Here is a 56,234-nt window from a genome sequence, read left to right on the forward strand (position 1 = left end):
CAGCGGGCCGGGGTCGCGGCAGTCGGGCGTGTTTCTTGGGTACTTCTTTGCACGAGCAAAGAAGTACCTCGCGGTGCGCTCGCGAGAGAGCGCCTGGCAGGCGGCCGGACAGAAGCCACCGTAAACACCAGACGATTAACCAGGCCCGGCCATTCGGCTCGAGAAACCGCGACAGTCACCACTCGATCAGTCCTTTCCGGGCGCCCCGCCAAATGCATCGCGCAGCCAGCCACGCAGGGCATCGAAGCCATGTTCCGCCTGCTCCAACGGCGGCAGCATCCCCGACACGAAGCCGCGCGCCCGGAACGGCTCCAGTAATTCCGGATCGCCCGAGATCACGTGGACCGGTACCGCCCAGCTGGCGTCCTGACCGGTAATCAGCGCGGCCGCCGGGTGATCGCCCAGCATGAAAAACAGCGTTTCCTCATCGGCAAACCGGGCGGCGTAGGCCCCGGTCACCTCCAGCGAGTAGCGCACCGACTCCGCGTAGTACTCGCGCACGCGACCAAAGTCCCGCCACAGCGTCTCCGGCGCGGGCCCCTGGTCGGCCCACTGGTCAAAGATCGCGCCATCCCCGATCGCATCCCAGTCCTCCAGCACCGGCAGGATCGGCGTCCAGGGCGCATGCGAACTGACCAGCGCCAGCATCGCGAACACCGGGTCTTCCGACGTCGCGCGCACCTCGCGGTCGAAGAACGACCAGGTGTACTGGTCCGGCATCGTTACCCAGAAGAATGGCGGCCCGGCGTAGTCGAAGTCGTGCTTGCCCACCATCCGGTCCCAGCCGAACCACCGGCCCTCCGGCCAGTCAAGCTGGATCGCCGGCGCGAGCATGGCCGTGCGGTGGCCGGTCGTCTGGAAATCCTGCACCAGGGTATCGCGGGGCTCGGCCTGCAACGCGTCGTAGTGCCCGGCGTAGCGCACCTGCAGACCCGACAGCAGCGAGGCCTGCGCCAGCCAGGATTGCCCGCCGGCGATCGGCGCCTCCAGCACGCCGGTCACCACGTGCAGGCCCGCGGCGTCGAGATCGTCGCCGATCGACTCGAGTCCCGGCACGATCACGGGCGCATAGCGCTCGTCGAAAACGGCGGAGACGCCATAGGACTCCACCAGGCCCAGAATCACGTCGACCCCGGCAAGTCCCGGCAGCGGTTGTGCCCCGGCCTGCTCACGGCTTTGCTGCAGCCGCGCACGAAAGGCCCGGTTCTCCGCGATGGCGGCCTGCCCCGCCGCGATCTGCTGCTGCACCATCCCAGCCGCCGGCGCGACCGTTCCGGCGGGCGCCACGTCGCGCATGCCGGCGGCCGTACCCACCAGGCCAAGCGCCAGCAGCCCAACGGCAAGGGGCAGCGGCACCCGCCGCGCGCCTGCGGCACGGCTGCCCAGCGCATACAGCCCCCGAGCCGCTCCCCAGATCACCACGACCAGCCCGGCGATCAGGACGATGCCCAACAACACGGTGGCCACCCAGCCGAGATTCCCGGTCACCAACTGGTACACCGCATCCAGCAGTATCCAGTCCTGGATCAGGTTGAGCGGCCGGTTCAGACTGGCCCGGGTCAGGGCATCGAACAACGCCAACACCACCAGCGCCAGCAGGAGCCCGCCCGCCAGCCACGCCAACCCCCGCGCCAGCCGGCCCGACGGCAGAAGCGCGAACAGGCCCACCAGCAGCACGGCCTCCCAGGCCAACCAGTACGGTGCAAGCCCCGCGTAGCGCGGGAGTTCCAGACCCAGCAGCACCGCATTCAGCGCAACAAGGGTCAGCAGCAATCGCAGCATCGGCGCCCCGGAATCAGCGCCGAGCCGAACCGAAGGTCATTCGCTGCATCACGCCATCCCGACGCACGCGCCAGTGGAACAGCGCCACCGCAATATGGCCGAGCGCCAGGATCAGGATGGCCATCCCCAGCGCCTGGTGCCAGCCGAACAGGATCTCCGAAAGGGCTTCGTTTTCCGGGAACAAGCCCGGCAGGATCAACGGCCCCAGCTGGACCGGATAGCCCCCGGCCGCGGTCGCCCACCACCCGATCACCGGCATCACGATCAGCAGGACATAGAGCAGCCCGTGCACCACCTCCGAGCCAATCCGCTGCCAACGGGCAAGTGCCACCGCGTAGGGCGGCTTGCCATGACGCAGCCGCAGCCCGATGCGCACCAGCATCAGTGCCAGAATCAGCACCCCGAAGCTCTTGTGCCAGGTGTAAATGGTGTTGGTCGCATCCTCGCCGAAGCGCGCCTGCAACCCCTCGAAACCGAACCAGCCAATCGTCCCGCCGAGACTCAGCGCGCCCAGCACCAATACCGCCACCAGCCAGTGCACCACCCGCTGGCCCCGACTGTAGCGCGGCCAGACACCGGAATCGTTGGTTGTTTGCATGTCGAAGACCTCCTCGTCGCTTCCTTCCCAGCCTAGGGAAACACTGATCAATGTACACGCTCGCGCTCGAGTCGCTTTTGCGTGCGAACAAGGCGCGGTGACTGCCGTGCAGTCATTCTGCACAAGGGAACCGCAACGCCGTTCCCACGCAAAAGCGGCCGAGCCCCTGCATTCAATCGCTTGTGGGGTTGGTACCCCAGGCTCCCCGATCCTGCGTTGCGCCGCTTGTGGGTAGAACCACTACCCGCTGCGCGACGCGCCTGGTCCCGGGAAACCTGGGGTACCAACGCGAGTGTGTACATTGATCAGTGTTTCCCTAGCAGCCCGCTGCGACTGCGGAATGCCGCAAGTATCCCCAAGGCTGTTATCCGAATGGTCGTGTCGTGACGGTTCCACGCTAACCTTGCAAGGATGAACCACACACCCCGTCCCGCGCCTTTTCGACCTCAAGCGTTCGAACCCGGCGGTATCCGCTGCCTGACCTTCGACCTCGACGACACGCTGTGGCCGGTGATGCCGGTCATCCATCACGCCGAGGCACGCTTCTATGCCTGGCTTCGCGAGCAGGCGCCCGAGGTGTGCGAGCGCTTCGGTCCCGATGCCCTGATCCAGGCGCGCACGGCCTTCATGCGCGCGGCCCCCGACCACGAGCGCCACGACCTGACGCGGCTGCGCAAGCGCTGGCTGCGCGAACTGGCGGAGACCTGTGGCTGCTGCCCGGAGCGTCTGTCGGGTGAAGGCTTCCAGGTGTTCTGGGAGGCGCGCAACGAGGTCACGCCCTATCCCGAGGCCCAGAATGTGCTGGCAACCCTGGCACGCCACTTCCGCCTGGGCGCGATCAGTAACGGCAACGCCGATGTGTTCCGCACACCGCTCGGGCAACACTTCGACTTCGCCATCGCCGCCGGCGAGGCGGGCGCGGCCAAGCCCGATCCCGTGATCTTCCGCCAGGCCCGCGAACGGGCCGGGGTGGAGGCCGATGCCATCTTGCACGTCGGCGATGACAGCACGGCGGACGTCCTGGGGGCACTACAGGCCGGATTCCGCGCCGCCTGGTTCAACCCCGACTCGCTCCCCTGGGAACACGGTCACCCCCGCCCCTGCCTGACCCTCGGCCGCCTCGGCCAGCTGCCCCGGCAACTCGGCATGGAAGCCTGAGCCAACCCGGCCACGGTCCGGGATTGGCTTTGGTCCGCGATTCTTCCAAACTGCGCCCATGATCCCGACCGCCTCCCCGCGTCCATGAAGCTCCTGTGCGTGGGCGACATCCATCTGGGCCGACAGCCGTCGCGCATCCCGCCCGCGGTGGACGAGGCGCTCGGCATCGCAAACCTCGGCCCGGCCGCTGCGTGGCGCCGCAGCGTCGACTATGCCGTGGAACAAGGCATCGACGCAGTGCTGCTGGCCGGCGACGTGGTCGAACAGGAGGACGACTTCTACGAGGCTTACCGCGACCTGAGGGCGGGTGTCGAGCGCCTGACCCAGGCGGGCATCCGGGTACTCGGCGTCGCCGGCAACCATGACGTCCAGGTCCTGCCGCGGCTGGCCGAATCCCTGCCGGCCTTCGAGCTGCTGGGGGCCGGCGGGCAGTGGGACACCCGCGAGCTGCGCGGCCATGATGATCAGCGTGTACGGATTGCGGGCTGGTCGTTCCCCGAAGCGCGCGTAACCACCAGTCCGCTGGAAGGCGATTTTCCCGCCCCCACAGACTGCCCCACCGTCGGGCTGCTGCACTGCGATCGTGACCAGTCCCGCAGCCCGCACGCCCCCGTGCGCAGCAGCGACCTGGAGGCCGCCCCGGTTGAGGCCTGGCTACTGGGCCACATCCACCGCCCCGATCCGCTCGCCGCGCCCCGACCGATGGGCTATCTGGGCTCCCTGACCGGCATGGATCCGGGCGAGCCCGGCCGCCATGGCCCCTGGTGTCTCGAAATCACCCCGGGCGGCGACCTCGCGATCGAACAGATTCCATTGGCACCGCTGTCCTGGCATACCCTCGAGATCGCCGTGGATGGCCTGCAGCAAGCGGGCGATATCCACCGTCGGGTGACCGAGGCACTGGGAGCCCTCCATGCCGAGCTGGAGACCTGGAGCCACAGGCCTGCGGCCGTCGGCTGCCGCCTGCGCTTGACCGGACGCAGCGATCAACGCCATGCGCTGGAGCGCAGCCTGTACGCCGACGACCCGCGCGCCACCCCGCAGGACCTCGGCGGCCGTTTGTATTTCGTCCATGACTGGCGCCTGGAGGCCCTGCCCGCCCTGGACCTGGCGGAACTCGCCGCGGGCAGCGATCCCGCCGCATTGCTGGCCCGCAAGCTCCAGTTGCTGCAAGGCCCGGACAACGCGGCCCGCCGCGAACTCCTGGAGAAGGCCCGGGGTCCGCTCGCCCAGGTGATTCATGACCCGCGTTATCGCGCCCTCGCCCCGGAGGGCCCGGATGACGAGGCGATCGCCCGCCACCTGGAAGCGGCCGCCCTGCACGCCCTTGACCGGCTGCTGCTCCAGCGCGAGAGCGAAGCGTGAGGGCCGCATGAGACTGGACTCACTGGATATCGTCCGTCTGCCGGGTATCCATCCGGGGTTCCGCCTGGATGCCCTGGGGCCCGGCGTGAACGTGGCCATCGGGCCCAACGCGTCCGGAAAATCGAGCCTGGTGCGCGCCTTGCGAGCCGCCCTGTATGCCCAGGAACTGCGCCAGACCGGAGTCCACATCGAGGCGACCTTCGTCGATGGCCAGGGCCCGTTACAGGCCCATCGGCTGGGGACCGACTTGTCCTGGTCCCGCAATGGCGAGCGCGTCGAGGCGCCCCCACTGCCGGATCATCGCTTCATCGATTGCTACACCCTGCGCATCGAGGATCTGCTGAACGCCGACCACGGCACCGAGCAGGAGATCGGCCTGCGCCTGGCCCGTGAACTGGCCGGTGGCTACGACCTGCCCGCCCTGCGCGACGATCCCGCACTAAGCCTGAAGACGACCCATGCCCGTAGCGAGTCCCAGGCGCTGACGGCTGCGGAACAGGAACTGCGCGAGCGGCGTCAGCAGCAACGCGGCCTGCAACACGACGAACAGCGCCTGACCGACCTGAAAGCGCAACGCCAGCAGACCCAGCGCGCTGCCCACGAGGCCGATCAGTACGCACGCGCCCTGGACCTGCTGGGGGCCCGACGCGAACACCGGGACCTGGAGAGCCGGATGGCGGCCTTGCCTCCCGGTCTGGACAGGCTGCGCGGCGACGAACTGCAACGCCTCGCCCCACTCCAGGACGAGTTGCGCCGCCTGGAACACGAACAACAACAGGCCCGCGAACGCCTGGAGGACGCCCGCCAGCGCCGCGAGGCAGCCGGACTGGCGGATCCCGAGCTGGATGCCGATCGCGTGGACGATCAACGCCCCGTGGTTCGCAGGCTGCTGGAGCTGGAGAGGGGGCTGGAGCAGACGACAAGGGAGCTGCACGCGGCCCAGGCAACACTGCGCCAGGCAACCGCAGAACTGGGGGGCACGCCAAAGGCGGTTCCGGACCTCGACCCCGCCACGCTCCACTCGGTGGAACAGTCCCTGGAGACCCTGCGTGGGCTGCAGGCCGGCATCGCGCAACGAGAAGACGAACTCGCCTCCCTGCCCCCGACTGAAGACACCCTGCCGACCCCCGACACACTGCGACGCGGCCGCGACGAGCTGCTGCACTGGCTGGGGTCCCCGCGCCCCACCCCCTGGACCGGCCTGCGCCGGGTCGCCGCCGGGATCGCCCTGCTCGCGGCGGGCGGCGCCATTGGCACTGCGGCGGTGCTGATACACCCCGCCTTCGCCCTACTCGCGCTCCCGGTCGCCTGGGGCACCTACATCGCCGCTCGCCCGGCGACCGACAGCATACCCCGCGAGGCTGCGAAGGCACGCTTCCGCGATACCGGTCTGGCGCTGCCCACGGAATGGGAGGCCGACGCGGTCCGCGAGCGCCTGACCCACCTGGAGCGCGAACTGGAAACTGCGGAGGGCGCCCGGCGAACGGCGGAGCGCCGCGCTCGACTCGAACGGGAACTGCAAGAGCGGCGCGCCGCCCGCGACCGGGAAGAGGGGCGCCTGAAAGACATTGCCCGGCAGGTCGGCTTCGACCCCGGCTGTATGGATGCCTCGCTGCAGCGCTGGATCCACCTGACCGCGAACCATGACCGGGCGCGCCAGGCCGTGAACACGGCCCGGGCAGAGCAGGAACGCCTGACAGCCGAGCTGGAGGCGACCCGGGCACCCGTCATGGCCTTTCTCGCCCAGTATGCCGTGGCCCCTCCGGACTCCGAGCCTTCGGCGGATACCCTGGCCCAGCACCTGGACCGTCTCGCCGCCCGGCTGCAGACGCGGGACACCGCGCAGCGGGAGGAGAAGGCCGCCCAGCGCGAACTCGAACGTCTGAAAGCCGACGCGGATCGCACGCGGGAGCAGATCGCCGCCCTGTACGCAGCGGCCGGCCTGGAGAATGGCGATGAATCGACCCTGCGCGAGAGGCTGCGCCTATGGCCCGACTGGCAGGAGCTAAGCGAGCAACTGGGTAATGTGCGCGAACGCGAACGCGAACGCCGCCGCCACCTCGAGGACCGCCCGGACTTGCTGGAGGCGGTCGAGGCCGATGCCGCGGAACCCCTGGAATCGCAACTTCAGACCCTGCGTGACCAGGCGGCGGAACGCGACCGGCTGAGCGAGGAGATCGCCCGCATCGAAGCGGCCATCGACCGCGCCGGCCATGAACGCCAGCTGGAAACCGCCCGCGCCCGCCGCGAACTCGCCCGCGACGCCCTGACCCAGCGACTCGACCAGGCCCTGTTCGCCACGGCCGGAAACTTCCTGCTGGACCAGGTCGAGATGGAACACGAACAGGCGGTGCAGCCCGCGGCCCTGCGCCAGGCCCGCGAGTGGTTCCGGCGCTTCACTCGCCATCACTACGAACTACAGTTCTCGCCCCATGCCTCGGCCCGGTTCAGCGCCCGCGAGACCGCCAGCGGGGCCACCCGCTCGCTCACCGAACTCTCCAGCGGGACGCGGATGCAGCTTCTGCTCGCCGTACGCATCGCCTTTGCGCTGGAGGCCGAACGCGGGCGCAGCGCGCTCCCGCTCATCCTCGACGAGGCGCTGGGCACGGCGGACCCGGACCGCTTCCGGGCGGTGGCCGAAAGCCTGCAGGCACTGGCCCACGAGGCCGGCCGCCAGGTCTTCTACCTGACCGCCCAGCCCGAAGACGCGCGTTACTGGCAGGCACAGGAGTCCAGCGTCGAGATCATCGACCTGGCCGCACGCCGCTGGGGACAGCAAGCGCTGGGTAGCCACGAGCAGCTGAGCCTTCCGGAAACCGAAGCGGTACCCGCCCCCGGCAGCGACGCGCCCGAGGACTACGCGCAGCGGATTGGGGGCATTCCCCTGATCGACCCCTGGCAGGATCCGGCCGGTATCCATCTGTTTCACCTGCTGCGAGACCGTCTGGAGCTGTTGCAGCGCCTGCTGGAGCTGGGGGTGGATCGCCTGGGCGCGCTGGAATCCCTGCTACAAGGCCCCGCCGGCTCCCTGCTGGCCCCCCCGGAATGCCAGACGCTGCAGGCCCGTAGTGAGGCCGCCCGCGCCTGGACTCGCGCCTGGCGCCAGGGTCGCGGCCGCCCGGTCGACCGCGAAGCCCTGGAGGCCTCCGAGGCCGTCAGTGCGACCTTCATCGACGCCGTCTCCGACCTGGCGAAGCAGCTGAACGGCAACGGCGAACAGCTCCTGCGCGAACTGGAGAACGGTACAGTCAAGCGCTTCCAGAGCAGTGCCCGCGAACGGCTGTCCGAATGGCTCACCGACAACGGCTATATCGACCCGAACACAATCCTGACCGAGACCGAGCTCGAACACCGCGTGATCGCGACCCTCAAACCGCACCATTCCACACCGGAGCGGGCCATCCGCGAAGGCCAGGCCCTGGCCCGCGCCCTGCAAGCCGGCTTGCACCCGCCCGCCTGAACCGCACGGGGACGAAAACGCCAGGCACCTCCTTGCCCTTCTTCGGGCGCTCGCCCCCACGGCGATGTTTCGGTGCTATTGTGGAGAGACAACGCTTCGTGACCCCGCCTCGCTGGCGACACCCCAATGGAGACCCTGCTGCCCTATGGCCAAACCGAACTACCAATACGAAAAGCGCCAGCGCGAGCTGAAGAAAGCCGCCAAGCAGGAAGAAAAACGCCAGCAGAAACGGGCACGCAATCAGCCGGATGACCCGTCCGGCGCCCCAGAGGACCCACCCCATGAAGACCATGGATCGTAAGCGCGACAGCAAGAAGAAGGCCGAAAAGACACTGATGGAGAAACGCACCGCCAAGGCGGAGAAGCGCAAACCCAAGATCTTTCTGCCCTGACCCACCCGTTTTGGAACGCACGACGCCGGCCTCCGGGGTTCCCCCAGGTCGGCGTCTTTCGTTTCGCCAACCCCGTACGCGCTTATGAAAATCCCCAAGATCCTCCAGCCGCTGATCGAAGACGGCGTCATTGATGCTGTCCTCGGGCAGCTGCAAAGCGGCAAGGAGGCGAACATCTACCTCGTCCGCAGCGGGGGTGCGACACGCTGTGCCAAGGCGTACAAGGAAGCCAAGCATCGCGGCTTCCACAAACTGGCCGAGTATCAGGAAGGCCGCAAGGTCCGCGGCAGCCGCGATGCGCGGGCCATGGCCCGACGTGGGCGTCACGGCCGCGAGGTCGAGGAGACGCAGTGGAAGAACGCGGAAGTCGAGGCGCTCTACCGCCTTGCCGACGCGGGCGTTCGAGTGCCCGTCCCCTACGGCGTATTCGACCGCGTCCTGTTGATGGAACTGGTGCTGGACGCCGACGGCAACACCGCGCCCCAGCTGCACGAAGTCGAGCTGGACCCCGAGACAGCACGCGAGTGGTTCGCATTCATGATCCGCCAGATCCAGCGCATGCTGTGCGCCGGCCTGATCCATGGCGACCTGTCCGAGTACAACGTGCTGGTGGACGCGCACGGACCCGTCATCATCGACCTCCCCCAGGCCGTCAACGCCGCCGGCAACAACAGCGCATTCCGCATGCTGCAGCGGGACGTGAACAACATGCGCACAACCTTCGGCCGCGCGGACCCCACGCTGCTGGAGACGCAATACGCCCACGAGATGTGGGACCTGTTCGCCAACGGTGACCTGACGCCGGAAACACCCCTGACGGGGCACTTTGTGCACAGCGAAGAGACCCCCGACGTGGATGGGGTGCTCGACGAGATCGAGGATGCGCGACTGGAGCACGAGGCCTTGCTGGCCGCCCTCGACCCGACCCACCCCGACAACCAATAGGCGACTGGGTGCGCGATCCCCGAACCGGGTCCTGACGGAAACGGAAGCTCCGCAACGATCCCTTCACCTGCGAGCTGGCTTCCGCGCAGGCAGGCGGTAGAAGCCCGCTTGCGCGTTACACGCGGGCCGTGCCCGAAAAAAAGGCGTCCACGCGGTCCAGGTCCTCGGGGGTATCCACGCCAGGCGGGTGCGCCTCGGCCCGGCGACCGACCTGGATCCAGGCCCCCATGTCCAGCGCGCGTAGCTGTTCCAGCTGCTCCAATTGCTCCAGCGGCGCGGGCCGCTCGGCACTCATGCGCCGCAGGAAGCCGGCGCGGTAGGCGTAGAGCCCCAGGTGCCGGATGGCATGGTCGACCGAGGGCGGCTGCCCCGCCCGGCGCGCCTCGCGGTCCCAGGGGATCGGGGCACGCGAGAAATACAGGGCCCGGCCGTTGCGGTCGGTCACCAGCTTCACCTGGTTGGGGTCGGCCAGATCCTCCGCGCAGCGGATCGGCACGCCCAGGGTGGCCATATCCGCTTGCGGGGTCTGTTCGAGCAGGGCCGCCAGGTCATTCAGCAGCGCCCCCGGGGTGAGCGGTTCGTCGCCCTGCAGGTTGACCACGATGGACTCGTCGCCCCAGCCCTCGGCGGCGGCCACAGCCGCGATGCGGTCGGTGCCGGAAGGGAGCGCGGGATCGGTCAGGAAGGCCTCGGCCCCGCACTGTCGGGCCACGTCCAGGATGCGTTCGTCATCCGCGGCGACGATCACACGGGTGGCGGCGCTCTCCTGCGCACGGCTGATCACATGCGCAATCAGCGGGCGCCCGGCCACCGCAGCCAGCGGCTTGTCCGGCAGACGGCTGGAGGCCATGCGTGCCGGGATCACCACAACGAAGCCCGTCATGCGGATGCTCAGGCCTCGCGCCAGCGTTCCTTCTCGTCCTCGGAGAGACTGCGCGCCTCGTCCTCCAGCATCACCGGGATGTCGTCCCGGATCGGATAGGCGAGACCGGCGGAGACGGAGATCAGCTCCTGATTCTCGCGATCGTACTTGAGCGGACCCTTGGTAACCGGGCAGACCAGAATATCGAGCAGACGCTTGTCCATGCATTACCCCAGGTGTTTGAGCCGACTGACCGTCTCCAGACGCGCGAGTAGCGCCGGCTCGAAAGTGGTTGGCAACCGGGCCGCGATCGGCCAGTACCAGTGATTATCCTGCGCAAACGACCGGCATTTTACGGCATCCTTCTCCGTCATCAGAACCGGCAACTCGTCATCGAAGCGGATCTGATGCGGCAGGAAACGATGGTGATCCGGAAACGGATGCCGAATGATACCGATCTTCGCCGCTTCCAGGGTGCGGAAGAAGCGCTCCGGATCCGCGATCCCGGCGATGGCGTGGGCATCGCGCCGCGCAAAGCGGTGGGGCTTGCGCGCCTCCTCCGCCCCGTCCACCCGCTGCAACCGACTGGACGGGACCAGTTCCATCGGGATCTCGCCGGGACCCGGCTCGCCACCGGTCACGATCACGAAATCGGCCCGTTCTCGGGCCCGCTTCGGCTCCCGCAACGGCCCCGCCGGCAGACAAAGCCCATTGCCGAAGCGGCGTCTCCCGTCGACCATCAGGATAGTGATATCGCGCGGCAGGCGGTGGTGCTGCATGCCGTCGTCGGCGATCACCACGTCCACACCCTGATCGGTCAGCGCCCGCGCCCCGCGCACCCGGTCGCGATCCACCTGCACCGGGACGCCCGTGCGCCGGGCGATCAGCAACGGCTCGTCACCCACCACCACCGGATCGGAATCGGCCGTCACCGCGATCCCGGCCACATCCCCACGCCCGCCATAGCCGCGACTGACAATGCCGGGGTGATAGCCAGCGGCGCGCAGGCGCTTGGCCAGCCACACCGTCATCGGTGTCTTCCCGCTGCCACCCAGGGTCAGATTGCCCACCACGATCACCGCGCGCGCCGGGATGGAGATATCGCGCCGCGCCTGCTCCTGCCGCTGACGGTTCCACTCGGCAAGCCCGGCGTAGGCCAACGACAACGGGAACATCGCCGCGGCGAACGGCCCGCGCTGGCTCCACTGATCCCACAACCGGGCGCTCAGCCACGCCTGAAACGACCCCATGACTACCAGTCCCAGACCTGCTGCAGAACAGCATCGAAATTGGCATCCACCTGGCGCCGCTCGTCCCAGAAGCGCCGCCGCGCCGCATCCCCCTGCTGACGCCGCGCGGCCGGGTCGGCGCTCAACCGCTGCCAGGCCTCCAGTACCGCGGTGGGTTCGCCCAGCACCGGGCAGGGCAACGCCGCCGCCGGGGCCTCGCCCAGGCTCACCGCCGCCCCGCCGGCCAGGCCCTGCCACAGGGCCTGGCGATCCGAGGCCGCGAGATGCACCGCATGGGCGGCACTGGCCGCAGCGGCAAACCAGCGTCGGTCATCCAGATGCAGGATAGTCCCTGGCGCCAACGTCGAACGATCCCAGGCCGAGACCGCCAGATCCGCGCCGGGCAGCCCGGCCTCGGTCGCATCCCCGCGCAGGCTCGCCAGCAGGATATCGCTCTGCCCCCGGCCAGAGGCCTGCCAGGCCGTGCGCCAGGCGGGCCACTGCTCCGACGTGCCGTGCCACCACCACAGGCGCTCCACGTTACCCCCGACCAATGCGCGCAGGACCACATCGGCCTGGGCCTCGACAAATCGCGCCTGCGGGTCGGCGGGCGCCAGTGCGGCTTCGAACGCGGCCTCCGGCCAAGCCTGCGCCCCGGCCGGATCGACCGGCCAGTGGCGCACGACCGGAGGCACCGCCCGGGTGGGCGGACCCGTATTGACCGCGATCACCGGGACCTCGGCCGCCTGCAGGAGATTCGTCGGGGCCTGGCCGCCGGCCAGCAGGATGCCATGGGGCTGAAAACGCTCGAGCACCCGGCGCACCACCCGCGGGCGATCACAGGGGCCATAGCCCACCCCCACCTTGCGAAACGGCTGCATGTGTCGTTCAAAGAGCTCCGGGTAGTCCTGCTCGAAGGTCAGGACGATGCGTACATCCTGGCGCTTGTCGCGCACCGCGCCGAGCAGTTCGATCCCCAGGCGCACCTCCTCGGGCGTGCCGCCGGCCTTGATCCAGACCAGCCGCCCCCGCTCGTCGGGTGGCGTCAGGAAGCCCCGACGGGCCCGCGCACGGTTCCCCTCACCGCGACGATAATCGCGCCAGGTCGCGCCCCAGACCGCAAACCGCCGAGCGCCGTAACCTCCTGCATCACCCCGCATCCCCCACCTCCTCGCGGAACTGGAGGCGGTGCAGGAGCGTGTAAACCCCGCCGAGGGCAATCAACTCGTCGTGCCGTCCGGTCTCGACCACACGGCCGTTATCCATCACCAGAATCCGGTCGGCGCCCTCGACAGTGGACAGACGGTGGGCAATCACCAGCGTGGTACGGGTGCTCACCAGTGCGTCCAGAGCGGCTTGCACCTGACGTTCGGATTCGTTGTCCAACGCCGAGGTCGCCTCGTCCAGGATCAGTATCGGTGCATCCCGAAGCAGCGCCCGGGCGATGGCCAGACGCTGGCGCTGGCCGCCGGACAGCCGTGTGCCATTCTCGCCGACCAGGGTCTGCATCCCCTCCGGCAGGCGATCGATGAACTCCAGCGCATGCGCCGCCCGGGCAGCCTCGCGGATCTCCGCCTCGCTCGCCTCGGGCCGCCCGTACGCGATATTGGCCGCGACTGTATCCGCAAAGAGGGTCACGTTCTGACCGACATAGGCGATCTGACGGCGCAGGTCGCGCAGACGGATCGTCTCGAGGTCGTGACCATCCAGCACAATGCGGCCCTCGGTCGGGTGATAGAAACGTGGCAGCAGGTTGACCAGGGTGGTCTTGCCACTGCCCGAGCGACCGACCAGCGCGACGTTCTCGCCCGGCTTCACCTCGAAGGAGACCGCCTTCAACACGTCCGGGCCTTCCGGACCGTAGCGAAAAGCGACGTCGTCGAACACCAGGTGCCCCTCGGCACGATCCAGCGGTACGTGCCCCGTGTCACGTTCCGGCGTCTCGTCCAGCACGGCGAAGATGTTCTGCCCGGCCGCGATCCCGCGCTGCAGGGTCGCGTTGATCATCGAAAGCCGGCGAATCGGGCTCAGCAACAACAGCATGGCGGTCAGAAATGACACGAAGGTGCCGGCAGTGACGGTGTCATCGCCGAAATCGGAGGTCGCCACCCAGATCACGAAAGCCAGTACTGCCGCCACCAGGAACTGGATGGTCGGGGTATAAGCGGCCTTGATACCCTCCATACGCATGTGCAGGCGGCGATTGCGCTCATTGATGTCCTCGAAGCGCTCGCGCTCGTAGGTCTCGCCACCGAAGATGCGCACCACCCGGTGGCCCTCGATCACCTCCTGCGTCACGTGCGTCACATCGCCCATGTTGTACTGCAGGCGATGCGAAATACGCCGGAAGTGCTTGGTCACCACCCGCACCAGAATGGCCATCACCGGCGCAATAACCAGGATCGTGAGGGTCAGGCTCGGGGTCAGCCAAAACATCCATGCCAGCAGCGCGATAATCGTCAGGGTGTCACGCACCAGGGTGCTGAAGCCGTCCGTGGCGGCCGTCGCAACCTGCTCCACGTTGTAGGTCACGCGTGAAATCAGCTCGCCGCTGCTCTGCTCCTGAAAGCGCTGCACCGGCATGTGCAACAGACGCTCGAACAGCTCCTCGCGCAGGCGCTTGACGACTTGCCGCCCGACGTAGCGCATCGCGTAGACCGAACCGAACTCGGCCACGCCCCGGATCAGAAACAAGCCGATCAGCACCACCGGAATCCACGGAATCAGCGGGTGTGAATCACCCTCGGCGAACGACTCGTCCATCAGCGGCTTCATCAGCGCGGCAAAGCCCGCTTCGGTCGCCGCCATGCCGAGCATCGCCACCGTCGCAATCGCCAGCAGCGGCCAGTAGACAAAGGCGTAGCCAAGCAGGCGGCGATAAACCGCCCAGCCGGAGTCGAGGTGCTGTGGGTGCGGGTCGTCAGTCGTCATCGGCGGCATCACCCAGGGTGGCGATGGAGACCGAGGTGATACCCAGGCGGCCGACGACATCCAGCGCGCGCACCACTGACTGGTGGGTGGCATTGGCGTCCGCGCGGATCAGCACCGGGTCGTCCTCGCGGCCCTCGCGGGCCTCGGACAACACGCGCTCCAGGGTCTCCGCGCGGCGGTTGATCAGTTCCTGGCCGTTGATGAAGTAGTTGCCGTTCGCGTCCACGATGATGTCGATCCACGCGCGCTCCACGGCCTCGGCCTCGCGGTCGGCCGAGGGCAGGGTCAGCTCGATGTCCGCGTGCTGATCGAACGTGGTGGAGACCATGAAGAAGATCAGCAGCAGGAACACCACATCGATCAACGGCGTCAGATTGACGCCGGGCTCTTCCTGCCGGCTTGGCGTACGGAAGTTCACGCCTTGGCCCCGCCCTCGACCGCACCGGCCTCGCGCTCGCCATGGATCACCTCGACCAGCTTGGTGGCCTCCTGCTCCATCTCCAGCACCAGTTCGTCAATGTGGCCACGGAAGTAGCGATGGAAGGCCAGCGCCGGGATGGCCACGCCGATCCCGGTCGCGGTGGTAATCAGGGCCTGCGAGATACCACCGGCCAGATCGCGCGGGCTGCCGACGCCGATCTCGGTGATCACGGTGAACACCTCGATCATCCCGACCACGGTGCCCAGCAGGCCCAGCAACGGGGTAATCATCGAGATCGTGCCCAGCGTGTTCATGTAGCGCTCGAGATCGTGGGCCACGCGACGTCCGGCCTCTTCGATGCTCTCCTGGGTGATCTGGCGGGCGCGGTCATGGGTCGCGAGACCCGCGGCCAGGATCGCCCCCAGCGGGGAACCCGCACGCAGACGCTGGATATCGTCCAGCTTGAGTCCCTGCGTACGCATCTGCTCCCACACCGAGGTCAGCAGGCGCGGCGGCACGACCCGCGAGCGGCGCAGCGTCCACAGCCGCTCCAGCACGATGGCCACGGCCAGTACGGAACACAGCAGGATCGGCAGCATCAGCCACCCACCCGCTTGTACGATCTCCAGCATGCAATTCCCCTAAAGTATCGAAGCGCGTCAGGCGCGCCGGAACACGGCCATGGATTCCACGTGCGCAGTGTGCGGGAACATGTCCATGATCCCCGCCCGCTCCAGGCGATAGCCATGATGATGCACCAGGCGCTCGGCGTCACGGGCGAGCGTGGCCGGGTTGCAGGACACATAGACCAGGCGTTCGATCCGCTGCGGCGCGAGCGCCTCGATCACCGCGGCCGCGCCGGTACGCGGCGGGTCCAGCAGCACCCGGTCGAAGTCCTCGCGCAACCAGGCGGCGCTCTTCAACGCCTCGACATCGTCCAGGTCTGCGCGCTCGTAGCGGGTATTGGCGATGCCCTGGTCACGGGCATTCGCACGCGCCCGCGCCAGCATCGCGTCGTCCACCTCGACGCCGACCACTTCGCCCTCGGTCACGGTCCGTGCCAGCGGCAGGGTAAAGTTGCCCAGCCCGCAGAACAGGTCCAGCACGCGCTGTCCCGGTTGCAGGTCCAGCGCCTCCAGGGCCTGCGGTACCATCTTGCGGTTGATCTGCGCGTGCACCTGGATGAAATCGGTCGGCATGAAGGGCACCGACACGCCGGAGTCCGGATGGCGGTAGATCAGCGGCTCGATCGGCCCGGCCAGCGGCTCCACCGTGTCCGCCCCGCCCGGCTGCAGATACACCTGGATGCCCTCGGCCTCGGCCCAGTCGGACAGGCGCTCGGTATCCGCCTGCGACAACGGATCGAGGTTGCGGAAGATCAACGCCACGCGCTCGTCGTCATCCACCGCGACCTCGATCTGCGGCAGGCGGTCGCGCGCCTCCAGCCCGTCCATCAATTCGCGCAGCGCCTGGATACGCCCACCCACTGCCGGGTGCAGCACCTCGCAGTGGGTCATCTGGGCGAGATACGGGCTGCCGCGCTCGCGAAAGCCGACCAGCACCCCGCCCTTCTTCGGCACGTGCTTGGCGCCCAGCCGCGCAGTGCGGCGATAACCCAGGGTGTCGGCGGTCAGCGGCTCGAAGCGCGCCTCCGGCGTCACGTGGCCGATGCGTTCCAGCGCGTCGAACAGGGCCTGTTCCTTGATTTCACGCTGGGTCTCGACCGAGGCGTGCTGCAGCTTGCAGCCACCGCAAAGGCCGAAGAACTCGCAGGGCGGCTCGACCCGGCCCGCGGCCGGCTCCAGCACCTCGACCACCTCGGCCGTGTCGAATCGGCGCTTGCGCCCGGTCTGCACCGCCATCACGCGCTCGCCCTTCAGCACGCCGTGGATGAAGCAGGCCTTGCCCTCGCGACGGATCACGCCCTGGCCGTCCAGGGTGACCTCCTCGATCCGGGCCTCGAACGGGGTCTTGTCGATGCGTGCCATCAGGTGTCGGTCCCGGCAGGCTGCCAGGCGTCGAGGAATTCACGGTGGTGCGCCGCACCACTGCCCTCCAGGTACTCGGCCAGTTGCTGTTGCCGGCTGGCCAGGGCGGCGTCGGTCAGGTTGCCGCGCATGTATTCGAAGCGCAGCCAGACCAGGTAGGTGTTCAGCACATCGTGCTCGACATAGTCGTGGATCTCGGCCTGACGCCCGTCGCGCCAGGCCGGCCAGACCTTCGAGCCATCCATGCCCAGCTTGCCGGGGAAGCCGAGCAGGCTGGCCATCATGTCGAGGCTGGTGACCGCGCGGCCCTGGAAGCCCGCCAGCACGTCCATCAGATCCACATGGCGCCAGTGGAAGCGCGACAGGTAGTTGTTGTAGCGAAACTCGCGGTCGTCGTTGCCCTGCTCCCAGTAGCGCGGGGCCTGCACGCCGTTGACCAGCGCGCGGTAATGCAGCACCGGGAGGTCGAAGCCGCCGCCGTTCCAGCTAACGAGCTGTGGCGTGCGCTTGTCGATCACGTCAAAGAACTGCCGCAGCAGTTCGGCCTCGGAGGGCGTCTGGCCGTCCTCGCCCTCGCGGCCGAAGGCGGAGAGCTTCAGCGCATCGCCGCCCTGATAGAGCACGCCGATCGACACGATGCGATGCAGCGGATGCTTGAGGAACTCGGAGCCGGTCTGGGCACGGCGCAGCGCGAACATCGCCTCGGCGACCTCGTGATCGCTCAGCCCCTCGAAGTCGTGCAGACGGCGCGCGCCCTCGATGTCCGGGACCGTCTCGAGATCAAAGATCAGGACCGGGGCACTCATGCGGGGAACACGCCGGTGGAGATGTAGCGGTCGCCGCGGTCACAGATGATCGCGACGAAGGTCCCACCCTCGGTCTGCGCCGCCAGCTTCAACGCCGCGGCCACCGAACCACCGGAGGAGACCCCGGCGAAGATGCCTTCTTCACTCGCCAGCCGGTGCATGGTCTCCTCTGCCTCCTCCTGGGTCACGTCCACGGTCTGGTCCACCCGCGAGGCCTCGAAGATGGTCGGCAGATAGGCCTCCGGCCAGCGCCGGATGCCGGGGATGGACGCCCCCTCGGCCGGCTGCACGCCGACGATCTGCACCTCCGGATCGCGCTCCTTGAGATAGCGCGACACGCCCATGATGGTGCCGGTGGTCCCCATCGCGGAGACGAAGTGGGTCACCGTGCCCTCGGTGTCGCGCCAGATCTCCGGCCCGGTGCCGATGTAATGCGCATCCGGGTTGTCGGGGTTGCCGAACTGGTTCAGCACCCGGCCCTTGCCCTCGGCCTCTAAGCGATCCGCCAGGTCACGCGCGCCCTCCATGCTCTCCTCGCGCGAGACCAGTACCAGCTCGGCCCCAAATGCCTTCATCGAGGCGCGGCGCTCGGCCGACATGTTGTCCGGCATCACCAGGATCATGCGGTAGCCCTTCATCGCCGCGACCATCGCCAGCGCAATGCCGGTATTGCCGCTGGTCGCCTCGATCAGGGTGTCGCCAGGCTCAATGTCGCCACGGCGCTCGGCCGCCTGGATCATGTTCAGCGCGGGCCGGTCCTTGACCGAACCGGCGGGGTTGTTGCCCTCGAGCTTCACCAGCACGGTGGACGGCAGGTCTGCCGCCATGCGCTGCAGGCGCACCAGCGGCGTATTGCCGACAAAGTGCTCGAGGGTCGGGAAGGATTCCGGATGCAGGCGTTTCTTCATGCGCGCAGAGTATAACGATCGGACCCGATCCATGCCCATGCATGCTCGCCCCGTCATCGCGAGCCTCCGCAGGGACCAGTGTTTTTCAGTGCACCGTCATCGCGAGGAACGAAGCGACGCGGCGGTCCCCCTCTGAAACCACCGGATTCCGACGGCGTGCGGCATTCCAGAGATTGCCACGGCCCCTCCGGGGCCTCGCAATGACGGGTAGTCGTATGGGTCATTGCGAGGAGCGCACCGACGCGGCCATCCGTCCGAAAGACCCATGGGACTCGGGGACTTGGCGAACGATCGCCACGGGCACTGGCAATGATGGTGTGCGGAACGATCTCGGTGGCACCCCCACGGAGGCCCTCGCAACGACACCCCATTCTGCCTAAGCTAGAGCCATGCTCGTATTGCTCGAATACCTGATCGTCACTTTCCTCGCGGTGTTCGTCATCGTGAATCCACTGACGACCGCGTTCATCTTCACCGCAATGCTGCCGCGCGCCTCCGAGGAGAAGCGCCGCTCCACCGCCCTGCGCTCGGTCAAGGTCGCCACGGCCCTGCTGTTCGCCTTTGCACTGCTGGGCGGGGTGATCTTCCAGCTGTTCGGGATCACGCTGGCGGCGTTCCGCATCGCCGGCGGCATCATCCTGTTCGGCATCGCGATCGGCATGATCCGGCAGAAGGCGGCCAGCGAGCGTGAGACCGCCGAGGAGGTGAAGGCCGACAAGGGGCAGGTGACCGAGGACATCTCGGTCATCCCGCTGGCCATCCCGTTCATGAGCGGGCCCGGGGCGATTGCGACGGTCATGATCCTGACCAGCGAGGCCCCCACCATCTATCACCTGGTCCTCGTGTTCCTGGCGGTGCTGGCCTGCATGGTCGCGTGCTACTACGCGATGGTCCATTCGCGCTATCTGGTGAAATTCCTCGGGGATACCGGCAAGGACATCCTGACCAAGGTGTTCGGTCTGATTCTCGCGGTCCTGGCCGTGCAGTTCGTGATCAACGGGGTCAGCGACGCCGCCGTCGGCTTCCTGCTGGATACCCAGATGCTCGACGGGACCGAGATCGAGGACCCGCGCCTGCCGCCGCGCGAAAACGATTGAGCCGGCGCGCCGGCTATCCCTTCGCCCCGGAGACCCAGGCGCGCAGGGTCGCGATATCCACCACCGAGCCTTCCAGTGCCGGACCGGCCAGGACCGTCGCGGGCTGATCCGCCTCACCGAACCCGTCCAGCACGGCCAAGGCGCCATCAAACGCCTGCTCGCGGGTGTAGTCGTTCGTCGTGACCACGACCTCCAGCCCCGCCCCGCGGGCGGAACGCACGCCGTTGTCGGAGTCCTCCAGGGCCAGGCAGGCCTCCGCCGGCAGGTTCATCGCCTCCAGTGCATGGGTAAAGATATCCGGAGCCGGCTTCTTGGCCGGCACGATGTCGCCGGCGGAGATCACCTCGAAGCGGTACGGGCCCTCGCTTCCGAGCGTGGCCTCCAGCAGGGCCGTGACGTTCTCGGGTGTGGTGGTCGTGGCGATCGCCAGGCGCAGACCCTCGGCCTCCGCTTCGTCCAGCAGCCGCCGCACCCCCGGCCGCAGCGGGATCGCGCCGGTCTCCAGCAGGGCCACGTAGTGCCGCGTCTTGGCCGCATGCAGCTCGCGAATACGCGCATCGATCCCCGGCTCGTTCAGGACCTCGGGATGGTCCTCGGACAGGTACTGGCGGATGCGTTCCTTGCCGCCGGTCACGCGCAGCAACTCGCCGTAGCGCGCGATGCTCCAGTCCCAGTCCAGGCCCGCATCCGCGAACGCCTTGTTGAAGGCGACGCGATGACCGTCGCGTTCAGTGTCCGCCAATGTGCCGTCCACATCGAAAATCAGCGCCTGCAATTCCGTCATCCCGTTATTTCCGCCTTTTCCCGTATCTCGCTGAAAAACCGGCCGCGAGCCGGCACATTCCCGGCATCCAGCCGAGACCAGGCACCAACAGTCATGGCACGGGACTTGCCCGGCCCGCCCGACTCTGGTACTAAGTGCGCCTCATTTTTCCAGCCGGAGAAAGCCCGCATGGCTGCTGACGAAAAGACCGACAAGCCCTCCACCCAGCACATGGTCGCCGGGGGCATTGCGCCCTACGAGCCGAAGCCGGACGAAGATTACATGAATCCGGATCAGCTCGAGCATTTCCGCAGCCTGCTGCGGGCATGGCGCCAGGAGCTGGCCGAGGAAGTCGATCGCACCGTGGGGCACATGCGCCAGGACGCGTCCAACTTTGCCGATCCGGCCGACCGCGCCACCCAGGAAGAGGAGTTCGGCCTGGAACTGCGCTCCCGCGACCGCGAACGCAAGCTGTCGAAGAAGATCAACGAGGCGTTGCGCAAGATCGACACCCACGATTACGGCTACTGCGAGACCTGCGGCGTGGAGATCGGCATTCGCCGCCTGGAGGCCCGCCCGACGGCCACCATGTGCATCGACTGCAAGCAGCTCGACGAGATCAAGGAAAAGCAGCGCGCCTGATCCCGGCCGGGCCGTGACGGTCACGCCCGAACGGATTACCCGGGCCGACCGCTATGTCGGCCGGTTTGCCCCTACCCCTTCCGGCCCGCTGCACGCGGGCTCCCTGCTGGCCGCCGTCATCTCCTGGCTCGATGCCCGGAGTACCGACGGCCGCTGGCATCTGCGAATCGACGATATCGACGCCCCCCGGGTTCGCCCGGGGGCGGCCGATGCCATTTTCCATGCCCTCGAGGCCTTCGCCCTGGTCTGGGATGGCCCCGTTACCTGGCAAAGCCAACGCGGTCCCGCCTATCAGCGCGCCCTGGACACCCTGTTGACGTCGCACCTGGCTTTCCCCTGCGGCTGTACCCGCAAGGACCTGGCCGCGCGCGGGCGGCCGGGCTGGGAAGGGCCGATCTATCCAGGGACCTGTCGCCACGGCCTGCCGCCCGAACGCGAGCCACGGGCCGTGCGTGCCCGGGCGACCACTCGCTACTGGACGATCGCGGATCGCTTTCTGGGTACGGTCGCCTTCGATCTGGAGGCACTCGGAAGCGACTTCGTGATCCGCCGTGCGGATGGCATCGTCGCCTACCAGCTCGCCACCGTGGTGGACGACCTGGACCTGGGCGTAACCCGCGTGGTGCGCGGGATCGACCTGCTCGGCTCCACCCCGCGCCAGATGCAACTCTACGAGGCGCTGGGCGCCACTCCACCGGCCTATGCCCACCACCCGGTCCTTGTCGCGCCCGGCGGCGACAAGCTGGCCAAGGCCACCGGAGCCGAGGGCATCCACGCGGATACCGCCCGGCGGCAGCTGGCCGACACCCTGACGGTGATCGGCCTGGCCCCGGGCGACGCCCAGGCACCCGACGCACCGGAGGCCCAGCTGGCCGAAGCCCTGGAGCGCCTGCAGGGACACACCCTCGGCGACCACCTGCCATTGCCGGCGGCACTGCCCGGGGCCGCGCGCGCGGTGTAGACTCGCCGCATGCTCTCCACCCGCGCGCCAACCCGGACGGCCCCGCAGGATCGCTCGCCCGCGCACCGCAAGGTGCTTGCGAGCGGCTGACGATGGACGCCCCTCGCGCCATCCTGATCGCCCTGCTGGGCGCATTGCTGTTTCTGAGCCCGCTGGTCCTCTGGGTTGCCTACCTGAGTCCTGCCTGGTGGTGGCCCTTCACGGCCTGGGCGCTGTTCGTCGTAGCCATCGCGGCACTGAGCCGGAGCGGGCGCCGTGACCCTTAGCCTGGGTCTGATCTACGCGGTCGGGGTGGCCTACCTCGCCCTGCTATTCGGCATAGCGTTCCTGGCCGACCGCGTCCCCCGAGTAGGCCGACTGGCGGCCAATGGCTGGGTGTTCAGTCTGTCGCTGGGGGTATACGCAACGTCCTGGACCTTCTACGGCAACCTTGGTTTCCTCGCCGACCAGGGCTACCTGTACCTGACCATCTACCTCGGCGTGACCCTGGCCTTCGCCGCCACCCCCTGGCTGCTGCGCCCCCTCCTGCGCCTGACCCGCGAGCAGCAGCTGACCTCGCTGGCCGACCTGTTCGCCTTTCGCTACCGCAGCCGCTTCACCGGGCCCGTGGTCGCCCTGTTCATGCTCGCCGGGGTACTCCCGTACATCGCGCTACAGATCAAGGCCGTGGCCGAGTCCGCCGCCGTGCTGACCGCGGAGACCCCGCCGCATCTGCTCGCCCTGACCTTCAGCGGCACCATCGCGCTGTTCGCGATCCTGTTCGGCGCCCGCCACATCGCCCCGCGCGAAAAGCACGCCGGTCTGGTGCTGGCCATCGCCTTCGAGTCCATCGTCAAGCTGCTCGCCATCCTCGTGATTGCCGCCGTGGCGCTGTACGCCGTGTTCGGCGGCCTCGGCGGGCTGAACGACTGGCTGGCCGCCCATCCCGAGGCGGTCGATGCGCTGTACGAGCCGGTGCGCCAGGGCGGCTGGTTCGCGATGATGATCCTGGCCTTCGCGGCCGCCTTCCTGCTGCCACGCCAGTTCCACATGCTGTTCACCGAGAACATCAACCCGCAGGCACTGAACACCGCGGCCTGGGCGTTCCCCGCATTCCTGCTGCTGCTGAACCTGCCGATGCCGGTGCTCTACTGGGCCGGGGAGGCAGCCGGGCTTGGCATCTCGCCCAACTATTACGCCATCGGCATCGCCGGGCTGCTGGAGTCGCCCAGCCTCGCCCTGCTGGTCTTCATCGGTGGGTTGTCCGCCGCCAGCGCGATGATGATCGTGACCACCCTGGCGCTCGCCCATATGGGCACCAACTACCTCTCGCCACTGACCCGACTGCACGAAGAGGAGCGCAGCGCCAACCTCTACACCCGCCTGCTTTGGGGGCGGCGCATCTGGATCGTGTTCATCATCGGGCTCGGCTATGCCTTCTACGGCCTGCTGCAGGTCGTCGAGGGCCTGGCGCAGCTGGGGCTGATCTCGTTTGCTGCGGTGGCGCAACTTCTGCCGGGCCTGATCGGCCTGATGCTGTGGAAACAGGCGACCCGGGTCGGATTTCTCTTGGGCCTAGGAGCCGGGATTGCCGGCTGGGCGTTCACCCTCGTCATGCCTTTGCTGTCGGATGCCGGGATCGCGACCGCCCTGCCCGACCCGCAACGCCTCTTGCACGCGGAGATGCTGGACCCGTGGACCTTTGCGCTGATGCTGAGCCTGGGCGTCAACGCGGTCCTGTTCGTCGTCGGCTCGCTGCTGACCCGGCCCAACCCCGAGGAGGCCGAGGCCGGCCGGGCCTGCTGCCCCAACGAATCCACCGCCCCCGGCGCGGGCCTGCCGCTGGCGGGCGACGTCACCGAGATGGAGACCGCGCTGGCGGCCACCCTGGGCCCGGGCACCGCGCGCCACGAGGTCCAGCGCGCCCTGGATGATCTCGGCCTGCCACGCCATACGCGGTCGCGCGGCGATCTGCGCCACCTCCGCGAGCGCATCGAGCGCAATCTCTCCGGCCTGCTGGGGCCGGTACTGGCTCGCATGATCGTCGACCAGCACCTGCGCCTGGATGCCGCCGGGCGCCACACCCTGAGCGAAAGCCTGCGGCGGATCGAGGAACAGCTGGAGACCCGCCCCTTGCCGCTGTCCGGCCTGGCGGCCGAGCTGGACGCCCTGCGCCGCTTTCATCGCCAGATCCTGCACGAGCTCCCGCTGGGGGTAGCCAGCCTTACCAATACCGGCGAGATCACCGGCTGGAACCAGGCCCTGGCGCAGCTCACGCAGGTCGCCACGGAAGACGCCGTGGGCCAGAACATCCGCCAGCTCGACAGCCCCTGGAGCGGCCTGCTGACCGCCTTCCTGGAGAGCCCGGACCGCCAGTGGTACAAGCTGAACGTGGATCTGCCCACCGGCAACCGCCGCCTGAACCTGCACCGCTCCGAACTGCAGGATGCCCAGGGTCAAGTGGAAGGCCGCGTGGTCCTGATCGAGGACGTGACCGAACGCGCCCAGCTCGAGTCCGAGATCGCCCACGGCGATCGCCTGGCCTCCATCGGCCGCTTTGCCGCCGGGGTCGCGCACGAGATCGGCAACCCACTGACCGGTATCGCCTCGCTGGCGCAGACCCTGCCCCTCGAGGACGACCCGCAGGAGATCCACGGCATCGCCGACGACATCCTCGCCCAGACACGGCGCATCAACGCCATCGTGCAGTCGCTGATCACCTTTGCCCACGCCGACGAAGGCCCATCGGCCGGACACTTCGAGACCATCGCACTGGACGAGCTCGTGGCCGAGGCCATCCGCCTGATGCGCCTGGCCGGGCGCAACGACCTGCAATTCACGACCTCGGGTCTCGCGGGGCTGCACGTCCGCGGCTCGCATGCCACGCTGTTGCAGGTGTTCATCAACCTGCTGACCAACGCCGAGCAGGCCTCGCCCGAAAACGCCACCGTCGCCATCGCGGCCCGACTCCACGGACGGCATGTTCAGGTCACCATCGACGACGCCGGCCCCGGAATCGACGCATCCAGCCTGGAACGGCTGTTCGAGCCGTTCTTCACCACCAAGCCGGCCGGCCAGGGCACCGGCCTGGGGCTGCCAGTGGCCTACAGCATCGTGCGCGACCACGGTGGTACCCTGATGGCCGCCAACCGCCCCGAGGGCGGTGCTCGATTCCTGCTGACTCTGCCACGCGACGACTCATGACCCGCATCCTGCTCGTTGACGACGAAGCCCCGATCCGCCGCGCCGTGCGGCGGTTCCTGGAGCATCACGGCTTCGAGGTCGGCGTGGCCGAAAACCTGGCCGAGGCGCGGGCGCTGGCAGCCGCCGATCCCTACGATCTGCAACTGGTGGATCTGCGCCTGCCGGATGGCGAAGGGATCGAGCTGCTGCCGGAATTCGCCCACACGCCCACGGTCATCATGACCAGCTACGCATCGGTCCCCTCGGCGGTCAACGCGATGAAGGAAGGGGCCGCCGACTACATCGCCAAGCCCTTCGATCACGACGCCCTGCTGCTGACCCTGCGTGCCGCGCTGCGCGCACGCGCCGAGCGCGACCGCCCCGCCCCGGAAACGGCCGAGGCGGGTAGCAATGCGTCTCCCCGCCCCGGGCTGGGCCTGGTCGGCGACAGCGCGGCCATGCAGCAGCTGCGTGATCAGATCCGGCGCGTGGCCATGACCCATTCCACCGTACTGTTGCGCGGCGAGTCCGGTACCGGCAAGGAGCTCGCCGCGCGCGCCCTGCACGAGCTGAGCCCGCGCGCCAGCGGCCCGTTCGTCGCGGTCAACTGCGCCACCATCCCCGAGGGTCTGGTCGAGGCCGAGCTGTTCGGTCACGCCCAGGGTGCCTACACCGGTGCGGTCAAGGCGCGCACCGGCCTGATCCAGAGCGCGCACGGCGGCACGCTGTTCCTGGACGAGATCGGCGAACTGGCACCCGCGGCCCAGGCCCGCCTGCTACGGGTCCTGCAGGATGGCGAGCTCCGCCCGGTCGGGTCCAACGAGAACCTGAAGGTGGATGTACGCCTGCTGGCGGCCACCCACCGCGACCTCGAGGCCATGATCGAGGAACAGGCCTTTCGTGCCGATCTCTACTACCGCCTGCGGGTCCTGGAATTGTCCATCCCGCCCCTGCGCGAACGGCGCGAGGACATCATCCCCCTGGCACGGCATTTCCTCGAGGCACTGGCCGGTTCGGGGCCAGTGCCACAACTGTCACACGCGGCACGCCAGGCCCTGGAGTCGCAAGATTGGCCCGGCAACGTGCGCGAGCTGGCGAACGCCCTGGAACGCGGGTGGGTACTGAGCCCGGATGGCTGCATCGAAGCGGACCACATGGGACTCTCGACGGGCACCCCGGCCCGGGACGACGAGATCCCCAACCCCGCGTTTCCGACCCGCAAGGGCAAGGGCTCGAGCCTGAACGAGTATTTCCGGCACTTCGTGCAGGAAAACCAGGGCAGCATGACCGAGACCGAGCTGGCCCGGGCCCTCGGCATCAGCCGCAAGACCCTGTGGGAACGCCGTCAGCGTGAGAATCTCCCCCGCCCGCGCGGCTGAATCGGTGGCCGCATCCCCCGCAGCCCGGCGGGTCTTTCTGGCCCTGTGGCCCGACGACCCCACACGCGCCACACTAGCCCGCCTCGGCCAGGAACTCGACGGCCCCGGCCGACCGGTCCCGCGCGATCACCTGCACCTGACGCTGGCCTTCGCCGGAACGATCCCGGTCGGACAGGCCGACTGTCTGGCCGGGCGCATCACGGAACTCGCCTGCGCGCCGATCGACCTGACCCTGGACCATCTGGGTCACTTCACCGGGCCGCGCATCACCTGGGCCGCTCCTGCCGAGCCGCCCGCCGCACTGGCCGACCTCGCCGAGCAGGCACATGCCCTGTGCAACGACTGCGGTATCGACCTCGGCCCGCCGCGCCCCTTCCGACCCCACGTGTCCCTGCGACGCCACGCCGCGCCACCCGACACCGAACGCATCGAACCGCCCCTGCGCTGGCTGGCGGACACGATTGCGCTGATCGAGTCGGGAAAAGACGGCCATCCCGGGCCCTACCGCATCCTCGCCCGGACCTGACCAGCCCGCCCGCGCGGCAGGCCAGCGGCGGCCGCGAGAGTCGGATCAATCGAGAGGCGGAAGGTTATCCGTTGCCGAAGGGTCGGCTGGCTGGGCGGGGTCTGCCGGATCGGCTGGCTGGGTTCCGGTACCCGGTCGCGTCGGTGTTCCCTCGCCCAGCGGCGGTGCATCCTCGCCCCGGGGCTGGCGCTGCTGTCCCAACGGGGGCGCATCCTGGGGCTGCCCCTGTCCTTGAGGTTGACCCTGTCCCTGACGCGGTTGGCCCTGTCCCTGGGGCGGAGTCGGCGCTCCGCTTTGCCCAGGTGCCGGCTGGCCACCGCGCTCCATCTGCCCGGGAGCTTGTTGCCCCTGCCTGCGCTGGCCGGGCTGCTCCGGCGGCTGCCCCTGAGGCATGCCCTGCCCACGCTCCTGACCCTGGCCGCGCGGCATGCCGCCCTGGCCCGGGACCTGCTGACCACCGGCCGGCGGGGCACCCTGTTCGGCGGGCGGCATACCCTGGCCCATTCCGCCCTGTGGGTCCCCATGTTGCGGGGCCTGCGCGTATGCCGAACCGGCGGCAAACAGTGAACCCAGCGCGATGGCCAGGGCCGTGCTACGAAATCTCGTCATTGGGAGCCTCCTGCGGGCTGTAACGCCGTTCATTCAGGCCCCCTTGATAGCAGCCAGACCCCGCGCCCCCCAAGGGTGACAGTCGAGTTCCCGGAAATTCCGCGAAACACTTCACTCCATGGAAACTCGATTCCCCGGACCCGGTGCGTCCCTAATTCTTCAACGCCACCGGGACGGTGAACATCAACAAACCATAGTCCGCCTCGTACTGTTCCTTGAACCGGGCTGCGATGCGATCGCACAACTCGGCCGAAGCCACCACCTCGACCTTGATATTGCCACCCTGGCGCCAGTTGCCCCGGCGCTTGCCATGCCGGCCCCAGCCGCGCGCGTCAGTCACCGTGTAGCCGGCCGCACCCATGCCGCGCACCTCGTCGATCAGCATCTCCTCCAGGATCGCCTCGGCCACCACCGTCAGCAGATGCATGTCATCGGATTCCATCGCGCTAGCCTCCCAGCGAATAAAGGGTCTGGGCCATCCAGAAATAGAGCGGCACACCCAGGAAGATATTGAACGGGAACGTGACCCCCAGCGAGGCCCCAATCGAAAGCGCCGGATTGGCCTGGGGCACCGCGATACGCATGGCCGCCGGTGCGGCGATGTAGGAGGCACTCGCATAGAGGGTCGCCAGCAACAGCGTACCGCCCATCGACATGCCCAGCGCATACCCCAGCAGCGTACCCAGCACGGCCGAGACAATCGGCATCACAATCGCGAAGGTCACCAGGAAGAAGCCGTACTGGCGCACGTCGGCGATGCGACTGGAGGCGACCAGCCCCATCTCCAGCAGGAACAGCGCAAGCACGCCCTTGAACAGGTCGAAGAACATCGGCTCCAGCGGCTCGATGTGCACGGGACCCGCGATGAAACCGATCACCAGGCCGCCGGCCAGCAGGAAGATACTCTTGCCGAAAAACACCTCGTGCATGGTCTTGCCCCAGCGCGTCGGGCCCTTGCTGCCCATGCGCGCCAGCAGGATGCCGATGATCAGGGCCGGCATCTCCAGCAGCACCAGGAAGACCACCATGTGGCCCTCGTAATCGATCCCGCGCGAAGCCAGCAGGGCCACGGCGACCGAGAAGGTCACCACCGAGACCGAGCCATAGTGCGCCGCGATCGAGGCCGAGTCCGCCCGCGGCATGCGCCCCACCCAGCGCAGAACCGGGAACGCGATCAGCGGGATCAACGAACCTACCGCCAGCACCGCCAACCCCGGCAGCAGCAAGGGCAACAGCTCGCTCTCGGCCAGCTTGACCCCGCCCATCAGGCCAATCGCCAGCAACAGATAGATCGAAAGCGCCTCGTAGATCGCCATCGGGATCTTCAGATCCGACTTGGCGAGGCCCGCAATGGCGCCCAGCAGGAAGAACAGTACAACCGGATCGAATGCCATCTCGCCTCCGTGTGCTGAAGCCGCAATGCGCTGCAACTCGCACCCTAATCGTAGGCGAGACCCGCCCGGCAGAAAACCATTGCGTCGCAACAAGCCCCGTCATCTAATCTAGGCTTGAAGAGAAGTCTTCCCGGCACGAGGACAGCTGCATGACGCGCATCCTTATCCTGCAGGGCCACCCCGACCCGGCCGAAGGCCACCTCGACCACGCGCTGGCCGATGCCTACCGCGAAGGGGCCGAGAAGGCCGGCGTCGCGGTGGACACCCTGACGATTGCCCACCGTGACTTTCCACTGCTGAAGAACCAGGCCGAGTTTGTCGACGAGACCGTTCCGCCCGCGATCCTCGAGGCGCAGGAACTGATCGAGGTCGCCCACCACATCGTCCTGATCTATCCCCTCTGGCTGGGCGATATGCCGGCCCTGGTCAAGGGCTTCTTGGAACAGACCCTGCGCCCGGCATTCGTCGGCGATGGCGACATGAACCGCCTGCGCCACACGCGGCTCAAGGGCCGCTCGGTACGCATCGTGGTCACCATGGGCATGCCGGCGCTGGCCTACCGCTGGTTCTATGGCGCCCACAGCCTGAAGAGCCTGGAACGCAACATCTTCCGCTTCTGCGGCTTCGGCCCGATCCGCCACACCCTGATCGGGCAGAACGGCGGTGATGCCGCCGCCCGCGAACGCTGGCTGAAGAAGATGCGCGAGCTCGGACACGCGGCACGGTAACCCTGTGGCCGGTACACTCGTGCGGTCTTCCGACCGGCCGTGCGCGTGAATCACAACGACCACCCCCTAAGCGAAGTACCGGACCATGCCCGCAAGGGCTTCTGGTCCATGGCCGTGGTGCTGTTCGGGTTCACCTTCTTTACCTCGACCCTGTGGGCCGGCGGGTCGCTGGGCCTGGCGTTCAGCTTCGGCGAGCTGATGCTGGTGATCGCACTGGGCAACCTGCTACTGGGGACCTACGCGGCCACGCTCGCCTACATCGGCTGCAAGAGCGGACTGCACACGGTCCTGATGGGGCGTTTCTGCTTCGGGGAATGGGGCAGCAAACTCTCCGACGTCATCCTCGCGTTCACCCAGATCGGCTGGTACGCCTGGGGCACGGCCACCGTCGCGATCATCCTGGTCGAGACCACCGCACTGCCGGAACCAATGGAAGTCGGGCTGATGGTGCTATTCGGGTTCGCCTTCTGCATCACCGCGATGATCGGCTATCGCGGTCTCGACTGGCTTTCCCGCGTCGCGGTACCGGTCATGCTCCTGTTCATCCTGTTCACGCTGTTCATCGGGATCGGCGACGCCGGCGGCCCCGGCGGCCTGCTTGGTCAGGACCCGCGCACCGAGATGGATTTCCACGCCGCCCTCACCATCGTGATCGGCACCTTTGTTGGCGGTGCAACCCTCGCCACCAACTGGACCCGCTTCGCCCGCACCCCGCGCATTGCGGTCATCGCGACCCTGGCGGCCTTCGTGCTCGGGAACGGATTAATGGTGCTGACCGGCGCGCTCGGCGCCCTGATCTACCACGAGGCCGACATCGTCCACGTGATGCTGGCCCAGGGTTTCGTGACGATCACGGTACTGATGCTTCTGCTGAACATCTGGAGCACCCAGGACAACACCATCTACAACTTCGGCGTGGCCGGCTGCAATCTGCTGCGCACCCAGCGCCGGCGGCTGGTCACCGTACTCGGCGCAGCGATCGGGACGGCCCTCGCGGTCGCCGGGATGCATGACTATCTGGTGCCGTTCCTGATCCTGCTGGGGACCTTCATCCCGCCGCTCGGTGGCGTAATCGTCGCCGACTTCTGGCTGCGCCATCGCGGGCAATACCCCCGCCTGGGCTCGGCCCGCCTGCCCGGGTTCCACTGGCCCGGCCTGCTGGCGTACGCGGCGGGATCCGCCGCGGCGTACTACGCACCCGTGGTACCTCCTCTGCTGGGCGTCATCGTGGCAACGGCTGCCTATGCCGTCCTGATGGCTCCCGCCTCACCCGCCGCATGGCGCCCGCGCCAGGGAAGTGCGGATTAAAGCCTGATCAAAGCCCTGGCAGGTTCGGTGCCGGTGGCGTCGGCGGTTTCGGAGGGTCGGACGGGTCCGGGAGCGGCGGATCGTCGGGAGTCGGCGCCGAGGATGAACCGGGCGCCCGCGGGAGATCCAGGCGCTGATCGGGACGCGAGTCGCCGCGGCGCTGCCCCGGCGGGGTCCCACCATGCCCGGGCGGCCAATTGCCCGCCGCGGGCGTGTCGCCACTGGCGCCCGGAGATCCGGGCGGCGGCCCGCCCGACGGCTGAGCCTGCGCGCCACCGAACGCCAGCACGGCGCCCATGACCGCAACCTGCGTCAGGGAACGAAAGAGGGACTTCATGCCACTCACTCCTTGCGTCGTTGCCTGCCCCTGAGGCGTCCGCGCGTACCCATGGTTCCCGGCAGCCTGTGACTCTGCCAAGTCCATCACGTCCAGGGAAACACGGTTCAGCGTCTCCCTAAGCCTCGACCACCAGCTGTTGGAACAGCCCACCCAGGATCACCAGCGCGAACCCTGCGTACAGGCCCGCCACGACGTCGTCCATCATGATCCCGTGGCCGTCGTGCCACTTTTCATCAAAGTAGTTCGCCGGCCAGGGCTTGAGGATGTCGAACACCCGGAACAGCAGGAAGCCGACGACCACCCACATCAGCCCCGCCGGGGCAAACGCCAGCGTGATGAGCATGCCGGCCCATTCGTCCCAGACGATGCCGGGATGGTCATGCACGCCCAGCTTGCGCGCACTTTCGCCACAGATATGGAAGCCGGCCATCACCACGACCACGGTGATCGCAAGATAGGCCCACTCCGGGAAATTCATGATCGCGAAGTACAGCACCAGTGCACCCAGCGAGCCGGTGGTGCCCGGTGCCCAGCGCGACAGGCCACTGCCGAAGCCGAACGCCAACAGGTGAATGGGATCGCCGAACACGGTCTTCACCGATGGCATCTTCGGATTACGGATCTTCTGCTCCGACATGGCTCCCCTGTCCCTATTCTTTATTCTGTGTTCGCGAAATGATCGTGGCCCGCCCGCGCCACGTCCAGCCGTTGCCCGTTTGCGTCCTCCACCACCACACCCGCACCCTCGGTGCACTCGCCGATCACAGTCAGCGGGACGTCCACGCTGAACGCGAGCAGGTCCAGCGACTCCCCCGGCGGGAGGGCGAACAGCAGCTCGTAGTCCTCGCCACCACTCAGTGCGCAGGCGCGAGCCTGCTGCTCGGACACCTCCGCCAGCAGCGGGTCGCGCGGGACGCTGGGCCAGTCGACTCGCGCACCGCAACCCGAGGCGGCACACAGATGGCCCAGGTCCGCCAGCAGGCCGTCGGAGATATCGATGGCGGCCCGTGCGCGGTTGCGCAGACCACGGCCCAGACTCAGACGCGCCGCGGGCCAGAACAGCCGGGCGCAGGCGGGGCTCGAGGCGTCTACGGGACTCCCCTCTGCACGCCGCTGCGTCTCGTGGGCCAACCCGCAGGCCGCTCCGCCCAGCGCACCGGAAACCACCAGGCGATCGCCAGGCCGGGCACCGTCCCGCCGCAGGGCCTGGCCGACGGGCACCTCGCCCAGGACCGTCACGCTGATCGCCAGCGGACCCCGGTTGGTATCCCCACCCACCAGCGGGATCCCGACCTCCTCGGCCAGGGCCAGAAAGCCGTGGCTGAAGCCCGCCAGCCAGTCATGATCCACACGCGGCAGGGTGAGCGACAGCACCGCGCCCAACGGCTCGGCCCCCATCGCGGCCAGGTCACTGAGATTGGAGGCCAGGGCCTTGTGGCCGACGCTTGCCGGCGGGTGGTCAGGAAAGAAGTGGGTGCCCTCGACCAGCGTGTCGACGGTCACGGCCAGCTCGTGGCCACTACGCACGGCCAGCAGGGCGGCATCGTCTCCGATGCCGAGACGAACGCCTTCCGCCATCCCGGTGGCCCGCACCGGAGCCCCGAAGTAGCGCTGGATCAGATCGAATTCGGAATCGGGGCCGGCCATGGCCGTAGTGCTGACCCGCCCGGGGTCAGCGCGGGGTGGAGCGCTCGGGGCCGCGCAGGTCGGCGGAGAGCCGGTCCAGCACGCCGTTGATGTAGCGATGCGACTGCTCGGCACCATAGCGCTTGGCCAGATCGACGGCCTCGTTGATCACCACCCGGTAGGGCACCTCCATGCGTTCGGCCAACTCCCATTGGCCCAACCACAGCAGGGCGTGCTCCACCGGATCGAGCTGATCCAGCGGACGGCCGAGGTACGGCTCCATGCGGGCATCCAGGGCCTCGCGGTCAGCGGTCACGCCGATCAGGAGTTCGCGGAAGTACTCGGCATCCGCCTTGCCGTGTTCCTCGTCGTCGCGGAACTCGGCCAGGATGTCCTTCGGGTGGGCGCCCGTGATCTGCCAGGAATATAGCGCCTGCATCGCGCGCCGGCGCGCGAAGGAACGCGCATGCCGCGCGCGCTGCTCGGGCGTGCTACGCGGGCGCCGGGCCCGAGCGGACTTGCCGGCATCGGCATCCTTGCGCGGGGCACCACCTTCGGGGCGGGGATCAGAGGGTTCAGTCACGGCAAGCCTGTTCGGGTGGACGGATAACACTGGGTAGGCAGTGCGGAATCAGCCGCGCAGCTGGCGCATCAGGCTGACCATCTCGATCGCGCCCATGGCGGCATCGGCGCCCTTGTTGCCGGCCTTGGTGCCGGCGCGCTCGATCGCCTGCTCGATGGAGTCGGTGGTCAGCACACCGAAGCTGATCGGCAGGTCCTCCGCCATCTGCACCTGCGCCAGGCCCTTGGCCGCCTCGCCCGCGACGTAATCGAAATGCGGCGTCGAACCACGGATCACGCAACCCAGGGCGATCACGCCATCGTACTGCCCGGAACGCGCCATGGCCTGCGCCGCCAGCGGCAGCTCATAGGCACCCGGCACACGGGCGATGGTCAGGTTCGTCTCCTGCACCCCGTGACGCTTCAGGGTATCCACGGCCCCTTCCAGCAGGCGTTCGACGATCAGGCTGTTGAAGCGCGCCAGCAGCAGGCCATAGCGATGGTCGGCGGCGTCGGTGAATACGCCTTCCAGGGTCTTGATCTCGGACATGATGAACTTCCGGTTGGGCTGATGAAGGGCCCGCGGGCCCCGTTTTCGAATGGCGCTAGTGTAGCACCGCCGTCGGTCTACTCGTGGACGTAGTCCACCACCTCCAGGCCGAAGCCCCCGAGGCCGTGGAAGCGCTTCGGCGCGGACATCAGCTTCATGCGCCCGACGCCGCAGTCGGCGAGAATCTGTGCGCCGATCCCGTACATGCGCCATTCGGCGGAGTTCTCGCGCCCGCTGCGTTCCTCCGGCGCGGGCTGACCGATATTCTCCAGCCGCTGGGCCAGGGCGTTGCCACTCTCGTGCTTGCGCAGCACCACCACCACACCCGCGCCCGCCTCGTCGATCCGGCGCAGGGCATCATCCAGCGGCCAACCACGATCCGGACCGGCATAACCGAGGGTATCGCACAGCGTGCTCTCCAGATGCACGCGCACCAGGGTGTCCTGGTCCGGCTTTGGCTCGCCACGCACCAGGGCAAAATGCAGTTCGTGGTCCACTTCGTCCTCGAACGCCAGCAGGCGAAACTCGCCATGCTCGGTCGGGAACGGACGCTCGGACACCCGCCGGACCGTCTTCTCGTTCTCGATGCGGTAGCGGATCAGATCCTCGATGGTGCCCATCTTCAGGTCATGCTCGGCGCAGAAGCGTTCGAGATCCGAACGCCGCGCCATGCTGCCGTCCTCGTTCAGGATCTCGACGATCACCGCGGCCGGCTCGGCCCCGGCCAGGCGCGCGAGATCACAGCCGGCTTCGGTATGCCCGGCCCGCACGATCACCCCGCCCGGCTGCGCCATCAGCGGGAACACGTGGCCCGGCTGGACGATGTCCTCGGGCGTCGCATTGGGCGCCACGGCGGTGCGGATGGTGTGCGCGCGATCGTAGGCGGAGATGCCGGTGGTCACGCCCTCGGCCGCCTCGATCGACAGCGTGAAGTTGGTGCCGTGCACGTCGTTGGTGTCGGTCACCATCAACGGCAGCGCCAGCTGCTTGCAGCGCTCGCGGGTCAGCGTCAGGCAGATCAGCCCCCGGCCGTACTTGGCCATGAAGTTGATGTCTTCCGGGCGCGCGTGCGAGGCGAGCATCAGCAGATCGCCTTCGTTCTCGCGATCCTCGTCATCGACGATGACCACCATGCGTCCGGCCTGAAGCTCTTCCAGGATGGTTTCGGTATTGGAAAATTCCATAGGTTCCTGCTTTCGGCTGCGCAGTTAGTCGCGCGAACCGGAGTGATTGGGAAAGCCCTGCTCGGCCAGCCAGGCCTCGGACAGATCGCCCGCCTGCCCGCCCGGCTCGGCCGCGCGATCGCCCAGCATCAGGCGTTCCAGATAGCGGGCGATCAGGTCCACCTCCAGGTTGACCGGCGTGCCCACTGCGTACACGGCAAACCGGGTCAGTGACCAGGTGTGCGGGATGATGTTCACCTCGAACTCGGCGCCGTCCACCCGGTTCACCGTCAGGCTGGTGCCGTCGATGGTGATCGAGCCCTTGGCCGCGATGTAGCGAGCCAGCGCCGCCGGCGCGCGAAACCGCACGCGGGTGGAGCGCGCGTCCGGCTCCATCGCCACGACTTCGCCCACACCGTCGACATGCCCGGACACCATGTGCCCGCCCAGGCGATCACCCAGCGCCAGCGCACGTTCGAGATTCACCCGATCCCCCGGACCGAGATGGCCCAGCGTGGTGACATCCAGCGACTCCCGCGAGACATCGGCGGCAAAGCCATTGCCCGGCAGATCGGTCACCGTCAGGCAGACGCCGTTGACCGCGATGGAATCCCCCAGGCGGGTATCCGACAGGTCCATCCCGGTCGCATTGACGTGCAAGCGCACATCGCCCCCGCTGGGGGTGAGGCGCTCCAGGCTGCCAAGGGTCTCGATGATTCCGGTAAACATGGATGTCCACTCGTTCGGTCGGGTCCGGAGCACAATGCCGGGCCACAGGCGCCCCATCATAGGGAAACGCTAATGAATTCGCACCACGACCCGGGCGTTTATAGTGGCAACGCCGGTCCTCGCAAGTCCTTCAAGGGCCATCACGAAGCCCACGAAGCCACGAAGCAGGTCAATGGCGATTGCAGATCGGAAGGCGCTTAGAACGAAGCCGAACAGGGGGCCCTATGGTTTATCCGGCACCGAGGCGTTGGATTGCCGCGCCTCGAGCTCCATCATCCTCCCCGTCTTCCTGTCGATCGCTCTTGCTACTTGCCCTGCCCGCTCTTCCTGTCGTCGTGCGCTTCGTGATGCAAACAAGCCCTTACGAACGCGGACGGGCAAGCAGACGCAGGGTATCGCCGACCCAGCGGGTGTCGATGACTTCGAGTTCGGCGCGTTCGGCCATGCGGGCCAGTGGCCACTCCACCAGGGGACGGGCGCTGGAGCCCATCAGCAACGGCGCCTGGTAGATCAGCCACTCGTCGACCCAGCCACCGCGGGCGAGCGCACCGGCCAGGCCGGGTCCGGATTCCACGTGGAGCTCGTTGACCTCTGCCCGTCCCAGCTCCGTAAGCACCGCACCCAGATCAAGCCCGCCCTCGGCAGATTCCTCCGCCAGCGGCACGGCCCGCACCTCGGCACCCTTGCCGCGCAGGGCATCCGCCGCAGGCGAGCCCACCACATCGGGACTGGTGAGGATCCAGACCGGCCCGTCACGCAGGATCTGCGAGCCCGGGGGCGTGCGCAGGCGCGCATCGAGGATGACGCGCAGTGGCTGTCGGGTCGGCAGATCGTGATAACGCGGGTCATCCGGGAAGCCGGCATGGGCAGCCAGATCAAACGGCTTCATGCGCACATTCAGGCGCGGGTCATCGCCGACCACGGTGCCACTGCCGGTGACGATCGCCCCGGCCCGCGCCCGCCACAGTTGCACGTCGCGCCGCGCCGCCTCGCCGGTAATCCACTGCGACTCGCCGGAGGCCATGGCCGTCCGCCCGTCCAGGCTCGCGGCCAGCTTGACCCGCACCCAGGGGCGCCCCTGCTCCATGCGCTGCACGAAGCCGGGGTTCAGCGCCCGTGCCTCGGCCTCCAGCACGCCGCTGTCGACCCGGATACCGGCCGCCTGCAAGGCATCGATCCCGCCCCCGCATACCTGTGGGTTCGGATCCAGCATCGCGATCACGACCCGCGCGACGCCCGCCCGGATCAGCGCATCGGTACACGGCGGGGTGCGGCCCTGATGACTGCAGGGCTCCAGGGTCACGTAGGCGGTCGCGCCTTGCACGGCCTCACCGGCCGCTTGCAGCGCGTTCACCTCGGCATGCACCTCGCCGGCCTTCCAGTGCAGGCCCGCGCCTACCTCCCGGCCGTCGCGCACGATGACGCAGCCCACCCGCGGATTCGGATCCGCGGTGAAGCGGCCGTAATCCGCCAGTTTCAGGGCGCGCGCCATGTGCCGGCGGTCGGCAATGACCTGCTCGGTCGTCGGCGCTTCCATTACATCCCCTCCTGCGAGCCGCCGTCCGTCTCGGGGGTGGCCCGCCCGTCCGCCGCGGATTCCGGGGCGTTTCCGGTCGCCTCCTCGTCGATCAGGCGCATCTGCGAACGGCGCATCTCCGGGCTGAGGTCATCCTCCAGCCGTTCGATCGCCTCACGGAAGGACTGCACACTGGCGAAGCTGAGATAGATAGAGGCAAAACGGATATAGGCCACATGGTCCAGCCCGTGCAAGGCCGCCAGCACCATTTCGCCGATGCGGTCGGACTTCACCTCGGGGGCCGTGACGGCCGAAAGCTGGCGCTTGATGTCGTCGATCACGCGCTCGACATCATCGGTCTTCACCGGGCGCTTGTGCAGTGCCCGGCGCAGACCGCTGCGCAGCTTTTCCTCGTCGAAGGCGACCCGTTCACCGGAACGCTTGACCACCCGCGGCAGGCTGAACTCCGCCCGCTCGAAGGTGGTAAAGCGCGCACCACAGGCACGGCACTGCCGCCGGCGCCGGATCTGTTCCTGCTCCGGGCCGGCCACCCGCGAATCGACCACGCGGGTGTCCTGATCATGACAGGACGGACAGCGCATCCCGGGCCCCGTCAGCCGGCCAACTGGCGGTGGTTATTCGCCGTGACCGTACACCGGGAAGCGACGGCAGATCTCGAGGACCTTCTCGCGGGTCGCGTCGATCACCTGCTCGTTCTCGTGATCATCCAGCACGTCGGCGATCCAGCCGGCCAGCTCGCGGGACTCGGACTCGGTGAAGCCGCGAGTGGTCAGCGCAGCGGTGCCGATGCGAATGCCGGAGGTCACGAACGGGGACTGCGGATCGTTCGGAACGGCGTTCTTGTTGACCGTGATGTTGGCACGGCCCAGCGCGGCATCCGCGGCCTTGCCGGTCATGCCCTTGGCGACCAGGCTCAGCAGGAACAGGTGGTTGTCGGTACCGCCGGAGACGATATCGAAGCCACGCTCCACCAGCACCTCGGCCATCGCGCGGGCGTTGGCGATCACCTGCTTCTGGTAGGTCTTGAATTCCGGCTCCAGGGCCTCCTTGAACGCCACCGCCTTGCCGGCGATCACGTGCATCAGCGGCCCACCCTGGGTGCCCGGGAAGATCAGCGACTGGAACTTCTTGTTCAGTTCCGGCTGCCCCTTGGAGATGATGAAGCCGCCACGCGGCCCGCGCAGGGACTTGTGCGTGGTGGAGGTGACCACATGGGCGTGGTCGATCGGGTTGGGGTACTCGCCGGCGGCGATCAGGCCGGAGACGTGGGCCATGTCGACCATCAGGTAGGCACCGACGCTATCCGCGATCTCGCGGAAGCGCTTCCAGTCGACCACGCGCGAATAGGCGGAAAAGCCGGCGACGATCATCTTCGGCTGGTGCTCGGTGGCCAGGCGCTGGACCTCGTCGTAGTCGATCAGGCCCTCGTCGGTGATGCCGTACTGCACCGCGTTGTAGATCTTGCCGGAGAAGTTCGGCTTGGCACCGTGGGTCAGGTGGCCGCCGGCGTCCAGGCTCATGCCCAGGACGGTGTCATGCGGCTGCAGCAGGGCCATGTACACCGCGGCGTTGGCCTGGGAGCCGGAATGCGGCTGCACGTTGGCGTAGTCGGCACCGTAGAGCTGCTTGAGGCGATCGATCGCCAGCTGCTCGACCACGTCGACGTGCTCGCAACCGCCATAGTAGCGCTTGCCCGGGTAGCCCTCGGCGTACTTGTTGGTCAGCACCGAACCCTGCGCTTCCATCACGCGCGGGCTGGTGTAGTTTTCCGACGCGATCAGCTCGATGTGCTCTTCCTGACGCTGTGACTCGTCGCGGATGGCATTCCAGAGGTCGTCGTCGTAGCCGTTGATGCTCATGTCGATCGAAAACATTCGGGTCTCCCGTTCAAAGCTTTGGATTCAGCGGATTTCGGCGCGCCAGCTACTTGGGGCGCTGCCGCAAAAAGGCCGCCAATCATACGCCATCCGGCCCTTCTTTTCAGGCCGGGGCTCCCCCGACACGGCCGCTGCGGACCACCGAGCCCCCTTCCAAGACCCGTGTTTCACAAATCCGATCAGGCACTTTGATGCCCGGCCACACCCCGGGAAGACCAGTGGCACAAACCCCTTCCGCTCATCCGGAAAACGGGCCGCGTGCGCTTGCTCCAACGCCTCAGTTCGGCCCTTCGATTCGACGGACGTCGACGTCGTGGCGGGTCGGGTATACCGGAAGGCCGAACTGGTTATAGACCGCCACGTCGGCCGCATCGCGGCCATAGCCGACCACCACGTAGCCACCCCGCAACTCGGCCTGGGTCGCATCAAAGGTGTACCAGCGCCCGCCGACGAAGGCCTCGAACCAGGCATGCATGTCCATCGGCTGCAGGCCGTGCAGGTACCCGACCACCATGCGCGCCGGGATGCTGAGACTGCGGCAAAGCGCGATGCCCAGGTGGGCCAGATCGCGGCACACCCCGCTCCCGCGCTGATTCACCTCCGCGGCCGAGATCGGGATATCGCTGGTCCCCGGGAGATATTCGATGCGCTCGCGCAGCCACTGCTCGATGGCCGCCACCTGGTCGTAACCCAGCCACTGGCCGGCAGTAATTTCGGTCGCCATCAGGTTGAAGCGATCCGATTCGCAAAATCGGCTCGGCAGGAGATAACTCAGTACGGCATCCGGCAGGGACTGCACCTCGACAAACGGTGCGCCCGGGGCCCGGTCGAGGGCCTCGGCCGTCTGCACCTCCGCCGCGGTATGGATGAAGAACGTCCCTGGCGGCGCGATCAGGCGCTGGCAGAGGTTGCCGTAGATGTCGACGAACTCGGACACCGGCGCCGTCGGCACCAGGCGATATTCCTCGCGCGCGACCCATTGCAGCGGGCCACTGCGCGGTCGCAGCATCAGCACAAACGGCGTGGGTTCGACGATCTCGAACTCGAAGTCACAACGGGTCTCGAGCCACATGAACGGGGCCTCTTGGGGTGAACCTCCTACACTACGCCCTGCCCGACGGCGGGGCTACATGCAGGCGGCCCTGGCAGCCGGCTGCGACCGTGTACATTGGCACGCGATTCCCTACACTTCCGAAATCGCCTGTTCCCCGGAGCCCGTATGCGAGGACGACCCGACCACCGCACCGCGAGACGCCGCACCCGGCACCTGACCGTTGGGCTGCTTGCCCTCGGCCTGTTGCTGCTCGCACCCCTGGCCCAGGCGGAACAACGCTTCATCAACATCGGCACCGGCGGCGTCACCGGCGTGTACTACCCGGCCGGCCAGCACCTGTGCCGGCTGTTCAACACCCGCCGCGACAGCCACGGGATGCGCTGCACCGCGGAGAGCACGGGCGGTTCGGTATTCAACCTGAACATGGTGCGTTCCGGCGACATGGACTTCGGCGTGGCCCAGTCGGATCTCCAGTACCACGCCTATCACGGCAGCGGCCGCTTCGAGGCCTTCGGGCCCGCCGACCACCTGCGGGCGATGTTCAGCCTGCACCCCGAGCCACTGACCCTGGTGGTGCGCCCGGATGCGGACATCCAAGGCCTGGACGACCTGCCGGGCAAGCGGGTGAACATCGGCAATCCCGGCTCCGGCCAGCGCACCCTGATGGAACAGCTGATGGCGGAGCTCGGCTGGGACCACGACACCTTCCGCCGCGTGGGCGAACTGCCCTCGCGCGAACAGGCGCAGGCGTTGTGCGACAACCGGATCGACGCCTTCGTCTTCTCGGTCGGGCATCCATCGGCGGCGATCCAGGAGCCGATCGCCACCTGCGACGCCCGCCTGGTGTCCATCGAAGGTCCGGCGATCGAGGAGCTGATCCGCTCGACGCCCTATTACCTCACGGCCGTGATCCCCGCCGATACCTACCCGGGGCAGGACCAGGACATCCGCACCTACGGCGTGGGCGCCACCCTGGTCACCTCGGACCGCACCTCGAACACGGCCGCCTACGAGCTGACCCGCGCCGTATTCGACAACTTCGAGACCTTCCGCGGCCTGCACCCGGCCTTCAGCGGTCTCGAACGCGAGGGCATGGTGGACGAGGGCCTGTCCGCACCCCTCCACCCCGGTGCCCGACGCTACTTCCGTGAAGCGGGGCTGATCGATGACTGATAGCCGAACGCAAAGCCCGGAGACTTCCGCCCTCGATGACGCCTCCATCGGGGAGCTGGAGACCGGCGGCCGCCACCCGGGCCGCGCCACCCGCAGCCTGATCTGGCTCACCGCCGTGGCCTGGTCGCTGTTCCAGATCTGGATCGCCTCGCCGATCGCCGACTGGGTGGACATCTTCGTCGTCTCCGAGACCGAGGCCCGCTCGATCCACCTGGCGTTCGCAATCTTCCTCGGCTACCTGCTGTTCCCGGCGGTCCGCGCCACCGCCCGCGGCAAGGGCTGGCAGCACGCCATCGGTATCCTCTATGCCCTGGGTGGGCTGGCCCTGATTGCACTGGGGCTGTGGCAGTTCCTCGGCCTGGAACGCCTGGGCGAGGTCTACCTGGCGCTCGGCATCGCCCTGGTCGCCGTGGCCTGGCCACTGCTGCGCGGGAACGACCCCGTCCATCGCGTGCCGCTGGGGGACTGGGTGTTCGCCGCGGTCGCGGCCTTCAGTGCCCTGTACCTCTACCTGTTCCACGAGGCCCTGGCGGCACGTCCCGGCGCCCCCACCGAGCTGGACCTGATCATGGCCGGGATCGGCCTGATCCTGCTGCTCGAGGCGACCCGCCGGGTGCTCGGCCCGGCGCTGACCATCATCGCCGCGATCTTCCTATTCTATACCTTCGCCGGGCCGCTGATGCCGGACCTGATCGCCCATCGCGGCGCCAGCTACCCGCGCGCGATGGCTCAGCAATGGCTGTCCAACGAGGGGGTGTTCGGCATCGCGCTGGGGGTCTCCACCAGCTTCGTGTTCCTGTTCGTGCTGTTCGGCGCATTGCTGGAGCGCGCCGGGGCCGGCGACTACTTCATCCGCGTCGCCTTCGCCCTGCTCGGGCACCTGCGCGGCGGCCCGGCCAAGGCGGCGGTGCTGGCCTCCGGGATGACCGGCGTGGTCTCCGGCTCGTCGATCGCCAACGTGGTCACCACCGGCACCTTCACCGTACCGCTGATGAAGCGGGTCGGCTTTGCCCCGCACAAGGCCGGGGCCGTGGAGGTTGCCAGCTCGGTCAACGGGCAGCTGATGCCGCCAGTGATGGGCGCCGCCGCGTTCCTGATGGTCGAGTACGTCGGCATCCCCTATGTCGAGGTGCTCAAGCACGCCATCCTGCCGGCGCTGATCGCCTATATCGCGCTGATCTACATCGTCCACCTGGAGGCCTGCAAGAACGGCATGGAGGGCCTCCAGCGCGCCACCGTGACGACCTGGCGCGGGCGCCTGATCAGCTTCGCCCTGACCGTGGCCAGCCTGATCATCCTGGCGGGTGCGGTGTACTGGGGACTGGGCTGGATCAAGATCGTCGCCGGGGATGCCGCGGCCTGGATCATCGCCGGCCTGTTGTTCGCCACCTACCTGGTACTGGTCTGGATCGTCGCGCGCGAGCCGGACCCCGAGGCCCTGGATACCGAACGCCCGCTGCCGCGGGTCGCCCCCACGGTCCTGAGCGGGCTGCACTACCTGCTGCCGCTGGTGGTGCTGGTCTGGGCGTTGGTGGTCGAACGCCTGTCGCCGGGGCTGGCGGCGTTCTGGGCGGTGGCATTCATGATCTTCATCGTGCTGACCCAGCGCCCGCTGGTGGCCCTGTTCCGGCGCCAGGGGCGTCTCCTGCAAGCCGCGTGGGTCGGGGTCTGGGAACTGTTCCAGGGCTTCGAGACCGGCGCGCGCAACATGATCGGTATCGGCCTGGCCACCGCCGCGGCCGGGATCATCGTCGGCACGGTCGCGATGACCGGCGTCGGCCTGGTGCTGACCGACCTGGTGGATACCCTGTCCGGCGGCAACCTGCTGCTGGTGCTGGTACTGACCGCGGTGATCAGCCTGGTCCTTGGCCTGGGCCTGCCGACCACCGCGAACTACATCATTGTGGCCACCCTGATGGCCCCGATCATCGTCGATCTGGGGGCCCAGCACGACATCCTGATCCCGCTGATCGCGGCCCACCTGTTCGTGTTCTATTTCGGCATCATGGCCGACGTGACGCCACCGGTGGGCCTGGCCTCTTTTGCCGGCGCGGCGATCGCCAAGGCCGACCCGATCCGCACCGGGATCCAGGCCTTCGCCTACAGCCTGCGCACCATCGCGTTGCCGTTCTTCTTCATCTTCAACAGCCAGTTGCTGTTGATCGGGGTGGACAACGTGTTCCAGCTGGCGCTGGTCTTCCTCGGCTCGCTGGCCGGCATCCTCGCCTTTACCGCGGCCACCCAGGGCTGGTTCCTGACCCGCAGCCGCTACTGGGAGTCCGCCGCGTTGATGGTAGTCGCCTTCGTGCTGCTGGTCCCGACCGTGCTGATGGACCGCATCGCGGCTCCCTATCAGCACCAGCCGGCGGAGACCCTGCTCGAGGTCGTCGAGACCATCCCGGACCGCGACTCGCTGCGCCTGGAGGCCACCGGCATCGACCTGGAGGGCCGCGAGATCACCCGCACGGTGATGTTCCCCCTGGGCGACCCCGACCTGGCCCCGCGCGAGCGTCTGGCCGACGCCGGGCTGGACGTGCGCTTCGACCCGGACGACCAGAAGGCACAGATCCAGACGGTCGCTTTCGGCAGCCCGGCCGGCCGAGTAGGGTTGGAGGGTGGCTGGACCATCACCGGCGTACTGGTGCCGACCGAGCGCCCCAGCCCATACTGGTTCTACCTTCCGGCCCTGGCGCTGGGACTGCTGGTAGTCTGGAATCAGCGCCGACGCGCGGAACCGCCGGGGCGCGGCCCTTCCGCCGACACCCCCGCCCTTTCGGCGTAACCACGAACCGCAATCGGAGTACACCGCAATGGAACAACCCAACTACGGCTTCAATGTCATCGTGAAGGGCGGCATCGAGGACGTGATCGCGCAGACCACGGCCGCCCTCGGCGAGGAGGGCTTCGGCATCCTCAGCGATATCGACGTCGCTGCGGCCTTCAAGAAGAAACTGGATCTGGAGCATCGCCCCTACCGCATCCTCGGCGCCTGCAACCCGAACCTTGCACGCCAGGCCGTCGAGGCCGACCCCAACATCGGCCTGCTGCTGCCCTGCAACGTGCTGGTGCAGGACAACGAGAACGGCACCTGCACGGTCGGCTTCATGGACCCGGTCGCGGTCATGGGTCTGGTCGACAAACCCGGTGTCGAAGACCTGGCCGGCGAGGTACGCCATCGTCTGGAGCGCGTGCGCCTGACCCTCGAGACTGGCTAGTCCCCAGCTTCGCGAGCACACCTATGGATACTGGAACCGACCAGTCCGCCGGGCTGGCCGAGCGCATCCGAACGGCCGTCGCCGCCGGGCACCGCCTGGCGATCGCCGGCGGCGGCAGTCAGCGCGCGCGTGCCTTCCCCACGGGCTTCGAACCGGATGTCCAGCCACTGGAGGCCAGCGGCCATCACGGCATCGTCAACCTCGCACCCAGCGAGCTGGTGGTGACCGTGCGCGCCGGCACGCCGGTGATGGAACTGCAGGCCGCGCTGGAAGAGGTGGACATGATGCTGCCCTTCGAACCGGCCATGCCCACGCCGTCCAGCACCGTGGGCGGCATGGTGGCCCTGGGCCTGTCCGGCGCACGCCGCCCCTGGACCGCCAGCCTGCGCGACGCCGTGCTTGGCACCCGCATCGTCAACGGTCGCGGCGAGATCCTGCGCTTCGGCGGCGAAGTGATGAAGAACGTCGCCGGCTTCGACGTCTCGCGGCTGATGGCCGGCAGCCTCGGCAGCCTGGGCCTGTTGCTGGAGGTCAGCTTCAAGCTGCTGCCCGCCCCCGCCTACCAGGCCTGGCTGCGCCAGGAGAGCTCCGCCGCGGCCTTCATCGAGCAGGCGCGCGACTGGGGCCGTACCGCCCTGCCGTTCTCGGGCCTGGCCTGGGCTGACGGTATCGGCCACATCCGCCTGGGCGGTGGCCAGGAGGCCGTGCAGGAGGCCGCCGAACGCCTGGGCGCAGCACCGGATATCGACGGCCCGGCCTTCTGGGCGCAACTGCGCGATCGGCACCTGCCCTTCCTCACCCGACCCATGGCCCGCGACGAGCGCCTGTGGCGTCTGAGCCTGCCGCCCGCCACCCCGCCGCTGGATCTGCCCGGCGAATGGCTGCTCAACTGGGGCGGCGGCGAGCGCTGGCTGCGCTCCACGGCCACCCCGGACGCAGTGCGCGCTGCCACCGAGCAAGCGGGCGGACACGCCCGCCTGTGGTCCGGCGATCCGGCCGGGGCGGCCTGGCTGCACCCCCGCGCACCGGCCCATGCGCGCCTGGAGGGCGAGGTCCGCGCCGCCCTGGACCCTGACGGCGTGTTCTTCGCCCCACTGATCACCCCTCATCCACGCACCGTGCCGGCGAGCTGAGGCCATGGAAACTCGCCTGCACCCGCGCTTCGAGAATGATCCGGCGGCGCGCATCGCCGAAGACGCCCTGCGTGCCTGCGTGCACTGTGGCTTCTGCAACGCGACTTGCCCCACCTATCAGGAACAGGGTGACGAGCTGGACGGCCCGCGCGGACGCATCTACCAGATCAAGCAGGTCCTGGAGAGCGGCGAGGCCAATACCACCACCCGCACCCACCTGGACCGCTGCCTGACCTGTCTCAACTGCATGACCACCTGCCCCTCCGGGGTCGATTACAACCACCTGGTCGCCTTTGGCCGGGAGGTGATCGAGGAAGACCTCCCGCGCGGCTGGCGCGACCGGCTGCTGCGCACCCTGCTGGTCCGCGCGCTGCCGGCGCGCTGGCCGTTCCGTCTAGCCCTGGGGCTGGGCCGCCTGGCCCGCCCACTGCTGCCCGCCACCCTGAAGCGCCGCGTGCCCGCACGCCACGGTGCCCGGGCCGGTGCAACCAACATTGGCGCGGCGACTCCGGCGGGCTTTCCCCACGGGCGCGTGCTGCTGCTCGGCGGCTGCGTGCACGATGCGATCGACGCCCGCATCAACGCCGCACTCCGGGGCCTGCTCGGGCGCCTTGGCATCGAGGTGGTCGAGGCCGGCGAGGCCCGCTGCTGCGGCGCGGTGGAACACCACCTGGCGTTCGCGGAGCGCACCCGCGAGCGGGTCCGGGCCAACCTCGACGCCTGGGAGTCGATCCTTGCGGACGGGGTGGACGCCGTCGTCAGCACCGCCAGCGGCTGCGGCGTGATGCTGCGCGACTACGCGCACATCCTGGCCGACGACCCGACGTATGCCGCACGCGCCGCCCGCTTCACGGCGCAGGTCCGCGACCCGGTCGAGCTGTTCGATATCCAGACCATCCGCAGCCTCGGCATCCGGGCGCCGGCAGATCACCCGCCCGTCGCCTGGCATGCCCCCTGCACCCTGCAACATGGCCAGGGCCTGGCCGGCCGCGTGGAACCGCTACTGCAGGCCGCCGGCTTCCACCTGGTGCCGGTCGCCGAGCCGCATCTGTGCTGCGGCTCGGCCGGAACCTATTCCATTCTCCAGCCGGCGATGGCGGGCCGTCTGCGCCAGCGCAAGCTGGACAACCTCGAGGCCAGCGGCCCCGCGCGCATCGTGACCGCCAACATCGGCTGCCAGACGCACCTGCAGTACGGGACCGATACGCCGGTCGAGCACTGGCTCACACTGCTCGAACGCCACTGCGGCGCAACTCCCGCCGGTGCGTAGGGGCGCTTGCCCAAGCCCCGACAGCACTCTAGATTCCCCCTTTTCCAATCCGGTAGACGCATCCATGCAGGCAAAATCCTTTCTCCCCCCGCAGCGCACCCTGATGGGCCCCGGCCCCTCCGACGTGAATCCGCGCGTGCTCGCCGCGATGAGCCGCCCGATCATCGGCCATCTGGACCCGGTGTTTGTCGGCATGATGGAGGAGATGAAGGGCCTGCTGCAGTACGCCTTCCAGACCAACAACGCCCTGACCCTGCCGGTCTCCGCCCCCGGTTCCGCCGGCATGGAGACCTGCTTCGTGAACCTGGTCGAACCGGGTGACAAGGTCATCGTCTGTATCAACGGCGTGTTCGGCACCCGGATGAAGGAGAACGTCGAGCGCTGCGGCGGTACCGCCGTGGTGATCGAGGACGACTGGGGCGCCCCGGTCTCCCCCGAGAAGGTCGAGGACGCGCTGAAGGGCAACCCGGACGCGAAAATCCTGGCCTTCGTGCACGCCGAGACCTCGACCGGGGCGCGCTCGGATGTCGAGACGCTGTGCCGCCTGGCCCGCGAGCATGACTGCCTGAGCATCGTCGACTCGGTCACCGGCCTCGCCGGCAGCCCGCTGTACGTGGACGACTGGGGCGTGGACGCGATCTACTCCGGCTCGCAGAAGTGCCTGTCCTGCACCCCGGGGCTGTCGCCGGTCAGCTTCAGCGAACGCGCGGTGGAATGCATCCAGGCACGCAGCCACAAGGTGCAGAGCTGGTTTCTCGACCTCAACCTGGTCATGGGCTACTGGGGCGGCGGCGGCAAGCGTGCCTACCACCACACCGCGCCGATCAACGCCCTGTACGCCCTGCACGAATCGCTGGTGATCCTCGCCGAGGAAGGCCTGGAGAACAGTTGGTCGCGCCACGATCGTCATCACGCTGCCCTGCGCGCCGGACTCGAGGCCATGGGCCTGAGCTTCCTGGTGGACGCCGAGCATCGCCTGCCGCAGCTGAACACCATTCACGTGCCGGAAGGCGTCGACGAGGCCGCGGTACGTGGCGAACTACTGAACCGCTACGGCCTGGAGATCGGCGCGGGACTCGGCCCGTACGCGGGCAAGGTCTGGCGCATCGGCCTGATGGGCCATGGCGCCAACGAGAAGAACGTGCTGCTGTGCCTGTCTGCGCTGGAGGCCGTGCTGGCCGACATGGGCGCGGTCACCCCTGGCCGTGCGCTGTCCGCCGCCCGCGCCACCTACGCGCAGCAAGGCTGAACCATTACCGGCCGCCGTCATCGCCTGCGAGCGATGACGGCGCTTCGAGACCCAACGGGAGACCTACACCATGACGCTAAGTCAACTGCTGCAGTATCTGGACGAACACATGGACGGCGTGTTCCTGGACGGCGACCCCGCCGCGTCACTGGAAAAGGCGCGCAGCGGAGACCACCGCAACCCCATCGCGGCCGAGGTCCTGGTCGCCCTGATGGACGGCGCCGGTTCCGACAGCCCGGACGCCACCATGGAACGGGCCGAGGCGGTCAAGTCCATCGGCCCGACCCGCCTGAAGTACATGGGCGACGACGCCCCGGTCGAGGGCTTCCGCCTGGTGGAAAAGACCATCGTCACCATCGACGCCGCCTACAACGAGGAAGCGCTCGCCCTGCGCGGCTGACGCCGCGCCCTGCCTCCGGACACAGCCGGCGGGGCATTCCGTGGGCCATCACCCCGGAAAGGCCTGAACGCCCCGTCATCCCGGCCGCAACGAAGCGGAGAGCCGGGATCTCCGGGAACGCCCCGGGCCGTTCAACCAGATCCCGGATAACCGCTGCGCGGTTTCCGGGATTACAAAGTGGGTGACGCAGGTTCGCTGTCAGAGCAGGCTGACCAGTCCAAGAACGGTCGCAGCCACCGTTGCGCCGATCAAGGCGCCCATGGCGACATCGCTCGGGTAGTGCAGGGCCAGCACCAGCCGCGAGGCGGCCACCAGCACCGCGAACGGCACGACCAGCCACGCCCACACCGGGAACCAGGCCACCAGGATCACCGTAAACCCCACCGCGTGCATCGTATGGCCGGAGGGGAAACTGAACTCGTCCAGCGGATCCACGGTGCGCGCGAACGGACGACCACGATGGCAGGGACGACGCCGGCTGGTGCGCCGCTTCAGCCACTTGTAGAGCGGCAGCGAGGCCAGCCCCACTACCGCCATCTGCAGACTGACCCAGGCCGCCTGCGGCCCATGGATCAGTGGCAGGGCAAGCATCAGCGCATACCAGATGGCCCCATCGCCCAGGCGGCTGATCCAGCCGAAGAACCCGCTGACGGCGCGACGGCGATTGTAGTGATTGAACCGCTGGCAGACCGCCAGCTCGAACTCATCCATCCAGTGCAGGACTCGCATCGCGCGCCTCTCCTAGCAGTTCCAGACAAACCGTTTCGAACTCGGCGACCACCTCGACCCAGTCAAGCCCACGGGCGCACGCCCGGGCGTGGCGCCCCATCTCGCTCCACCCCTCCGGGGTCTGTGCGAGTTCCGCAGCCGCCGTGACAAAGGCTGCGGCATCCGCCGTCACATCGCCGGTAAAGCGCACCCGGGCGCCGCTCACGCCGCTGATCACGTGCTCGTGAGCCGCCGCAGTATCGAAGGCCAGCACCGGGATCCCGCTGGCCATGGCCTCGATCACCACGTTGCCGAAGGTCTCGGAGGTGGATGGGAACAGGAACAGGTCGGCGCTGGCGTAGTGCTGGGCCAGGGCCTGCCCCACCTGCTGCCCGGTAAAGATCAGGTCCGGGTGTGCCCGCTCAAGCGCGACACGGGAGGGTCCGTCCCCCACCAGCACCAGGCGGGCGTCGGGCAGGCGCTCCTGCAATGTTCGGAAGGCTTCCACCACCAGCCCCAGATTCTTCTCTGGCGCCAGTCGGCCGACGTACAGGACCACCGGCCCGGGCCCCCATTGCCGACGCAGGCGCGAGGATCGCCGTGCCGGCGTGAAGTGCCGGGTATCCACGCCGCGCGCCATCACCCGCACGCGCTCGAAGCCATGGCCTGCAAGGCTTGTGGCCAGTGCCTGCGTGGGGGCCAGGGTTACGTCGCAGCGATTGTGGAAACGGCGCAGGACGGCCCGCACCAGAGGTGTCAGCCAGCCCACGCCGTAGTAGCGGGCATAGCCATCGAAATGGGTGTGAAACCCCGATGCGACGGGGATCCCGAGGCACCGTGCCGCGCGCAGGGCCGAGTGGCCAAGCGGCCCTTCGGTCGCGACATATACGGCGTCAGGCCGGTGTTCGGTCCACAGCGCCGTCAAGCGCCGGCGAGCCGGCAATCCCATGCGCAAACCGCTGTAGCCCGGAAGCGGCAACCCCGGCAATGGCCGCTCCTCCATTAAACCGTCCGTCTCCAGCGGGTCCACGACGACGGCCTTCGATTCGCCCGGCTGGCACGGACGCAGCACCTGCACGCGATGGCCGCGGCTGCGCATCCCCTCAACCAGGCGCGCGAGGGTATGGGCCACACCATTGACCTCCGGTGGCCAGGTCTCGGTCACCAGGGCCAGGTTCAGACATGGGCGGGAGGGGCGGCGGGATTCCGTGTGTAGCGGCGACGACATGGTGAACCCCCTCCCCGCCCGCCGCTACGAGGCGCGGGCGCTTGCGCGCCCCGAAGGCGGATCGACCGGCAGGCCGAGCACATCGACAATGGCGCTGCGGGCGCCGTCGGCCAGACTGCGCCGATCCTGGTTGGCGGATTCCAGCGGTGCCAGAAGATGCAGCTCCACGTGCGTCTCGCGCCGACACAACAGCTTCCAGACATTCGAGATCAGGCGATCGTCTTCCGCGTAGGACACCGGCACCGGGCCGTTCGGCATGCCTTCGTAGGCCAGCGCCACCGGCTGTAACGGGTGCTGGGTGCCGGCCACGGCCGCAAACAGTCGCGGGTGGAACCGGCGCACGAACTCGCCACGGCTGGTCGTGCCTTCCGGGAACACCACGAACTGCAGGCCCTCGTCGAGCCCGGCCCGCATCGCCTCGAAGTGGGCCGACGCCTGATTGGCCCCGCGTTCGATGAAGCGGGTGTCATGCTGACGGCCGAGCCAGCCGATGATCGGCCAACGTGCGATCTCCGCCTTGGAGAGGAAACAGGTGTCCATCGCGGCGCCGATTAGCGGGATATCCAGCCAGGAGACATGGTTGGCCACCACCAGTGACGTACGCCGGGGTTCCTCGCCATGGATCCGGAGCCGCACCCCCACGATCCACAGCGCGCGGTCGTACCAGGCGCGGCGGATGCGGCTGCGTTCCGCGAAGTCGGCCCCCCGGCGGACCATCCGCCAGGTCAGCCAGACCCCCGCCAGCATGTGCAGCACGATGCGCATCAGCCTACCCAGTGCCCGCAGTGTTCCGGTCATGCTCCGTTCCTCGGCTTGCGGGCGTCATAGCGCCCATGAAGTGCCGATGGTAACGGTCCGGCATGGCGCGCACATCCAGCAGGACAAGCACGTCGGCCACATTGAAATCGGGATCGAAACAGGCCTCGCCGCAGACCCGGGCACCCAGGCGAAGGTAGGCTTTCAGCAACGGCGGCAGCCCGGTACGGCTGGGTGTGCCATGGCAGATGGTCAGGGAATTGGGCAGCGGCCGGCGCGGCGTCACCCGCAGACGTGACGGGGCTCGATGGAACAGGCGTAGCCAGGCCAGCTGGGCCGGCGTCTGCTCGCTCAATGGTAGGCTCGCACAGCCCATCAGGTAGTCGTAACGATGGGCGTTCATGAACCGCGCCAGGCCGGTCCACAGCGCGTTGATCGCGGCCCCCTGACGATGATCCGCGCGCACGCAGGTGCGGCCGATCTCCAGGGTCTTCCCCGGGAGATTCATCAACGGGCCCAGTTCGAATTCGGACAGCGAGTAGAAGCCACCGGCCGTGCTGGCGCTCTCCTCGGTGAGGATGCGTGTGCAGGCAACCACCGTACCGGAGTGCCGTTCGCGCACCAGCAGGTGATGACAGAAGGGGTCCAGGGGATCCCGGTCCAGACCGGATCCAGCATCCGGAAGCGCAGCCCCCATCTCGCCGGCGAAGACCTCGTGGCGCAGGCGCTGGGCCGCCTCGAGCTCCGACGGGCTGGACGCGAGGTGGACGCGGTAGGCGGTTTCGTTCGCCGCGATCGGTGTAGCTGGGGACAGCTGCGGTTCGCTCATGGTGGCGACCTCCGGTTGAACTGTCCCGGAGACTACGCCGCGTGGTTGACCGCCCCGTGTAGGAACGATGACGGTCGGATGAACCCGCCGCCGGAACCGTGCCCGAATACGGCACCGTTCGGGGCGGAGGCCCCTGCCCCCGCCCGGCCAGCCTCTGCTACGGCAGCGGGCCCGTGTAGGCGCCGGATTCCACCGGCAGGTCCTCGCCTTCCCAGCTCTTGATACCGCCGGCGATGTTCACCACGTTGGTAAAGCCCATGTCCTGCAGTCGCTGCACGGACATCGCGGCACGGCCGCCGGTTGCGCACATCACGGCCACCGGCTTCTCGCGGGCGTTCACCAGCGCGTCGATGCGGTGCGGGGTGTTGGGATCGGCCGCACCTTCCAGCAGGCCGCGCGGGACGAGGATGGAGTTCGGCGCGTGCATCTTTTCGAACTCGTAGGGCTCGCGCACATCCACCACCAGCCAGTCCTCGCCGTTCTCCATCTTCTCGGCAAGATCCGCCGGGGCGATCTCCTTCACGTTCTTCCGCGCCTCGGCGACGAAATCCATCAGCTTCTTCTCGCTCATTCGAACATTCCCTTTTGCAATGAATCGGACTACCCCCCGCAGGAGCCTGCTTGCAGGCTCCTGCACACGGGCTCTCATTCTACCGTAGGTGCGAGTCCGGGCGATTCAACCCTCGTCGAGCGCACCTTCCAGCGCAACGGGATCGGTCACCGGGGCCGCGCACTGCAACCCGCGACAGACATAGGCCCGCACGCCCGTCTCCGGGGCGGCTTTCTCCGCGAGCGCGGCGGGCAGATCGCCGGCCGGCGCGGGAATCGCGAAGGTCCACACCGGAGCATCCTGCACCCGCAGTCGCTGCTGCCACGCGGGAAGTTCGTCGGCTGGCCCCCGCAGCACGACCAGGGCCGGCGCCTGGTAATGGATGTCCAGCGCGGTCAGCAGGCTCATGTGGCCCAGTGGCGCCTGCTCGACCATCGGGCCGGCGTTCGCCAGCGTGCGCTCGGCCGCCTCCAGGTAGCGGGGTTCGGACAGCAGGAACCCGAGTTTCTGCAATACCTGAGCGGCGGTCCCGTTGCCGGCCGCCATGGCATCGTCGGCATAGACCTTCGGGCGCTGGATCAGTGCCTCGTGATCCCGGGCGGTGAAGAAGAAACCGCCCTGTTCGCGGTCCTCGAAGTCCTCCAGCAGGGTGTCGGCCAGCGTGGTGGCCCAGGCCAGCAGGTCGCTGTCCCACTCGGCCTCCAGCAGCGCCAGCGTGGCCTCCAGCAACAGGGCGTGATCGTCCAGGTAGGCGCGCGGCATCGCGCCGGTCGCCCCCTCGCGCACGCTGGCGCACAACCGGCCGTCGCGCCACAGACGCTCGCGCACGGCGGTCATCGCCTCGCGTGCCAGGCGCAACCATTCCGGGCGCTCCAGGGCGCGCGCGGCACGCGCCAGGCCCGCGATCATCAGGGCATTCCAGGCGCCCAGGATCTTCTCGTCGCGATGCGGTCGCACCCGGTCCTCGCGTGCCGCGAGCAGGCGTTCGCGGGCCCGGTCCAGACGCGTGTTCGCCTCCGCTTCGTCGATCCCCAGCGCATCCGCGACGGTCGCCGCTGGTGCCACCTCGTGCAGATGCCAGCGCCCCTCGAAATTGGCCGGGCCGTGGAGTCCCCAGACCCGGCTGGCGACGGCCCACTCGTCCTCCGTCAGGAGCGCCTGGACCGTCTCCGGGTCCCAGACATAGAAGCGTCCTTCCTCGCCCTCGGAGTCCGCGTCCAGGCTCGAATAAAAGGCCCCGGAGGGATCCCGCATCTCGCGCTCCAGCCAGGCGACCGTCGGCTCCACCACCCGCCGCGCGCATTCGTCGCCGTGGGCGGCGCGCTCGGCGTACAGCCCCAGCAACGGCCCGTTGTCGTAGAGCATCTTCTCGAAGTGCGGGATCATCCAGCGGGCATCCACCGAGTAGCGGCAGAAGCCACCGCCCACCTGATCGAAGATCCCGCCGGCGGCCATCGCACCCAGGGTACGGGCCAGCATGCGCTCCGCCTCGGCATCGCCATGGCGCGCCGAGTGCCAGGCCAGCCACTCGAGCGACGCTGGGTGCGGGAACTTGGGGGCGTCCCCGAAACCGCCGAACTGCTCGTCGAAGGTCTTCGCCAGTTCGGCGCGCCCCTTGTCGATGACACTGAGGGCCGGGATCGCGCCACCGGCCGGGCTGTAGATCCGCCCCAGTGCCTGCTGCAACGAGTCGTTCTGGCGCTGGATCTCCTCGGGGTGCTCGGCGAGGAAATCGGACACCCGGGTCATCAGGTCCACGAACGATGGCAGGCCGTGGCGCGGGGTGTTCGGGAAGTAGGTCCCGGCAAAAAACGGCACCTGGTCCGGGGTCAGGAAGACGGTCAGCGGCCAGCCTCCGGGGCGCTGCGACAGCAGCATGTGCGCGTTCTGGTAGATGCGGTCGAGGTCCGGGCGCTCCTCGCGGTCCACCTTGATGTTGATGAAGCGCGCGTTCATCACCTCGGCGGTGGCCGGATCCTCGAAGGATTCGTGCGCCATCACGTGGCACCAGTGGCAGGCGGAATAACCAATCGAGAGCAGGATTGGCTTGTCCTCCCGGCGGGCGCGGTCCAGCGCCTCCTCGCCCCAGGGATACCAGTCAACAGGGTTGTCGGCGTGCTGCAGCAGATACGGGCTGCTGGCCCCGGCCAGTCGATTCATCGCGCGGCCTCCTTGCAGGTGGATCGGGCTAGCGGCATACAGGTGCATGCCGGGGCCCGGGCGAGTAGCATGTGCAGCCGGTTTTTCATCCGCAAGCGCCCATGCCCACACACCCGTTTATCGACCCCGTCGCCCTGTCCATCGGCCCACTGACCCTGTACTGGTACGGCCTGACATACCTGGTCGGCTTCGTCGCCTTCTGGGCGTTGGGCGTATGGCGCACCCGCAGCCGCAACTGGGACCCCCTGCACCCCTGGCAGGTCGGTGACCTGCTGTTCTGGGGCGTACTCGGGGTCGTCGTCGGCGGGCGGCTCGGCTATGCACTGTTCTACAACCTCGACACCACGCTGGCCGACCCGCTGAGCCTGTTCCGCATCTGGGAGGGCGGCATGGCCTTCCACGGCGGGCTGGCCGGCGTGCTGGTCACCTGCTGGCTATACGCCCGCAAGATCGGCCAGCCGTTCTTCCGTCTGACCGACTTCATCGCCCCCCTGATCCCGATCGGCCTGGGCGCCGGGCGCATCGGCAACTGGATCAACGGCGAGCTGTGGGGCAAACCCACCGACCTGCCCTGGGCCATGGTCTTCCCGGCCGCGGACTACATCCCCCGTCATCCGTCGCAGCTGTACCAGGCCTTTCTCGAAGGGCTCGTGCTGTTCGTGGTGTTGTGGGTCGTCTCGCGCCAGCCGCGGCGTACCGGACTGATCTCCGG

54 protein-coding genes (1 of these 54 cut by a window edge) are annotated in these 56,234 nt (G+C 68.2%); 23 read left to right on the top strand and 31 right to left on the bottom strand.

Annotated elements, in window-relative coordinates; all coding sequences use genetic code 11:
* Positions 1-186: 186 nt before the first annotated feature.
* Together F622_RS0104475 and F622_RS0104480 are read right to left on the bottom strand one after the other, a co-directional pair.
* Positions 187-1,782, bottom strand: a complete 1,596-nt coding sequence (locus tag F622_RS0104475) for a hypothetical protein (RefSeq protein ID WP_018169431.1) — start codon at positions 1,780-1,782, stop codon at positions 187-189.
* Between the two features lie 13 nt (positions 1,783-1,795).
* Positions 1,796-2,380 carry a cytochrome b gene (locus F622_RS0104480; RefSeq protein ID WP_018169430.1) on the bottom strand — a complete coding sequence of 195 codons (585 nt, stop codon included), beginning with the start codon at positions 2,378-2,380 and terminating at the stop codon, positions 1,796-1,798.
* Positions 2,381-2,791: 411 nt separating this feature from the next.
* Here F622_RS0104480 and F622_RS0104485 point away from each other — a divergent pair, with 411 nt between their 5' ends.
* The 5 genes from F622_RS0104485 to F622_RS0104505 all read left to right on the top strand — a co-directional run bounded on the left by F622_RS0104485 (position 2,792) and on the right by F622_RS0104505 (position 9,700).
* Positions 2,792-3,538: an HAD family hydrolase gene (locus F622_RS0104485; RefSeq protein WP_019571424.1), complete on the top strand. Its 747-nt coding sequence runs from the start codon at positions 2,792-2,794 to the stop codon at positions 3,536-3,538.
* An 84-nt stretch (positions 3,539-3,622) separates the two neighbouring features.
* Complete coding sequence (locus tag F622_RS0104490) at positions 3,623-4,903, top strand: DNA repair exonuclease (RefSeq protein WP_019571425.1); 1,281 nt, start codon at positions 3,623-3,625, stop codon at positions 4,901-4,903.
* Between the two features lie 7 nt (positions 4,904-4,910).
* Entirely contained in the window at positions 4,911-8,363 is a 3,453-nt protein-coding gene (locus F622_RS0104495) for an AAA family ATPase (protein ID WP_019571426.1), read from the top strand.
* Between the two features lie 145 nt (positions 8,364-8,508).
* Positions 8,509-8,664: a hypothetical protein gene (locus F622_RS14095; RefSeq protein ID WP_018176369.1), complete on the top strand. Its 156-nt coding sequence runs from the start codon at positions 8,509-8,511 to the stop codon at positions 8,662-8,664.
* A gap of 175 nt (positions 8,665-8,839) precedes the next feature.
* Positions 8,840-9,700, top strand: coding sequence for a PA4780 family RIO1-like protein kinase (locus F622_RS0104505; protein ID WP_018169426.1), 861 nt, complete (start codon positions 8,840-8,842; stop codon positions 9,698-9,700).
* A gap of 115 nt (positions 9,701-9,815) precedes the next feature.
* Here F622_RS0104505 and kdsB read toward each other — a convergent pair whose 3' ends face one another.
* From kdsB to cysM, 10 genes are read right to left on the bottom strand one after another with little or no spacing between them, the layout of a single operon-like run.
* Entirely contained in the window at positions 9,816-10,583 is a 768-nt protein-coding gene (gene kdsB, locus F622_RS0104510; protein WP_019571427.1) for a 3-deoxy-manno-octulosonate cytidylyltransferase, read from the bottom strand.
* 8 nt (positions 10,584-10,591) lie between these two features.
* Positions 10,592-10,786: a Trm112 family protein gene (locus F622_RS0104515; protein ID WP_018169424.1), complete on the bottom strand. Its 195-nt coding sequence runs from the start codon at positions 10,784-10,786 to the stop codon at positions 10,592-10,594.
* A 3-nt stretch (positions 10,787-10,789) separates the two neighbouring features.
* On the bottom strand, positions 10,790-11,812 hold the full coding sequence (lpxK, locus tag F622_RS0104520) for a tetraacyldisaccharide 4'-kinase (RefSeq protein ID WP_018146079.1): 1,023 nt from the start codon (positions 11,810-11,812) through the stop codon (positions 10,790-10,792).
* A gap of 2 nt (positions 11,813-11,814) precedes the next feature.
* Positions 11,815-12,951 carry a glycosyltransferase N-terminal domain-containing protein gene (locus F622_RS0104525; RefSeq protein WP_019571428.1) on the bottom strand — a complete coding sequence of 379 codons (1,137 nt, stop codon included), beginning with the start codon at positions 12,949-12,951 and terminating at the stop codon, positions 11,815-11,817.
* Complete coding sequence (gene msbA, locus F622_RS0104530; protein WP_018176372.1) at positions 12,941-14,722, bottom strand: lipid A export permease/ATP-binding protein MsbA; 1,782 nt, start codon at positions 14,720-14,722, stop codon at positions 12,941-12,943. The genes F622_RS0104525 and msbA overlap by 11 nt, the downstream gene beginning before the upstream one ends.
* Positions 14,712-15,140 (bottom strand): biopolymer transporter ExbD, encoded by a 429-nt coding sequence (locus F622_RS0104535; protein ID WP_018650355.1) that lies wholly within the window; start codon positions 15,138-15,140, stop codon positions 14,712-14,714. Before F622_RS0104535 ends, msbA begins: the two co-directional genes overlap by 11 nt.
* Positions 15,137-15,775, bottom strand: coding sequence for a MotA/TolQ/ExbB proton channel family protein (locus tag F622_RS0104540; RefSeq protein ID WP_018146082.1), 639 nt, complete (start codon positions 15,773-15,775; stop codon positions 15,137-15,139). The genes F622_RS0104535 and F622_RS0104540 overlap by 4 nt, the downstream gene beginning before the upstream one ends.
* Before the next feature lie 27 nt (positions 15,776-15,802).
* Positions 15,803-17,131: a 23S rRNA (uracil(1939)-C(5))-methyltransferase RlmD gene (gene rlmD, locus F622_RS0104545; protein ID WP_019571430.1), complete on the bottom strand. Its 1,329-nt coding sequence runs from the start codon at positions 17,129-17,131 to the stop codon at positions 15,803-15,805.
* Complete coding sequence (locus F622_RS0104550; protein WP_018146084.1) at positions 17,131-17,937, bottom strand: 3'-5' exonuclease; 807 nt, start codon at positions 17,935-17,937, stop codon at positions 17,131-17,133. Before F622_RS0104550 ends, rlmD begins: the two co-directional genes overlap by 1 nt.
* A complete protein-coding gene (gene cysM / locus F622_RS0104555) occupies positions 17,934-18,845 on the bottom strand; it encodes a cysteine synthase CysM (protein WP_019571431.1) in 912 nt (303 codons plus the stop codon). Before cysM ends, F622_RS0104550 begins: the two co-directional genes overlap by 4 nt.
* A gap of 389 nt (positions 18,846-19,234) precedes the next feature.
* Here cysM and F622_RS0104560 point away from each other — a divergent pair, with 389 nt between their 5' ends.
* Positions 19,235-19,942 (top strand): MarC family protein, encoded by a 708-nt coding sequence (locus tag F622_RS0104560; protein ID WP_018169417.1) that lies wholly within the window; start codon positions 19,235-19,237, stop codon positions 19,940-19,942.
* A gap of 13 nt (positions 19,943-19,955) precedes the next feature.
* Here the strand turns inward: F622_RS0104560 and F622_RS0104565 are convergent, their stop codons facing one another.
* On the bottom strand, positions 19,956-20,726 hold the full coding sequence (locus F622_RS0104565; protein ID WP_018169416.1) for an HAD family hydrolase: 771 nt from the start codon (positions 20,724-20,726) through the stop codon (positions 19,956-19,958).
* Between the two features lie 168 nt (positions 20,727-20,894).
* On the opposite strand from F622_RS0104565, the gene dksA reads away from it, so the two are divergent.
* The 7 genes from dksA (at position 20,895) to F622_RS0104605 (ending at position 27,942) form a co-directional block, all read left to right on the top strand.
* The gene (gene dksA / locus F622_RS0104570) at positions 20,895-21,347 is read left to right on the top strand and encodes an RNA polymerase-binding protein DksA (protein WP_018146088.1); all 453 of its coding nucleotides are present in this window, start codon (positions 20,895-20,897) and stop codon (positions 21,345-21,347) included.
* 13 nt (positions 21,348-21,360) lie between these two features.
* Positions 21,361-22,308: a tRNA glutamyl-Q(34) synthetase GluQRS gene (gene gluQRS, locus F622_RS0104575; protein ID WP_018169415.1), complete on the top strand. Its 948-nt coding sequence runs from the start codon at positions 21,361-21,363 to the stop codon at positions 22,306-22,308.
* A gap of 92 nt (positions 22,309-22,400) precedes the next feature.
* Entirely contained in the window at positions 22,401-22,574 is a 174-nt protein-coding gene (locus F622_RS14100) for a hypothetical protein (RefSeq protein WP_018146090.1), read from the top strand.
* Positions 22,564-25,491: an ATP-binding protein gene (locus tag F622_RS0104585; RefSeq protein ID WP_019571432.1), complete on the top strand. Its 2,928-nt coding sequence runs from the start codon at positions 22,564-22,566 to the stop codon at positions 25,489-25,491. The genes F622_RS14100 and F622_RS0104585 overlap by 11 nt, the downstream gene beginning before the upstream one ends.
* Positions 25,488-26,849, top strand: coding sequence for a sigma-54 dependent transcriptional regulator (locus F622_RS0104590; RefSeq protein ID WP_019562756.1), 1,362 nt, complete (start codon positions 25,488-25,490; stop codon positions 26,847-26,849). The genes F622_RS0104585 and F622_RS0104590 overlap by 4 nt, the downstream gene beginning before the upstream one ends.
* Positions 26,850-26,853: 4 nt before the next feature.
* On the top strand, positions 26,854-27,375 hold the full coding sequence (gene thpR / locus F622_RS0104595) for an RNA 2',3'-cyclic phosphodiesterase (protein WP_018169412.1): 522 nt from the start codon (positions 26,854-26,856) through the stop codon (positions 27,373-27,375).
* A 342-nt stretch (positions 27,376-27,717) separates the two neighbouring features.
* On the top strand, positions 27,718-27,942 hold the full coding sequence (locus F622_RS0104605; protein WP_018146094.1) for a hypothetical protein: 225 nt from the start codon (positions 27,718-27,720) through the stop codon (positions 27,940-27,942).
* A gap of 193 nt (positions 27,943-28,135) precedes the next feature.
* Here the strand turns inward: F622_RS0104605 and F622_RS0104610 are convergent, their stop codons facing one another.
* Positions 28,136-28,426: a hypothetical protein gene (locus F622_RS0104610; protein ID WP_018169410.1), complete on the bottom strand. Its 291-nt coding sequence runs from the start codon at positions 28,424-28,426 to the stop codon at positions 28,136-28,138.
* A 4-nt stretch (positions 28,427-28,430) separates the two neighbouring features.
* Complete coding sequence (locus tag F622_RS0104615) at positions 28,431-29,378, bottom strand: sodium-dependent bicarbonate transport family permease (RefSeq protein ID WP_018169409.1); 948 nt, start codon at positions 29,376-29,378, stop codon at positions 28,431-28,433.
* 149 nt (positions 29,379-29,527) lie between these two features.
* On the opposite strand from F622_RS0104615, the gene F622_RS0104620 reads away from it, so the two are divergent.
* Together F622_RS0104620 and codB are read left to right on the top strand one after the other, a co-directional pair.
* Complete coding sequence (locus F622_RS0104620) at positions 29,528-30,106, top strand: NAD(P)H-dependent oxidoreductase (protein WP_018146097.1); 579 nt, start codon at positions 29,528-29,530, stop codon at positions 30,104-30,106.
* Between the two features lie 45 nt (positions 30,107-30,151).
* Positions 30,152-31,414, top strand: coding sequence for a cytosine permease (codB, locus tag F622_RS0104625; protein ID WP_019568505.1), 1,263 nt, complete (start codon positions 30,152-30,154; stop codon positions 31,412-31,414).
* Between the two features lie 455 nt (positions 31,415-31,869).
* Here codB and F622_RS0104630 read toward each other — a convergent pair whose 3' ends face one another.
* The 10 genes from F622_RS0104630 to F622_RS0104680 form a co-directional block, all read right to left on the bottom strand.
* Positions 31,870-32,391: a phosphatidylglycerophosphatase A gene (locus F622_RS0104630; protein WP_018146099.1), complete on the bottom strand. Its 522-nt coding sequence runs from the start codon at positions 32,389-32,391 to the stop codon at positions 31,870-31,872.
* Between the two features lie 20 nt (positions 32,392-32,411).
* Positions 32,412-33,401 (bottom strand): thiamine-phosphate kinase, encoded by a 990-nt coding sequence (thiL, locus tag F622_RS0104635; protein ID WP_019571434.1) that lies wholly within the window; start codon positions 33,399-33,401, stop codon positions 32,412-32,414.
* 25 nt (positions 33,402-33,426) lie between these two features.
* Entirely contained in the window at positions 33,427-33,963 is a 537-nt protein-coding gene (nusB, locus tag F622_RS0104640; RefSeq protein WP_019571435.1) for a transcription antitermination factor NusB, read from the bottom strand.
* A gap of 48 nt (positions 33,964-34,011) precedes the next feature.
* Positions 34,012-34,491 carry a 6,7-dimethyl-8-ribityllumazine synthase gene (gene ribE / locus F622_RS0104650; protein WP_018169400.1) on the bottom strand — a complete coding sequence of 160 codons (480 nt, stop codon included), beginning with the start codon at positions 34,489-34,491 and terminating at the stop codon, positions 34,012-34,014.
* A gap of 77 nt (positions 34,492-34,568) precedes the next feature.
* Positions 34,569-35,675 (bottom strand): bifunctional 3,4-dihydroxy-2-butanone-4-phosphate synthase/GTP cyclohydrolase II, encoded by a 1,107-nt coding sequence (gene ribBA, locus F622_RS0104655; protein ID WP_018169399.1) that lies wholly within the window; start codon positions 35,673-35,675, stop codon positions 34,569-34,571.
* Between the two features lie 24 nt (positions 35,676-35,699).
* On the bottom strand, positions 35,700-36,383 hold the full coding sequence (locus F622_RS0104660) for a riboflavin synthase (RefSeq protein ID WP_018169398.1): 684 nt from the start codon (positions 36,381-36,383) through the stop codon (positions 35,700-35,702).
* Between the two features lie 361 nt (positions 36,384-36,744).
* Positions 36,745-37,920 (bottom strand): bifunctional diaminohydroxyphosphoribosylaminopyrimidine deaminase/5-amino-6-(5-phosphoribosylamino)uracil reductase RibD, encoded by a 1,176-nt coding sequence (gene ribD, locus F622_RS0104665; protein WP_019571436.1) that lies wholly within the window; start codon positions 37,918-37,920, stop codon positions 36,745-36,747.
* Positions 37,920-38,501 carry a transcriptional regulator NrdR gene (gene nrdR, locus F622_RS0104670; RefSeq protein ID WP_018176383.1) on the bottom strand — a complete coding sequence of 194 codons (582 nt, stop codon included), beginning with the start codon at positions 38,499-38,501 and terminating at the stop codon, positions 37,920-37,922. Before nrdR ends, ribD begins: the two co-directional genes overlap by 1 nt.
* Before the next feature lie 33 nt (positions 38,502-38,534).
* Positions 38,535-39,794 (bottom strand): serine hydroxymethyltransferase, encoded by a 1,260-nt coding sequence (glyA, locus tag F622_RS0104675; protein WP_019571437.1) that lies wholly within the window; start codon positions 39,792-39,794, stop codon positions 38,535-38,537.
* Positions 39,795-40,074: 280 nt separating this feature from the next.
* A complete protein-coding gene (locus F622_RS0104680; RefSeq protein WP_018176384.1) occupies positions 40,075-40,869 on the bottom strand; it encodes a transglutaminase family protein in 795 nt (264 codons plus the stop codon).
* A gap of 147 nt (positions 40,870-41,016) precedes the next feature.
* Between F622_RS0104680 and F622_RS0104685 the strand changes: the two genes are divergently transcribed.
* The 7 genes from F622_RS0104685 to F622_RS0104715 all read left to right on the top strand — a co-directional run bounded on the left by F622_RS0104685 (position 41,017) and on the right by F622_RS0104715 (position 49,291).
* Entirely contained in the window at positions 41,017-42,024 is a 1,008-nt protein-coding gene (locus F622_RS0104685) for a TAXI family TRAP transporter solute-binding subunit (RefSeq protein ID WP_018176385.1), read from the top strand.
* On the top strand, positions 42,017-44,806 hold the full coding sequence (locus F622_RS0104690; protein WP_018176386.1) for a TRAP transporter permease: 2,790 nt from the start codon (positions 42,017-42,019) through the stop codon (positions 44,804-44,806). The genes F622_RS0104685 and F622_RS0104690 overlap by 8 nt, the downstream gene beginning before the upstream one ends.
* A gap of 28 nt (positions 44,807-44,834) precedes the next feature.
* Positions 44,835-45,239 carry a DUF302 domain-containing protein gene (locus F622_RS0104695; RefSeq protein ID WP_018146111.1) on the top strand — a complete coding sequence of 135 codons (405 nt, stop codon included), beginning with the start codon at positions 44,835-44,837 and terminating at the stop codon, positions 45,237-45,239.
* Positions 45,240-45,262: 23 nt separating this feature from the next.
* The gene (gene glcE, locus F622_RS0104700) at positions 45,263-46,372 is read left to right on the top strand and encodes a glycolate oxidase subunit GlcE (protein ID WP_018169392.1); all 1,110 of its coding nucleotides are present in this window, start codon (positions 45,263-45,265) and stop codon (positions 46,370-46,372) included.
* Positions 46,373-46,376: 4 nt separating this feature from the next.
* Positions 46,377-47,642 (top strand): glycolate oxidase subunit GlcF, encoded by a 1,266-nt coding sequence (gene glcF, locus F622_RS0104705; protein ID WP_018169391.1) that lies wholly within the window; start codon positions 46,377-46,379, stop codon positions 47,640-47,642.
* A 64-nt stretch (positions 47,643-47,706) separates the two neighbouring features.
* Positions 47,707-48,891: an alanine--glyoxylate aminotransferase family protein gene (locus tag F622_RS0104710; RefSeq protein ID WP_018169390.1), complete on the top strand. Its 1,185-nt coding sequence runs from the start codon at positions 47,707-47,709 to the stop codon at positions 48,889-48,891.
* 70 nt (positions 48,892-48,961) lie between these two features.
* A complete protein-coding gene (locus F622_RS0104715; protein WP_018169389.1) occupies positions 48,962-49,291 on the top strand; it encodes a hypothetical protein in 330 nt (109 codons plus the stop codon).
* 198 nt (positions 49,292-49,489) lie between these two features.
* Here F622_RS0104715 and F622_RS0104720 read toward each other — a convergent pair whose 3' ends face one another.
* The 6 genes from F622_RS0104720 to F622_RS0104745 form a co-directional block, all read right to left on the bottom strand.
* Positions 49,490-50,020: a phosphatase PAP2 family protein gene (locus F622_RS0104720; protein WP_018176389.1), complete on the bottom strand. Its 531-nt coding sequence runs from the start codon at positions 50,018-50,020 to the stop codon at positions 49,490-49,492.
* Positions 49,995-51,227 (bottom strand): glycosyltransferase family 1 protein, encoded by a 1,233-nt coding sequence (locus tag F622_RS0104725; protein WP_018169387.1) that lies wholly within the window; start codon positions 51,225-51,227, stop codon positions 49,995-49,997. The genes F622_RS0104720 and F622_RS0104725 overlap by 26 nt, the downstream gene beginning before the upstream one ends.
* Positions 51,228-51,251: 24 nt before the next feature.
* Positions 51,252-51,992 (bottom strand): 1-acyl-sn-glycerol-3-phosphate acyltransferase, encoded by a 741-nt coding sequence (locus tag F622_RS0104730; protein WP_019571438.1) that lies wholly within the window; start codon positions 51,990-51,992, stop codon positions 51,252-51,254.
* 4 nt (positions 51,993-51,996) lie between these two features.
* Entirely contained in the window at positions 51,997-52,812 is an 816-nt protein-coding gene (locus tag F622_RS0104735) for a GNAT family N-acetyltransferase (protein WP_018169385.1), read from the bottom strand.
* A gap of 157 nt (positions 52,813-52,969) precedes the next feature.
* Positions 52,970-53,383, bottom strand: a complete 414-nt coding sequence (locus F622_RS0104740) for a rhodanese-like domain-containing protein (protein WP_018146120.1) — start codon at positions 53,381-53,383, stop codon at positions 52,970-52,972.
* 105 nt (positions 53,384-53,488) lie between these two features.
* Positions 53,489-55,522, bottom strand: coding sequence for a thioredoxin domain-containing protein (locus tag F622_RS0104745; protein WP_018176392.1), 2,034 nt, complete (start codon positions 55,520-55,522; stop codon positions 53,489-53,491).
* Positions 55,523-55,623: 101 nt separating this feature from the next.
* On the opposite strand from F622_RS0104745, the gene lgt reads away from it, so the two are divergent.
* A protein-coding gene (gene lgt / locus F622_RS0104750) for a prolipoprotein diacylglyceryl transferase (RefSeq protein WP_018146122.1) crosses the window boundary here: on the top strand, positions 55,624-56,234 show its 5' portion. It continues 205 nt past the right edge of the window; 611 of the gene's 816 nt are visible here — the first part of the coding sequence; its start codon is at positions 55,624-55,626; its stop codon lies beyond the right edge, outside the window.

The organism is Thioalkalivibrio sp. ALMg3 (genome assembly GCF_000381225.1).
GTDB classification, from domain to species: Bacteria; Pseudomonadota; Gammaproteobacteria; order Ectothiorhodospirales; family Ectothiorhodospiraceae; genus Thioalkalivibrio; species Thioalkalivibrio versutus.

What these genes read in the sequence shown, in the direction of transcription:
- ribD (WP_019571436.1), bottom strand. Translation starts at nt 37,920, where the DNA reads ATGGAAGCGCCGACGACCGAGCAGGTCATTGCCGACCGCCGGCACATG.
- F622_RS0104615 (WP_018169409.1), bottom strand. Translation starts at nt 29,378, where the DNA reads ATGGCATTCGATCCGGTTGTACTGTTCTTCCTGCTGGGCGCCATTGCG.
- F622_RS0104685 (WP_018176385.1), top strand. Translation starts at nt 41,017, where the DNA reads ATGCGAGGACGACCCGACCACCGCACCGCGAGACGCCGCACCCGGCAC.
- F622_RS0104475 (WP_018169431.1), bottom strand. Translation starts at nt 1,782, where the DNA reads ATGCTGCGATTGCTGCTGACCCTTGTTGCGCTGAATGCGGTGCTGCTG.
- rlmD (WP_019571430.1), bottom strand. Translation starts at nt 17,131, where the DNA reads ATGGCACGCATCGACAAGACCCCGTTCGAGGCCCGGATCGAGGAGGTC.
- kdsB (WP_019571427.1), bottom strand. Translation starts at nt 10,583, where the DNA reads ATGACGGGCTTCGTTGTGGTGATCCCGGCACGCATGGCCTCCAGCCGT.
- ribBA (WP_018169399.1), bottom strand. Translation starts at nt 35,675, where the DNA reads ATGGAATTTTCCAATACCGAAACCATCCTGGAAGAGCTTCAGGCCGGA.
- F622_RS0104620 (WP_018146097.1), top strand. Translation starts at nt 29,528, where the DNA reads ATGACGCGCATCCTTATCCTGCAGGGCCACCCCGACCCGGCCGAAGGC.
- F622_RS0104560 (WP_018169417.1), top strand. Translation starts at nt 19,235, where the DNA reads ATGCTCGTATTGCTCGAATACCTGATCGTCACTTTCCTCGCGGTGTTC.
- F622_RS0104550 (WP_018146084.1), bottom strand. Translation starts at nt 17,937, where the DNA reads ATGAGTGCCCCGGTCCTGATCTTTGATCTCGAGACGGTCCCGGACATC.
- lpxK (WP_018146079.1), bottom strand. Translation starts at nt 11,812, where the DNA reads ATGGGGTCGTTTCAGGCGTGGCTGAGCGCCCGGTTGTGGGATCAGTGG.
- F622_RS0104490 (WP_019571425.1), top strand. Translation starts at nt 3,623, where the DNA reads ATGAAGCTCCTGTGCGTGGGCGACATCCATCTGGGCCGACAGCCGTCG.
- F622_RS14095 (WP_018176369.1), top strand. Translation starts at nt 8,509, where the DNA reads ATGGCCAAACCGAACTACCAATACGAAAAGCGCCAGCGCGAGCTGAAG.
- F622_RS0104680 (WP_018176384.1), bottom strand. Translation starts at nt 40,869, where the DNA reads ATGTGGCTCGAGACCCGTTGTGACTTCGAGTTCGAGATCGTCGAACCC.
- F622_RS0104525 (WP_019571428.1), bottom strand. Translation starts at nt 12,951, where the DNA reads ATGCGGGGTGATGCAGGAGGTTACGGCGCTCGGCGGTTTGCGGTCTGG.
- cysM (WP_019571431.1), bottom strand. Translation starts at nt 18,845, where the DNA reads ATGAAGAAACGCCTGCATCCGGAATCCTTCCCGACCCTCGAGCACTTT.
- F622_RS0104745 (WP_018176392.1), bottom strand. Translation starts at nt 55,522, where the DNA reads ATGAATCGACTGGCCGGGGCCAGCAGCCCGTATCTGCTGCAGCACGCC.
- F622_RS0104695 (WP_018146111.1), top strand. Translation starts at nt 44,835, where the DNA reads ATGGAACAACCCAACTACGGCTTCAATGTCATCGTGAAGGGCGGCATC.
- F622_RS0104720 (WP_018176389.1), bottom strand. Translation starts at nt 50,020, where the DNA reads ATGCGAGTCCTGCACTGGATGGATGAGTTCGAGCTGGCGGTCTGCCAG.
- nrdR (WP_018176383.1), bottom strand. Translation starts at nt 38,501, where the DNA reads ATGCGCTGTCCGTCCTGTCATGATCAGGACACCCGCGTGGTCGATTCG.
- F622_RS0104495 (WP_019571426.1), top strand. Translation starts at nt 4,911, where the DNA reads ATGAGACTGGACTCACTGGATATCGTCCGTCTGCCGGGTATCCATCCG.
- F622_RS0104660 (WP_018169398.1), bottom strand. Translation starts at nt 36,383, where the DNA reads ATGTTTACCGGAATCATCGAGACCCTTGGCAGCCTGGAGCGCCTCACC.
- F622_RS0104590 (WP_019562756.1), top strand. Translation starts at nt 25,488, where the DNA reads ATGACCCGCATCCTGCTCGTTGACGACGAAGCCCCGATCCGCCGCGCC.
- F622_RS0104515 (WP_018169424.1), bottom strand. Translation starts at nt 10,786, where the DNA reads ATGGACAAGCGTCTGCTCGATATTCTGGTCTGCCCGGTTACCAAGGGT.
- F622_RS0104725 (WP_018169387.1), bottom strand. Translation starts at nt 51,227, where the DNA reads ATGTCGTCGCCGCTACACACGGAATCCCGCCGCCCCTCCCGCCCATGT.
- F622_RS0104730 (WP_019571438.1), bottom strand. Translation starts at nt 51,992, where the DNA reads ATGCGCATCGTGCTGCACATGCTGGCGGGGGTCTGGCTGACCTGGCGG.
- F622_RS0104715 (WP_018169389.1), top strand. Translation starts at nt 48,962, where the DNA reads ATGACGCTAAGTCAACTGCTGCAGTATCTGGACGAACACATGGACGGC.
- F622_RS0104710 (WP_018169390.1), top strand. Translation starts at nt 47,707, where the DNA reads ATGCAGGCAAAATCCTTTCTCCCCCCGCAGCGCACCCTGATGGGCCCC.
- F622_RS0104735 (WP_018169385.1), bottom strand. Translation starts at nt 52,812, where the DNA reads ATGAGCGAACCGCAGCTGTCCCCAGCTACACCGATCGCGGCGAACGAA.
- F622_RS0104505 (WP_018169426.1), top strand. Translation starts at nt 8,840, where the DNA reads ATGAAAATCCCCAAGATCCTCCAGCCGCTGATCGAAGACGGCGTCATT.
- F622_RS0104630 (WP_018146099.1), bottom strand. Translation starts at nt 32,391, where the DNA reads ATGTCGGAGCAGAAGATCCGTAATCCGAAGATGCCATCGGTGAAGACC.
- F622_RS0104565 (WP_018169416.1), bottom strand. Translation starts at nt 20,726, where the DNA reads ATGACGGAATTGCAGGCGCTGATTTTCGATGTGGACGGCACATTGGCG.
- F622_RS14100 (WP_018146090.1), top strand. Translation starts at nt 22,401, where the DNA reads ATGGACGCCCCTCGCGCCATCCTGATCGCCCTGCTGGGCGCATTGCTG.
- dksA (WP_018146088.1), top strand. Translation starts at nt 20,895, where the DNA reads ATGGCTGCTGACGAAAAGACCGACAAGCCCTCCACCCAGCACATGGTC.
- F622_RS0104690 (WP_018176386.1), top strand. Translation starts at nt 42,017, where the DNA reads ATGACTGATAGCCGAACGCAAAGCCCGGAGACTTCCGCCCTCGATGAC.
- glcE (WP_018169392.1), top strand. Translation starts at nt 45,263, where the DNA reads ATGGATACTGGAACCGACCAGTCCGCCGGGCTGGCCGAGCGCATCCGA.
- F622_RS0104540 (WP_018146082.1), bottom strand. Translation starts at nt 15,775, where the DNA reads ATGCTGGAGATCGTACAAGCGGGTGGGTGGCTGATGCTGCCGATCCTG.
- glcF (WP_018169391.1), top strand. Translation starts at nt 46,377, where the DNA reads ATGGAAACTCGCCTGCACCCGCGCTTCGAGAATGATCCGGCGGCGCGC.
- F622_RS0104485 (WP_019571424.1), top strand. Translation starts at nt 2,792, where the DNA reads ATGAACCACACACCCCGTCCCGCGCCTTTTCGACCTCAAGCGTTCGAA.
- glyA (WP_019571437.1), bottom strand. Translation starts at nt 39,794, where the DNA reads ATGTTTTCGATCGACATGAGCATCAACGGCTACGACGACGACCTCTGG.
- F622_RS0104610 (WP_018169410.1), bottom strand. Translation starts at nt 28,426, where the DNA reads ATGGAATCCGATGACATGCATCTGCTGACGGTGGTGGCCGAGGCGATC.
- msbA (WP_018176372.1), bottom strand. Translation starts at nt 14,722, where the DNA reads ATGACGACTGACGACCCGCACCCACAGCACCTCGACTCCGGCTGGGCG.
- ribE (WP_018169400.1), bottom strand. Translation starts at nt 34,491, where the DNA reads ATGTCCGAGATCAAGACCCTGGAAGGCGTATTCACCGACGCCGCCGAC.
- thiL (WP_019571434.1), bottom strand. Translation starts at nt 33,401, where the DNA reads ATGGCCGGCCCCGATTCCGAATTCGATCTGATCCAGCGCTACTTCGGG.
- F622_RS0104480 (WP_018169430.1), bottom strand. Translation starts at nt 2,380, where the DNA reads ATGCAAACAACCAACGATTCCGGTGTCTGGCCGCGCTACAGTCGGGGC.
- F622_RS0104740 (WP_018146120.1), bottom strand. Translation starts at nt 53,383, where the DNA reads ATGAGCGAGAAGAAGCTGATGGATTTCGTCGCCGAGGCGCGGAAGAAC.